Below are 57,199 nucleotides of genomic sequence, written 5' to 3'. Positions count from 1 at the left end.
CCTGCGACAGTCGGCGCTCGAACACCTCTTCAACGCGCAGTTCGCTAAGCGTTTCGCGCTGGGCGCCGAGCAGAATTTTCTCGCGCTGCTCGCGGCTGCGGCGCACCAGCAGCACCTCAACCGGCAACTCTTCGGTCAGCGCCTGAATTTTCCGCTGCATATCGTGCAGGTAGTCATCGGTGGTGATTTCAATATCCAGCCAGACGGGCGGGTTAAGCTCAGCGCCGCGCCACTGCTCAAGCTGGGCGGTGATGGCAGCCAGATCGCCCTTCAGCACCGCCAGCGGCTGGGTGACCGGCACTTCCAGCGTCTCGACGGCGCTGAGTTTGCCCTCATCAAAGCTCACCAGATGCACGGATTTGGCTTTTCCGGTTTCATCGAAGCTGAGCGAAATAGGGGAGCCACAGTAGCGGATATGCTCGCAGCCGCCGATGACCTGGGCGCGGTGAATGTGCCCGAGCGCGATGTAGTCCGCGGGCGGGAAGTTTTGCGCCGGAAAGGCGTCCAGCGTACCGATATAGATCTCGCGGACCGCGTCACTTTTGCTGGCCCCGACGGTGGTGAGGTGCCCGGTGGCAATGACCGGAATGGCCTGTTCACCGCGCAGGGCACAGGCTTCCGCGTGCTGCTGGTGATAGTAGTCGGTGATGGCCTGCAATAAATGCTGCTGCTTTTCCGCGCCCGACAGTCCCGCCTGGCTTTGCACGATGTCGCGCGGACGTAAAAAGGGAATCGGACACAGTACCGCGCCCGGCGACCCGTCGCGTTTTTTCAGGATCTGCGGCGCGTGCCCGGCGCTGGCGACCACGGTGGTATTGAGAAACGCCAGGATGTCGCGGGATTCATTGAGCGTGGCGACGGAGTCATGGTTACCGGCGACAATCACCAGATGACAGCCGTTCTGCTGCAGGTTCACCACGAAGCGGTTATACAGTTCACGCGCATAGCTCGGCGGCGAACCGGTATCAAAGATGTCACCCGCCACAATAATGGCATCCACCTCGTGCGCCTGGGCCGTTTCCAGAAGCCAGTTCAGGAACGCTTCATGTTCAGCCGCACGGCTTTTGCTGTAAAAATTTTGACCCAGATGCCAGTCCGAGGTGTGAAGTATGCGCATAGGAGATCCGTGGCGAAAAACGATGCGGGCGATTATAAACTGTCAGGGTGAGGAAAATAACCGCTGTAATAAAACAACAGTTTGCCATTTATAGTGGTACTGTTTTTCATAAATCTGTCATAAATCTGACGCATAATGGCGCCGCATTACAAACTTGTAACTTAAATAAGATAAGACAGGGCAAAGTATGGCGAGACGTATTCTGGTCGTAGAAGATGAAGCTCCAATTCGTGAAATGGTGTGCTTCGTGCTCGAACAAAATGGCTTCCAGCCGGTTGAAGCGGAAGATTATGACAGCGCGGTGAACCAGCTGAATGAACCCTGGCCCGATCTGATTCTGCTTGACTGGATGTTGCCCGGCGGCTCCGGACTGCAGTTTATCAAACATCTGAAGCGTGAAGCGCTGACCCGCGACATCCCGGTGGTGATGCTCACGGCGCGCGGAGAGGAAGAGGATCGCGTGCGCGGTCTGGAGACCGGCGCGGACGATTACATTACCAAGCCTTTCTCCCCGAAAGAGCTGGTTGCCCGCATTAAGGCCGTCATGCGCCGTATTTCCCCGATGGCGGTCGAAGAGGTGATCGAGATGCAGGGCCTCAGCCTTGACCCAACGTCACACCGCGTGATGACCGGCGAAAATCCCCTCGACATGGGGCCTACCGAATTTAAACTCCTGCACTTCTTTATGACCCATCCGGAACGCGTTTACAGCCGCGAGCAGTTGCTGAATAACGTCTGGGGAACTAACGTGTATGTCGAAGACCGGACGGTTGACGTACATATTCGCCGCCTGCGAAAAGCGCTGGAACTGAGCGGCCACGATCGCATGGTACAGACGGTCCGCGGCACGGGTTATCGTTTCTCGACCCGTTTCTGAATAATGACAGGAGTGTGACGCGTGCTGGAACGTCTGTCATGGAAAAGGCTCGTCTTTGAACTAATCTTATGCTGTATTCCGGCCCTTCTTCTGGGGGCCTTACTTGGGCATCTGCCGTGGTTTCTGCTGGCGGCGGTCACCGGGCTGTTAGCCTGGCATTTCTGGAACCTGCTGCGTCTCTCCTGGTGGCTGTGGGTGGACCGCAGTATGACCCCGCCGCCGGGAAGCGGCAGCTGGGAGCCGCTGCTGTACGGCCTGCACCAGATGCAGATGCGTAATAAAAAGCGTCGCCGCGAGCTGGGAAGCCTGATCAAACGCTTTCGCAGCGGTGCAGAGTCGCTGCCCGATGCCGTTATTCTGACGACCGAAGAAGGGACGATCTTCTGGTGTAACGGCCTGGCGCAGCAGCTGCTGGGCCTACGCTGGCCGGATGATAATGGTCAGAACATCCTCAACCTTCTGCGTTATCCCGAGTTTACGCTGTACCTGAAAAAGCGTGATTTCACCCGTCCCCACAATCTGAAGCTGAATAACGGTCGCCATCTGGAAATCCGCGTGATGCCCTACAGCGATCGCCAGTGGCTGATGGTGGCGCGCGACGTGACCCAGATGCACCAGCTGGAAGGGGCGCGTCGTAACTTCTTCGCCAACGTCAGCCACGAACTACGCACCCCGTTGACCGTGCTGCAGGGCTACCTGGAGATGATGCAGGAGCAAACCCTGGAAGGCGCGCCGCGTGAAAAAGCGCTGCATACGATGCGCGAGCAAACGCACCGTATGGAAGGGCTGGTGAAGCAGCTGCTGACGCTGTCAAAGATTGAAGCGGCGCCTTCTCTTGCGCTGAATGACACCATTGATGTGCCAATGATGCTGCGCGTCGTCGAGCGTGAAGCGCAGACGTTAAGCCATAAAAAACATCAGCTGACCTTTGACGTCGACAACACGCTGAAGGTGCTGGGCAGCGAGGATGAACTGCGTAGCGCTATCTCCAACCTGGTGTACAACGCGGTAAACCATACGCCGGAAGGAACGGATATCGTGGTGCGCTGGCAGCATACGCCGGCAGGCGCCGAGTTTAGCGTTGAGGATAACGGGCCGGGGATCGCCCCGGAGCATATTCCGCGCCTGACCGAGCGCTTCTACCGGGTGGATAAAGCGCGATCGCGGCAGACGGGGGGGAGCGGCCTGGGGCTGGCGATTGTGAAACACGCGGTGAATCACCATGAAAGCCGTCTTGATATCCAGAGTACCCTGGGTAAGGGAACCCGCTTTAGTTTCGTTATTCCGGAACGATTAATTGCCAAAAAGAGCGCCTGACGGCAGGCGTGTCATTTTACCTTTCCACGGGTCAGCCATCGCTGGCCCGTTTGCTTTGCAGTCAAGCGAAACGCGTGTGAATTTTATACGGTTGGCTGTTTTTTGTTCGCATGATTAGCCATGGGTTTTTCCTATAATTAGCGCATTGTTCTGGTGTGCGTTTTCATACTGGCATATTGTTCTGGTTTTGCGATCCCTCCTTGCCTTTAAACGTTATAAGCGTTTAAATTGCCCCCCAGATACTGTCAGACCGACTGTATTTGCGTGGTAAATCGAAAAACTATTCTTCTCCACGCCAGGACGGGAGCATTTCCCGCTGAAATTGAGCAAATTTTCGGCTGTATCGTCCCGTCAGGGAAATCGAAAAATCTCAACGTTTTCAACACCACATCCACAGGCAGTAAGGTTTTATGACCCATCACTTAAAATCGCGTGACATTATCGCGCTGGGCTTTATGACATTTGCGCTGTTCGTTGGCGCAGGCAACATCATTTTCCCTCCAATGGTTGGCTTACAGGCGGGTGAACACGTCTGGACCGCCGCGTTCGGTTTCCTGATTACTGCCGTGGGTCTGCCGGTACTGACCGTTATCGCACTGGCGAAAGTCGGTGGCGGCGTGGATAGCCTTAGCACCCCGATTGGCAAAGTGGCTGGCGTTCTGCTGGCTACCGTCTGCTATCTGGCCGTTGGTCCGCTGTTTGCCACCCCGCGTACCGCGACCGTTTCCTTCGAAGTGGGCATCGCCCCGCTGACCGGTGACGGCGCGATGCCGCTGTTCATCTACAGCCTGATTTATTTCGCCATCGTGATTCTGGTTTCCCTCTATCCGGGCAAGCTGCTGGACACGGTAGGTAACTTCCTGGCGCCGCTGAAAATTGTAGCGCTGATCGTGCTGGCCGTGGCGGCCATCATCTGGCCAGCCGGCCCGATTAGCGACGCGATGGATGCCTATAAAAACGCCGCGTTCTCTAACGGCTTTGTGAACGGCTACCTGACGATGGATACGCTGGGCGCGATGGTGTTTGGTATCGTTATCGTTAACGCCGCGCGTTCCCGCGGCGTGACCGAAGCGCGTTTGCTGACCCGTTATACCATCTGGGCTGGCCTGATGGCCGGTGTGGGCCTGACGCTGCTGTATCTGGCGCTGTTCCGCCTGGGCTCTGACAGCGCGATGCTGGTTGATCAGAACGCGAACGGTGCGGCTATCCTGCACGCTTACGTTCAGCATACCTTCGGTGGGGCGGGCAGCATGCTGCTGGCGGCGCTGATCTTCCTGGCGTGTCTGGTAACCGCGGTTGGCCTGACCTGCGCCTGCGCAGAGTTCTTTGCGCAGTATCTGCCGCTCTCTTACCGTACCCTGGTGTTTATTCTCGGTATCTTCTCCATGGCGGTGTCTAACCTCGGTCTGAGCCACCTGATTCAGGTCTCTATTCCGGTGTTGACGGCGATCTATCCGCCGTGCATCGTGCTGGTGGTGCTGAGCTTCACCCGTCCGTGGTGGCATAACTCCTCACGAATTATTGCGCCAGCCATGTTTATCAGCCTGATTTTTGGTATCCTTGACGGGATTAAAGCATCAGCGTTCGCTGAAATTCTGCCAGCCTGGACACAGCGTCTGCCGCTGTCCGAGCAGGGCCTGGCCTGGCTGATGCCTACCGTTGTTGCACTGGTTCTGGCGGTTATCTGGGACCGTGCTGCAGGGCGTCAGGTCACATCGAACGCTCATTAATCAACGGCAACAAAATGTTTAACCACGGGGCTTAAGGCCCCGTGGTTTTTTGTTTTTTCGTGTTGAATGGCAAGATTTAAATGGAAAGCACTAACAAACTTAAACGTGGATTGAGCACGCGCCACATCCGCTTTATGGCGCTGGGCTCTGCTATCGGCACCGGTCTTTTTTATGGCTCGGCAGATGCCATCAAAATGGCCGGTCCAAGCGTGCTGCTGGCCTACATCATCGGCGGTGTGGCGGCGTATATCATCATGCGGGCTCTCGGCGAAATGTCGGTTCACAACCCGTCTGCCAGCTCCTTCTCCCGCTACGCGCAGGAAAACCTCGGCCCGCTGGCCGGGTTTATCACCGGCTGGACCTACTGCTTCGAAATTTTGATTGTGGCGATTGCCGACGTAACCGCATTCGGCATCTACATGGGCGTCTGGTTCCCGGCGGTGCCGCACTGGATCTGGGTGCTGAGCGTGGTGTTGCTCATTTGCGCCGTCAATCTGATGAGCGTGAAGGTGTTCGGCGAGCTGGAGTTCTGGTTCTCCTTCTTCAAGGTCGCGACCATCATCATCATGATTGTGGCGGGTTTCGGGATCATCATCTGGGGGATTGGCAACGGCGGCCAGCCGACCGGCATCCATAACCTCTGGAGCAACGGCGGCTTCTTCAGCAATGGCTGGCTCGGGATGGTGATGTCGCTACAGATGGTAATGTTCGCCTACGGGGGCATCGAGATTATCGGCATCACCGCCGGGGAAGCGAAAGATCCGGAGAAATCCATTCCGCGCGCCATCAACTCGGTGCCGATGCGTATTCTGGTGTTCTACGTGGGTACGCTGTTCGTGATTATGTCCATCTACCCGTGGAACCAGGTGGGCACTAACGGTAGCCCGTTTGTCCTGACCTTCCAGCATATGGGCATTGCCTTTGCTGCCAGCATTCTGAACTTTGTGGTGCTGACCGCGTCGCTTTCGGCCATCAACAGTGACGTCTTTGGCGTGGGCCGCATGCTGCACGGCATGGCGGAGCAGGGCAGCGCGCCGAAGTTGTTCGCCAAAACTTCACGCCGCGGCACGCCGTGGGTGACGGTGGTGGTGATGACCGTAGCGCTGCTGTTCTCGGTTTACCTGAACTACATCATGCCGGAGAACGTCTTCCTGGTGATTGCGTCCCTGGCGACCTTCGCGACCGTGTGGGTGTGGATCATGATCCTGCTGTCGCAGATTGCCTTCCGCCGCCGTCTGTCGCCGGATGAGGCGAAAGCGCTGAAGTTTAAGGTGCCGGGCGGGGTGGCGACGACCGTGGTCGGGCTGATCTTCCTGGTGTTTATCATTGGCCTGATTGGCTACCATCCGGATACCCGCATTTCCCTGTACGTGGGCTGTGCGTGGATCGTTCTGCTGCTGATCGGCTGGGTGTTTAAGTGCCGCCGTGACCGTCAATTGGCAGAAGCACAGTAATATTTTTATCCCCCCTCCCTCGCGGGAGAGGGGATTTTTGCCTCCTCCCCCGTCCTCCTCCCCCAATAAATCTCGTCATGGTGAGCTATCCTTAACCACCCTGTGGCAAGGTGACGTCAATTTCATCAGAGGGGATTCGTGATGTTAAACGCCTGGCACCTTCCGGTTGCCCCATTTGTTAAGCAAAACAAAGACAACCTTGTGATTACGCTCTGGCTGGCGGGTGAAAATCAGCCGGAACGCGTGACGCTCCGCGCCGAAATTGATAACGAAGAGACCGGGCTGAAAATGCACAAGCTGCGCAGCCAGCCGCAGCCGGGGATTACGGCGTGGCGGGCGAATATCGATTTGCGCACCGGGCAGCCGCGCCGTCGCTATAGCTTTAAGCTTTTATGGAACAACCGCCAGCTGTGGTTTACCCCGCAGGGGTTTAGCCGTTTCCCACCGGCCCGGCTGGAGCAGTTCGCTGTCGATTACCCGGATAACGGCCCGCAGTGGGTTAACGATCAGGTCTTTTATCAGATTTTCCCGGACCGCTTTGCGCGCAGCGAAAAACGCACCGCCGGCCAGGACAAGGTCTATTACCATCATGCCGCGGGTCACGACATCATCCTGAAAAAATGGGATGAACCGGTGACGGCGCAGGCGGGCGGCTCGACGTTCTACGGCGGCGATCTCGACGGCATCAGCGAAAAGCTGCCGTACCTGAAAAAACTCGGCGTGACGGCGCTGTACCTTAACCCGGTGTTTAAAGCCCCGAGCGTACACAAATACGATACCGAAGATTATCGCCACGTTGACGCGCAGTTTGGCGGCGACGAGGCGCTGCTGCGCCTGCGTGAGAATACGCAAAAGGAGGGGATGCGCCTGATCCTGGACGGCGTGTTCAACCACAGCGGAGATTCGCACGCGTGGTTTGACCGTCATAACCAGTCGATGGGCGGGGCGTGCCATAATCCGGACTCCCCGCAGCGCGACTGGTACAGCTTTAACGAGGAGGGGCGCGCGCTGGACTGGCTGGGCTACGCGAGCCTGCCGAAGCTGGACTTCCAGTCCCCGTCTCTGGTGAACGAGATTTACGGCGGGGAAGACAGCATCGTGCGTTACTGGCTGAAGGCACCGTGGAATATGGACGGCTGGCGTCTGGACGTGGTGCATATGCTCGGTGAAGCGGGCGGGGCGCGAAATAACCTTCAGCACGTGGCCGGGATCGCGCGTTCGGCGAAAGCGGCTCAGCCGGAGGCGTTTGTCTTTGGCGAACACTTTGGCGACGCGCGCCAGTGGCTGCAAAACGATGCCGAAGATGCGGCGATGAACTATCGCGGCTTTACCTTCCCGCTGTGGGGATTCCTGGCTAACACCGATATCTCCTACGATCCGAACCATATCGACGCCGAAACCTGCGCCGCGTGGATGGATAACTATCGCGCTGGCCTGTCGCATCAGCAGCAGCTGCGGATGTTTAACCAGCTCGATAGCCACGACACCGCGCGCTTTAAATCCCTGCTCGGCAAGGATGTGGCGCGTCTGCCGCTGGCGGTCACCTGGCTCTTCACCTGGCCGGGCGTACCGTGCATTTACTACGGAGACGAAGTGGGGCTGGACGGCAACAACGATCCGTTCTGCCGCAAAACCTTCCCGTGGGAGGCAGAGAAACAGGATAAGGTGCTGTTCAGCCTGTATCAGCGGTTGGCGAAGCTGCGCAAACAGAGTCTCGCCCTGCGCTACGGCGGCTGTCAGGTGGCGTACGCCCACGATAACGTGGTGGTCTTTGTCCGCGTCTATAATCAGCAGCGCGTGCTGGTGGCGATTAACCGGGGCGAGGCCTGCGAAGTGGTGCTGGATGATTCGCCGCTGCTTAAGGTGGCGACTTGGACGAACAAAGAGGGCAAGGCGACGATACAGGATGGCGTGCTCGCGCTGCCTGCGGTATCCGCGACGGTCTGGCTCGGCAGCTAATGCGCTAAAGTTTCCCCTTTTAAGATGGCGCAAATGCAACGATTTGTGTCAATCTTAACGGATCGTTTACGGTGAAGGTGGAAACATGGACGAGCTTTACATCCTTGGCTGTTTATTCCTGGTTTTTGCGCTGCTGGTTGCGCCCGTGCTTGCAGTTATCGGGTTTAATCGAAGCACGGCGGCGCAGCAGGAGATCGCCCGGCTACGCCAGCGCATTGAGGTGCTTGAGCAGCGCGGCGCAGCTCAGGTAGCGCCGGAGACAGAACAGGTGCATGCGGTCACTCCGGCTGTCGTGACCGCGCCGGTGGCTGAGGACGCGCCCGCGCCTGTCGATCCCTGGCGTCCCGACATTCCTACAGCCGAGGCAAAACCCGCTCCGGCCCCTGCGCCTGCGGCTAAACAGCCATCTGCCTTTGGCGGCATTGTGACGTCGCTGACGCGCTGGTTTATGCAGGGTAATCCCCTGGCGAAGCTTGGCATTCTGCTGCTCTTCCTCGGCCTCTCTTTCCTGCTGCGCTATACTGTTGAACACTCCCTGTTCCCGCTTGAGCTGCGCCTGGTGGCGACGGCGCTGTTTGCCATCGTGCTGCTGGCGGTTGGGTGGCGGCTGCGGCACAAGCAGCCGATCTACGCGCTTATCTTACAGGGCGGCGCGACGGGCATTCTCTACCTGACGGTCTTTGGCGCCTTCCGGCTCTGGCAGATGCTGCCGACGACGCTGGCCTTTGCGCTACTGGTGGTGATTTGCGCCGCGAGCGTTGGGCTGGCCGTGCTGCAGAAAGCACTGAGCCTTGCCATGCTGGCGAGCCTCGGCGGGTATCTTGCGCCGCTGCTGCTATCTACCGGGGGCGGCAACTTTGTGGCGCTGTTTTCCTTCTATCTCCTGCTTTCTATCGGCATTCTCGCCATCAGCATCTGGCAGCACTGGCGAGAGCTCAACCTGCTCGGGCTGCTCTTTACCTTTGGCGTGGGCGGCCTGTGGGGGCTGAGTGAGTACCAGCCTGAAGACTATTGGATCTGCCAGCTGTTCCTGATTGCCAATACGCTGATATTTGGCGTGCTGAGCGTAGCGCTGTCGCTGCGGGCGCAGGAGAAAGGGAAGCAGATCGTTGACGGCGTGCTGCTGTTTGCCCCGCCGCTGATAGGCTTTGGGATGCAGTACGGTATGACCCGGCACTGGGAATATGGTCCGGCCCTGAGCGCTTTGGGATACGGCGCATTTTATCTGGCCCTCGCTTTCCTTGCCCTGCGCCGCTATCCGTCCATCGGGCGACCGCTGGTGATGGCGGCGCTGGCGATCGGCGGCGGGTTTGCCACGCTTGCGATTCCGCTCGCGCTCTCCGCGCAGTGGACGGCGATGGCCTGGGCGCTGGAGGGGCTGGGCATCCTCTGGCTGGGCGTGCAGCAGCACCAGCGACGCATGAGCTATAGCGGGACGGCGCTGCTGGTGCTGGCGCTCGGCAGCGCGCTGTGGGCGCAGATGAACGGCGTTACGCCGCTGAGCCTGCTGCTTATCTTCGCCATCCTTAGCCTTTGCTGGCTGGCTGCGGCCTGGCTGTGGCGGAACCTCTTTCTGCCGGTTAGCTGGGCGCTGCTGGCAGGCGGGCTGCTGTTCTGGCTCGTGGCGCTATTTGGCGTGTCGCGGCTGGTGTTGAAGCAGGAACTGCCTGTTCTGGCAGGCGTGCTGGCGCTGACGGCGGCGTCGGTCTGGGGCTGGCGTCAGGCTGCCGCTCGTCTGGCGTGGCGGGAGCTGGATGCCAGCAAATGGCTGCTGTGGCCGCTGATGCTGGTGATGGTGGGCTATCAGCTCTCGCACCAGCAGATGTTTGCCGCCGGCTGGTCAAATCTGGCCTGGGGTATTGCGCTTCCCGCCGCGCTGATGCTGCTGCGGCGCGACGGCGCCCGTTTAGCGCCGCGCATCTCTATGGGGCTGCATCTGGCGCTGTTCTGGATGATATTACTGGCGCTGGCGGCGGAGCTTTACTGGTTTGCCCGGTCGCTGCCGTGGGGCATGGCGGCCTGGGGCAGCGGGCTGGCGATGGCCGCAGGCGGCGGGGTGATTATGGCGCTCTCTGCGGCGGTGCGCCGTCGCGGGTGGCCGTTCCGGGAGTGGCCCGCGCTCTACGCGTGCATAGCACCGATCCCCGTGCTCGCGGCGCTGCTGGTATTGCTGGTGGTGACCAATTTCCAGGACGGCGTGGTTTATCGTCAGACCTGGCTGCCGCTGGTGAACCCGCTTGAAGAAGGCGCGGCGTTCGCGCTGCTGGGGCTGGTGGTCTTTTACCGGGCGGTGGATCGCTACTACCCGACGCAGCTCTCGCAGGCCCGTCCGTGGCCTGCCGTCGCGATTATGGCGTTTGGCTTCTGGTGGCTTAACGGTGCGTTGATGCGCGCCCTGGCCTGGTACGGCGACGTGGCCTGGAATATGGCGTCGCTGTGGGATTCGCGGCTGATCCAGACCACGTTTGCCCTGTTCTGGATGCTGAGCGCGCTGGTGATCATGGTCCACGCCACCCGTAGGGCTTCCCGTCAGGAGTGGCTTGGCGGTGCCGCGCTGCTGGGCGTGGTGATGGTTAAACTGATGCTGGTGGACAGCGCGGGTGGAGGCGGTCTGTCGCGTGCGGTGGCGTTTATCGGCGTGGCAATACTGGTGCTGATCGTGGGGTATTTCTCGCCACTACCGCCCAAAACAGGAGATGAAAAATGAAATGGATGAAAGCGGTAGCTTGTACCGCTCTGCTGGCGCTTGCAGGCCCGGCGTTCTGCGACGAGGTACAAACGGAATCGCCCCGGGACTATGCCTTTGGCCGCTCGCTGGATACGTCTGCTCCTTCCCAGTGGTATCGGGTGACGCTGCCGCTCGCCGTCTATACGCAGAGCACGTCGCCGGATCTGCATGACGTTCGCGTCTTTAACCAGTCGGGCGAGCCGGTTCCTTTCAGCCTGGTCACCGCTACGCGTCCGCAGGTGGCAGCGCAATCCACAGCGCTGCGCCTCTTTCCTCTGGACGCCTCACCGCTTGCGCCTGCGCGTGGGGATGAGGGCAGCGATAAGATCCTGCTCCGTTCCGGAAACGGCGTAGAGATTGTGCTGGAGGGGCAAAAAGCCGCCGCAGCCGGGCAGCATTATCTGCTGACCCTGCCGGAGCAGGCTACGGGTGAGATTGCCCTGTCCCAGCTGCAGCTGCTCTGGAATGCCCCTCAGGCGCCGTGGCAGGGAACGGCGTCGGTCTATTACAGCGAGGATCTTAAGCGCTGGTATACCCTGCGCGAGGATATGCCGCTGCTGGACGTGATGAGCGGGCAGGATCGTCTTAAGCTCGATCGGATCGATACCGATATCGTTTTGTCTCCCGATACGAATCGCTATCTCCTGGTTGTGCTGAATGCTCAGAGCCAGGGGGTGACCTTAACCGGCGTTAACGCGATTAGCGCCCCTGCGCGGGCGACGCCGGACGCGATCGATCTTGAGGGGGTAGGGGAGCAGCTATCGACAAGCGAAGCGCTGTGGCACTGGGCGCAGCCGCAGCCGCTGAGTGCTATCAGCATTTTACTGAATGGCGACGGCGTCCTTCCCGTGGAGATAGCGTGGCGGAGTACGGAAAAAGACATATGGCACTCCCTGAAAAAAGAGGTGCTTTACCGTCTGGAGGGCAAAACGTCTCCACCGGTTTCGCTTAGCGGAGGCCTGGTACAGGCGGTGAAAATCACGACGCTGAATGCGCGCCTGCCGGAATACCTGCCGGGCGTCACCGGGCATCGTGACCGCTATGATCTGGTGTTCAACGCGCAGGGAAAAGCGCCATACGTGCTTGCCTGGGGTAATGGCGCTGCAAAGCCTGCCAGCGTGGAGCCTGACATGCTGATCCCAGCCGATCTGCGCAAAACCTATGATATGGAGCACCTGCCGCAGGCCGACATTCTGGATGATGTCGCGTTAGGCGGCGAGGGGCGTCTGACCGCTACTTCTGCGTCCGAGCGGGAGAGCCGGATGAACGCGCTGCTGGTGTGGGGCGTGCTAATTGCGGGCGTAATTCTGCTGGCGGGAATGGCCTGGCGCATCTGGCGAGAGACGCAGCGTAAGGCATAAAAAAAGGCCCGCATAAGCGGGCCTTCTTCGTAAACCGTGCCGATTACAGGCTGGATACGTTCTCAGACAGGTATTTAGCAACGCCGTCTGGGGACGCAGCCATACCTTCTTTACCTTTTTCCCACTGAGCCGGGCACACTTCGCCGTGCTCTTCGTGGAACTGCAGCGCGTCAACCATGCGCAGCATTTCGTCGATGTTACGACCCAGCGGCAGATCGTTCACAACCTGGTGACGAACGATGCCGTTTGCGTCGATCAGGAAGGAGCCGCGCAGCGCAACGCCAGCGTCCGGATGTTCAATACCGTAAGCCTGCTGGATTTCGCGTTTGATGTCCGCAACCATTGCGTATTTCACCGCACCGATGCCGCCTTTGTCGACAGGGGTGTTACGCCATGCGTTGTGTACAAATTCAGAGTCGAAGGAGACGCCAACCACTTCCACGCCACGCTTCTGGAATTCTTCATAACGTTTGTCGAACGCGATCAGCTCAGACGGGCAAACGAAAGTGAAGTCCATTGGCCAGAAGAACAGAACGGTCGCTTTACCGTTGGTGTGCTGTTTGAAGTTGAAGTTTTCAACGATTTCACCGTTGCCCAGAACTGCTGCAGCTGTAAAATCCGGAGCCGGACGAGTTACCAGAACCATATGATTCTCCTGTAGATACTAAGGTTATTTGGAACGCAACGCGAGCCAGTATAGAGAGTGTTCGTGGATAAGACAAAGAGGTGGTGACAATCGTTCCGCCAGCTTTTACCTATCAATGATCGTGCTGTCAGAGCTGCTTGTTTTTCGCCTGCGCCATCATGCGCGGATAAAACTGCCAGAATTGGCTCTCCAGCGCATCGTAATGCTCATCCAGGTCGTACCAGGAGTCCCGCAGCGCATCCAGCCGCGGGCGACGGCTCGCCATGCCATTCAAGACATTCTGGATAAAGTCCATCTCGCGATAGCGCTCCAGCCAGCGTTCCGACCACAGGTAGTTATTCAGATTCACAAAGCGCGGCGGCGAATCGGGCAAAATGATCGACACCTGCTGGTGGGCGTAGCGCACAAACGCCGGCAACGGCATCTCCGGCGAGAGCTGTTCCCAGTGGCGAGACAGGAAGTGGTCCCACATCACGTCGAGCGTGATCGGCGCAACGCGGCGCGTTTCAGGGCGAAACCACGCTTTCGCTTCCGTCACCTCGGGCAGATTATCAGTGATGACATCAATGCGGCGGTGCATAAAAATCCCGTCGACAACCTCGGGAGAATACGCTTCAGCGGGGTTGCCGCGCACGAAATCGGCCAGCAAATTGCCGGAAAGGGAGCTGTCAGCGAGGTGTGCGAGATGCAGGTGAGCGAGAAAATTCATGCGTTTTATTTGTCCAGTGGCGGCTAGTTGTTGCAGCAAAAGGGTGTGAGCACTAGACTATGCCGCCTGTTTTTAAGTCACGAGTATACGTCATGCGCGTCGCCGATTTCTCCTTTGAACTACCTGAATCCCTGATTGCTCACTATCCCATGCCTGAGCGCAGCAGCTGTCGCTTACTGTCACTGGATGGGCCAACGGGCGAGCTGACGCACGGTACTTTCACCGATTTGCTCGACAAGCTCAACCCTGGCGATCTGCTGGTCTTTAACAATACCCGCGTGATCCCGGCGCGCCTGTTTGGCCGTAAGGCCAGCGGCGGCAAGATTGAAGTGCTGGTCGAACGTATGCTCGATGATAAACGTATTCTGGCACATATTCGCGCTTCCAAAGCGCCGAAGCCGGGCGCGGAGCTGCTGCTGGGTGATGACGAAAGCATCAAGGCGACCATGACCGCGCGCCACGACGCGCTGTTCGAGGTGGCGTTCGACGACGAACGTACGGTGCTCGATATCCTGAACGCCATCGGCCATATGCCGCTGCCGCCGTACATTGAGCGCCCGGACGAAGAGGCCGATCGCGAGCTGTACCAGACCGTCTACAGCCAGAAGCCTGGCGCGGTCGCGGCGCCAACCGCAGGTCTGCACTTTGATGAACCGCTGCTGGAAAAGCTGCGCGCGAAGGGCGTTGAGATGGCGTTTGTGACGCTGCACGTCGGCGCGGGCACCTTCCAGCCGGTGCGCGTGGACAGCATTGAAGACCACATCATGCACTCCGAGTATGCCGAAGTGCCGCAGGATGTGGTGGACGCGGTGCTGGCGGCGAAAGCGCGCGGTAGCCGCGTCGTGGCCGTCGGTACGACGTCCGTGCGTTCACTGGAAAGCGCCGCGCAGGCAGCTAAAAACGGTCTTATCGAGCCGTTCTTTGGCGATACGCAGATCTTCATTTACCCGGGCTATCAGTACAAAGTGATTGACGCGCTGGTGACCAACTTCCATCTGCCTGAATCGACGCTGATTATGCTGGTCTCTGCGTTTGCGGGTTATCAGCATACGATGAATGCGTACAAGTCTGCGGTAGAACAAAAATATCGCTTTTTTAGCTACGGGGACGCGATGTTTATCACGTACAATCCGCTGGCTTTGAATGAGCGTGTCGGGGAATAAGTCCGCGGCACCGTATGACAACGTTGGACTGTTTTTCTGACGTCGGAGAAAAAATGAAATTTGAACTCGATACCACCGATGGCCGCGCGCGTCGCGGTCGCCTGGTGTTTGATCGCGGCGTGGTGGAAACCCCCGCGTTTATGCCTGTGGGCACGTACGGCACCGTAAAAGGGATGACGCCGGAAGAAGTTGAAGCCACGGGCGCACAGATTATCCTCGGCAATACCTTCCACCTGTGGCTGCGTCCAGGTCAGGAGATCATGAAGCTCCACGGCGATCTGCACGATTTTATGCAGTGGAAAGGCCCGATCCTGACCGACTCCGGCGGCTTCCAGGTCTTCAGCCTGGGCGATATCCGCAAGATCACCGAGCAGGGCGTACATTTCCGTAACCCGATCAACGGCGATCCGATTTTCCTCGATCCCGAAAAGTCGATGGAGATTCAGTACGATCTCGGCTCCGACATCGTGATGATCTTCGACGAATGTACGCCGTACCCGGCAGACTGGGACTACGCGAAACGCTCTATGGAGATGTCTCTGCGCTGGGCGAAGCGCAGCCGCGACCGTTTTGACTCCCTGCAGAACAAAAATGCGCTGTTCGGCATCATTCAGGGCAGCGTTTACGAAGATTTACGCGATATCTCTGTTAAAGGTCTGGTAGAGATAGGTTTTGATGGCTACGCTGTCGGCGGTTTGGCTGTGGGTGAGCCGAAGGAAGACATGCACCGCATTCTGGAGCACGTCTGCCCGCAAATCCCGGCGGATAAACCACGATACCTGATGGGTGTGGGTAAACCCGAAGATCTGGTGGAAGGCGTACGTCGCGGCATTGATATGTTCGACTGCGTGATGCCAACCCGCAACGCGCGTAACGGTCATCTGTTCGTTACCGATGGCGTGGTGAAAATCCGTAACGCGAAGCATAAGAGTGACACCAGCCCGCTCGATTCCGAGTGCGATTGCTATACCTGTCGCAATTATTCTCGCGCGTATCTGCATCATCTCGATCGTTGTAATGAGATTTTGGGCGCGCGTCTCAATACGATTCATAATCTTCGCTACTATCAGCGCTTAATGTCTGGTTTACGCAAGGCTATCGAAGAGGGTAAATTAGAGAGCTTCGTGACCGATTTTTACCAACGTCAGGGGCGGGATGTTCCACCGTTGAACGTTGATTAATATTAATAATGAGGGAATTTGAATGAGCTTTTTTATTTCTGATGCGGTAGCGGCAACAGGTGCTCCGGCGCAGGGCAGCCCGATGTCTCTGATTCTGATGCTGGTTGTGTTCGGTCTGATCTTCTACTTCATGATCCTGCGCCCACAGCAGAAGCGTACCAAAGAGCACAAAAAGCTGATGGACTCCATCGCGAAAGGCGATGAAGTGCTGACCAACGGTGGTCTGGTCGGCCGCGTAACCAAAGTGGCTGAAAGCGGCTACATTGCTATCGCCCTGAACGACACCACTGAAGTGGTTATCAAACGTGACTTCGTAGCTGCCGTTCTGCCGAAAGGCACCATGAAGGCGCTGTAATCCCAACTTTTCCCAAAGGGAACTGCCGTGTTAAACCGTTATCCTTTGTGGAAGTACATCATGCTGGTCGTCGTGATTATCGTCGGCCTGCTGTACGCGCTTCCCAACCTGTATGGTGAGGATCCGGCCGTTCAAATCACTGGCGCGCGCGGTGTCGCCGCCAGTGAGCAAACGCTGATCCAGGTCCAGAAAACGTTACAAGAAGAAAAAATTACCGCTAAGTCTGTGGCTCTGGAAGAGGGTGCAATTCTTGCTCGCTTCGACACCACCGACACGCAGCTCCGCGCTCGCGAAGCGCTGATGGGCGTGCTGGGTGACAAATATGTCGTGGCGCTTAACCTTGCTCCTGCAACCCCTCGCTGGCTGGCTGCGCTGAACGCAGAGCCAATGAAGCTGGGTCTTGACCTGCGTGGCGGCGTTCACTTCCTGATGGAAGTGGATATGGATACCGCGCTCGGCAAGCTGCAGGAACAGAATATCGACAGCCTGCGCAGCGATCTGCGCGACAAAGGCATCCCATACACTACCGTGCGTAAAGAAGATAACTACGGCATGAGCATCACGTTCCGCGACAGCGCGGCGCGCGATCAGGCTGTAGATTACCTGACCCAACGTCACCGTGACCTGGTGATCACCTCTCAGGGCAGCAACCAGCTGCGTGCGGTGATGACCGATGCGCGTCTGAAAGAAGCGCGTGAATATGCCGTTCAGCAGAACATCAACATTCTGCGTAACCGTGTAAACCAGCTGGGTGTGGCTGAGCCGCTGGTACAGCGTCAGGGTGCTGACCGTATCGTGGTTGAACTGCCGGGTATCCAGGATACCGCGCGTGCGAAAGAGATCCTCGGTGCGACCGCGACGCTGGAATTCCGTCTGGTGAACTCCAATGTCGATCAGTCTGCCGCGGCGTCTGGCCGTATTCCGGGTGACTCCGAAGTGAAACAGACCCGTGAAGGTCAGCCGGTTGTGCTGTACAAGCGCGTGATCCTGACCGGTGACCACATCACCGACTCCACTTCAAGCCAGGATGAGTACAACCAGCCGCAGGTTAACATCTCGCTGGATAGCGCGGGTGGTAACATCATGTCTAACTTCACCAAGGACAACATCGGCAAACCGATGGCGACCCTGTTCGTGGAGTACAAAGACAGCGGTAAGAAAGATGCAAATGGTCGTGCGGTGCTGGTGAAAGAGGAAGAGGTGATTAACATCGCCAACATCCAGTCTCGTCTGGGTAACAGCTTCCGTATTACCGGTATTAGTAACCCGAACGAAGCGCGTCAGCTCTCGCTGCTGCTGCGTGCCGGTGCGCTGATTGCGCCAATTCAGATTGTTGAAGAACGTACCATTGGTCCAACTCTGGGTATGCAAAACATCCAGCAGGGTCTGGAAGCGTGTCTGGCCGGTCTGGCGGTCTCTATCCTCTTCATGATCTTCTTCTATAAGAAGTTCGGTCTGATTGCGACCTCCGCGCTGATTGCAAACCTGGTGCTGATCATCGGCATTATGTCCCTGCTGCCGGGGGCGACGCTGACCATGCCGGGGATTGCGGGTATCGTTCTGACCCTTGCGGTGGCGGTCGACGCCAACGTACTGATTAACGAACGTATCAAAGAAGAGTTGAGCAACGGTCGCTCTGTCCAGCAGGCGATTGACGAAGGTTATAAAGGCGCGTTCAGCTCTATCTTCGATGCGAACGTAACAACACTGATTAAGGTTCTTATCCTGTATGCAGTGGGTACTGGCGCGATCAAAGGCTTTGCGATTACCACCGGTATCGGTGTCGCAACGTCAATGTTTACCGCTATTGTCGGCACCCGTGCCATCGTGAACCTGCTGTACGGCGGCAAGCGCGTCAAAAAGCTGTCTATCTGAGGAGTGCGTTGTGGCACAGGAATATACTGTTGAACAATTGAACCATGGCCGTAAAGTCTGGGACTTTATGCGCTGGGACTACTGGGCTTTCGGCATTTCAGGTTTACTGCTGATTCTGTCCATCATCGTTATGGGCGTGAAGGGCTTTAACTGGGGGCTGGATTTCACCGGTGGTACGGTCATCGAGATCTCCCTGGAAAAACCGGTCGATATGGACCAGATGCGCCTGTCTCTGCAGAAAGCGGGCTTTGAAGAGCCGCTGCTGCAGAACTTCGGCAGCAGCCGCGACATCATGGTGCGTATGCCGCCGGTGCACGATGCCAACGGCAGCCAGGAGCTGGGCAGCAAGGTCGTACAGGTCATTAACGAGACCACCAGCCAGAGCGCGGCGGTCAAGCGTATTGAGTTCGTCGGCCCGAGCGTGGGTGCGGACCTGGCGCAAACCGGCGCCATGGCGCTGCTGGTGGCGCTGATCTCCATCCTGGTGTACGTCGGTTTCCGCTTCGAGTGGCGACTGGCGGCCGGTGTGGTTATCGCCCTGGCGCACGACGTGGTGATCACCATGGGCATACTGTCTCTGTTCCACATTGAGATTGACCTGACCATCGTGGCATCCCTGATGTCCGTGATCGGTTACTCACTGAACGACAGTATCGTGGTATCTGACCGTATCCGTGAAAACTTCCGTAAGATCCGTCGCGGCACGCCGTACGAAATCTTTAACGTGTCGTTGACCCAGACGCTGCATCGTACCTTGATCACCTCCGGTACTACCCTGATGGTGATCCTGATGCTGTTCCTCTTCGGTGGCCCGGTGCTGGAAGGCTTCTCGCTGACCATGCTGATCGGTGTCTCCATCGGTACGGCGTCGTCTATTTACGTGGCGTCCGCTCTGGCACTGAAACTTGGCATGAAGCGCGAGCACCTGCTCCAGCAGAAGGTCGAGAAAGAAGGGGCGGATCAGCCGTCCATTCTGCCGTAAGGCGACGTTTAGCGCGTTATCGGAATCCCGGTCTGTTGACCGGGATTTTTTTTATCTGCTCCTGACAAACACTCCTGACAGTATGCTGTCAGGAGCCCTGCCGTAGACTCCTTCTGAACCCAAACAACAGGCAGGAGGATGTATGAAAAGCGTAATTAACTGGTTTGAAATTCCGGTTTCGGATATGGATCGCGCCATCAAATTTTATGAGCCGGTGATGCAGCTCGCGCTGCGTCGCGAGAAAATGGACATTGCCGAGCTGGCGGTTTTCCCGCATGAGGATCCCGCAACCGGAGGAGCGCTGGCAAAATTTGACGGCGTTACGCCCTCTTTGCAGGGCGCTATTATTTACCTGCATACTGACAATCTGGCGGCCACGCTCGATCGCATTGCCTCTGCGGGCGGCGAGTGCGTGTTTGGCCCGCAGGAACTGCCGCAAGGTATCGGCACTATCGCACTGTTTACCGACAGCGAGGGTAACCGCGTCGGCCTTCATCAACCTGCCTGAGAGCGAATGACGTTATGACCCGACGCGCTGACCGTTTGTTTCAGATTGTGCAGATCCTGCGGGGCAGGCGTCTGACAACGGCAGCGCATCTGGCGGACCGGCTTGGCGTGTCCGAGCGCACGGTCTACCGCGATATCCGCGACCTGTCGCTTTCCGGCGTGCCGGTGGAAGGCGAGGCGGGAAGCGGATATCGGCTGATGTCGGGTTTTGACCTGCCGCCACTGATGCTGACAAATAAGGAATCCGAAGCGCTGATGGTCGCGATTCGCCTGCTCAAAACCTGGGGAGGTGAATCGCTGTCGCGCGAGCTGGAGTCGGCCCAGGAGAAGGTGCTGGCTATTCTGCCCGAGGAGAGCCGCAGAAAGGCGGAGCAGACGCGGATCTACGCCCCGGATTTTTGCATGCAAAGCCACTCCCGCAGCGATTTTGACATGATTCACCAGGCGATTTCCGCTCAGCGCGTATTGGCGATGCATTATCGTGATGAAGCCGGGCTGCTCTCAAAACGTGAGGTACAGCCGCTGGGGTTGTTCTTCTGGGGGGAGCGCTGGCTGCTGGCGGCATGGTGTGAACGTCGCGAGGACTACCGCTGTTTCCGGCTCGACCGGTGTCTCAAAGTTGTAATGACGGAGAGGCGGTTCAGTGAGAGTGCGGACAGGTCTTTGGCGGATTTTTTGCGCAAGGTGAAGCAGTAAAAAGCCGGGTGGCGAGGTAAAAGCAAAACGGCAACGATGTTGCCGTTTTTTGTGTTCGCGCCCTCTCCCGTGGGAGAGGGAAGGGGTGAGGGCACCAGCCCGCACAATCCCGCATTGATTAGAAGTTGTAACCCACGACCAGGTAACCACCCCAGCCGGTAGAGCGGACGCTAAAGTCGCCGTTACCGAAGTTCAGGCTCGCGTCGTCGTTCCACTGGCCACCGTTGTGCCAGTAACGCGCAACAACAGAGTAGTGCCAGTGATCGTAGTTCAGCGCCAGGATGTGGCTGGAGGCGATGGAATCGTTGGTACGCGCTTTCTTGCCGTTCAGGTCACGGAAATCGTCGTCGCCCAGGTCTGAGCCCCAGTCAAAGTTAGTGAAACCGATGTAGCTCAGATTACCGCCCCACAGCTGGGTAATTGGCACGAAGTATTTCACTTTGAAACGGTAGCCGTCCCACTCGTTTTCATTCGCTGCGCCGTAGTTCTGCCACTGGTATTTTGCATACACGTTCAGGGACAGGCTCATCGGCAGGCCGGTGTCAATGTCAGTACCCAGACCCATATACCAGGTGCTCTGACGACCGGACTTATTGCGGCCCATGTCGTAGATGTAGTTGTTCGCGAAGTACCACTCTTTGAACGGACCAAACGCCAGGCTGGTACCGGTCAGTTTGTCGATGGAGAAGCGCGGTTCAATCTCCATGAACAGTGGGGAACCGTGGTTCCAGATACCTTTCGCATCGGTGTTACCACCGAAGAACACAGGCGCATCCATATAGCCGTAGAAATCAAACCAGTCTTTCTTGGCGAACGCTTCATATTCCAGGTAGGTATCGTTGCGGATCTGCGGTCCGAAACGGGTGTGGTAGCTGCCTACCACGTTAACGCTCTGGTGCCACCAGTCGGAGAGGTATTGTGGTTTCTCGTTTTCCGCTGCGTTAACAGTGAAAGAGGAGGACAGTGCCAGAACTGCACCGGCTGCGAGTAATGTTTTTTTCATAATCATGCCACTGATTGAAATTCCCTTCCGGGAGTGAAAAATGCGCGAATTGCGTTTCTAAATATTTCGTGTTTCTGCGGTGCCTATTATAGGAATCCCTGCTCACAAAAATATGTGTTGTTTCACATATCTCTCACACGCGTAATCGATTGCGTTCACGTTTGCGTACTTTAAACGGCCGGGATTGTAGCGGCAATCATTTCTGTTGCCAATCCATACGAAATGTAAATGTTAGCGGAGTGACATTTCACTCCGCTAAAAAGGAAGGGATTACTGCGCGGCGGGTTGGATGTCGTGAATGCGGATAAAGCCTAACTGCTCAGGCGTAAGTCCGCTTAGCTGAAGTGGAATATCCACATCGCTGGGCGCTAACACGCTGGCCGGAGCGGTGAACAGCTGGTTCTTCACGTTCACCTCCTGGTAGCTCTCCGTGGTGCCCTGGATCTGGCCCCACTCAACGGTGCCGCTGAAGGCAGGCAGCGGATCGTTGGACTCACCGTGAATACGTAATGTTGCGCGCGTACCATCCGCATTCGCCGCCACATTCACCAGAGACATCTTCAGCGTGCCAATCTGGCTGTTAAGCAGGGCAGGCGTATTCGCTCCTGGCAGCAGATATACCCCGCTGGTGGATTTAGCGTTCAGCGCGTTTTGCTGGGTGATCTTCACCGTTTCTTTGTTCAGTTTGTCCATCGCCGTGTTGAGCGTATTCACGCTTTGTTTCATCTGGCGGACTTCGGTTTGCTGTGCACAGGCACTAAGGGTGAAGAGGCTCCCCACCAGTAAAATTTTCAGGTAACGTCTTGTCATAGCGTTTATTCCTTGAAATGACGGATCCCCATAATGGTAGCCAGCAACGTACCGCCGGACATAGATCCTTTGTCTCAAAAAAGCTCCTCCTTTGTTGTCGGGCCAGATCAGGGTAAAATGAAAATCAGTTAACCAGATAACAGGGATACCGTATGCATTGCCCATTCTGCTCCGCTGTGGATACCAAAGTCATCGACTCTCGCCTTGTGGGCGAAGGGTCTTCTGTGCGCCGTCGTCGGCAGTGTCTGGTGTGCAACGAGCGTTTCACGACCTTTGAGGTTGCAGAGCTGGTAATGCCGCGCGTGGTAAAAAGTAACGACGTGCGCGAGCCGTTTAACGAAGAGAAACTGCGCAGCGGAATGCTGAAGGCCCTCGAAAAACGGCCCGTCAGCGCGGATGATGTCGAAATGGCGTTAAACCACATTAAATCTTACCTGCGTGGCCTGGGCGAGCGTGAAGTGCCGAGCAAAATGATCGGCAACCTGGTGATGGAGCAGCTGAAAAAGCTCGATAAGGTCGCCTATATCCGCTTCGCCTCTGTCTACCGCAGTTTCGAAGATATCAAAGAGTTTGGCGAAGAGATCGCCCGCTTACAGGATTAAGCCCATGCAGGATGAGAAGTACATGGCGCGAGCCATGAAGCTGGCGCAGCGCGGTCGTTTTACCACCCATCCTAACCCCAACGTCGGGTGCGTTATCGTGAAAGATGGCGAGATCGTGGGGGAAGGGTTTCACTATCGCGCAGGCGAGCCGCATGCTGAAGTGCATGCCCTGCGTATGGCGGGGGAGAAAGCGCGAGGCGCGACGGCCTACGTGACGCTTGAGCCCTGCAGCCACCACGGGCGCACGCCGCCGTGCTGTGAAGCGCTGATTGCGGCAGGGGTTTCGCGCGTGGTCGCCGCTATGCAGGATCCTAACCCGCAGGTGGCGGGCCGCGGCCTGTATCGTCTGCAACAGGAAGGGATCGACGTCAGCCACGGCCTGATGATGCAAGATGCGGAAGCCATCAACAAAGGCTTTCTGAAGCGCATGCGCACCGGCTTCCCGTTTATTCAGCTTAAGCTGGGCGCCTCGCTGGACGGCCGTACGGCAATGGCGAACGGTGAAAGCCAGTGGATCACCTCGCCGCAGGCAAGGCGCGATGTGCAACGTCTGCGCGCGCAAAGCCATGCTATCCTCACCAGCAGTGAAACCGTTCTGGCTGACGATCCGGCCATGACCGTGCGCTGGGATGAGCTGAATGCCGATACCCAGGCGCTTTATCCGCAGGAGAACCTGCGCCAGCCGCTGCGTATTATTATTGATAGCCAGAACCGCGTGACCCCGGCGCACCGCATCGTGCAGCAGCCGGGTGAAACCTGGATTGCGCGCACCAAAGAAGATACGCGCGAATGGCCGGAAGGCGTGCGCAGCATTATGGTGCCGGAGCATAACGGACATCTGGATCTCGTGGTGCTGATGATGTTGCTCGGCAAGCAGCAGGTGAACAGTATCTGGGTCGAAGCCGGTCCGACGCTCGCCGGCGCGCTGCTCCAGGCGGGGCTGGTGGATGAACTGCTCGTCTACGTTGCGCCTAAACTGTTAGGTCACGACGCGCGCGGCCTGTTTGTGCTGCCTGGCCTTGAAAAACTGGCCGATGCACCGCAACTCACATTCAGCGAGATTCGTCCGGTGGGTCCGGATGTCTGCCTCCATTTAACGACAGCGTAATTGCTCCCGAAATAGGGAAGCAGTGCGCAAAGTATTATGATAAAATCCGCCCCCCTGCGGGGCCAAATGAACCCGTAAAGGAAGAGTATGAACATTATTGAAGCTGCTGTAGCTACCCCGGACGCTCGCGTCGCCATCACCATTGCGCGTTTCAACAACTTCATCAACGATAGCCTGCTGGAAGGTGCGATTGACGCCCTGAAACGTATCGGCCAGGTTAAAGATGACAACATTACCGTTGTTTGGGTTCCAGGCGCTTATGAACTGCCACTGGCGGCGGGCGCGCTGGCGAAAACCGGTAAATACGACGCGGTGATTGCGCTGGGTACCGTTATTCGTGGCGGCACTGCGCACTTCGAATACGTTGCGGGCGGTGCAAGCAACGGTCTGGCACACGTTGCGCAGGATGCTGAAATTCCTGTCGCGTTCGGCGTGCTGACCACCGAAAGTATTGAACAAGCCATCGAACGTGCTGGCACCAAAGCCGGTAACAAAGGTGCAGAAGCTGCACTGACCGCGCTTGAAATGATCAATGTATTGAAAGCCATTAAGGCCTGATTTTTTTGTAAGGGGAATTCCGTGAAACCTGCTGCTCGTCGCCGCGCCCGTGAATGTGCCGTCCAGGCACTTTACTCCTGGCAGTTGTCCCAGAACGACATCGCTGATGTTGAATACCAGTTCCTGTCAGAACAGGACGTGAAAGACGTTGACGTTCTGTACTTCCGTGAACTGCTGTCGGGAGTGGCGACTAATAGCGCGTATCTCGATGGCCTGATGAAGCCATACCTGTCCCGTCTGCTCGAAGAGCTGGGCCAGGTGGAAAAAGCAGTGTTGCGTATCGCGCTGTTTGAGCTGTCTAAACGTGATGATGTGCCGTACAAAGTGGCCATCAACGAAGCGATCGAACTGGCGAAAACCTTCGGCGCTGAAGACAGCCACAAGTTCGTTAACGGCGTACTTGATAAAGCCGCACCTGCGATCCGTCCCCACAAAAAGTGATCCGCAAACCGGAGTTCTGCATTGCCTGACGGGCAGTGCGGCTCCGGTTTTTTCTTTTATTTGCTGAGGCATAACGTATGGCATGCGGCGAATTCTCCCTGATTGCCCGTTATTTCGACCGTGTCAGAACCTCTCGTCTTGATGTTGAAACCGGCATTGGCGATGACTGTGCACTTCTCAATATTCCTGAAAAGCAGACGCTGGCAATCAGCACCGACACCTTAGTGTGCGGACGTCATTTCTTACGTGATATCGATCCTGCCGATCTGGCGTATAAAGCGCTGGCGGGCAACGTCAGCGATCTGGCGGCAATGGGCGCCGACCCGGCCTGGCTGACGCTGGCCCTGACGCTGCCGGAGGTGGATGAAGCCTGGCTTGAAGCGTTCAGCGATGCGCTGTTTGAACAGCTGAACTACTACGATATGCAGCTGATTGGCGGCGATACGACTGCCGGGCCGCTGTCGATGACGCTGGCGATCCACGGCTATGTGCCGCTCGGTCGCGCGCTGAAGCGCTCGGGCGCTAAACCGGGCGACTGGATCTACGTGACCGGGACGCCGGGAGACAGCGCGGCAGGGCTGGCGATCCTTCAGGATCGCTTAAACGTGAAGGACGCTGACGATGCGGCGTATCTGGTGAAGCGCCACCTGCGCCCGACACCACGTATTCTGCACGGTCAGGCGCTGCGCGAGCGGGCCAGTTCGGCTATCGATCTCTCTGACGGTCTCATCTCGGACCTCGGCCATATCCTGAAGGCCAGCGGGGTGGGCGCGCGCGTTGACCTGGATCTGTTCCCGCTTTCGGAGCAACTGCTTCGCCATGTGGAGCCTGAGCAGGCGCTGCGCTGGGCGCTCTCCGGTGGGGAAGACTACGAGCTGTGCTTCACGGTGCCAGAGCTGAACCGTGGAACGCTGGATGTGGCATTGGCCCATCTTGGCGCAAAGTTTACCTGCATCGGTCAGATCATGCCGGAGAGTGAAGGGCTGAAGTTTGTGAAAGACGGTGCGCCCGTTACGCTGGACTGGAAAGGGTACGATCACTTCGGGTAAGTTTGTGCGCTCAGTATTGCCGGGTAAGCGTACGCCACCCGGCAAGTGTTTACTTAAACCCCACCACCGGATGCTGCTGATACGGCGTCTCCAGCTCGGCAACCTGCTCCGGCGTCAGCGATAAATCCACCGCGCTTAACAACTCGTCCAGCTGTTCTTCCCGCGATGTACCAATAATCGGTGCGGCGACACCCCGCTTGCCCAGCAGCCACGCCAGCGCCACCTGCGCGCGCGTTGCGCCGATATCGTCGGCGATCCCGGCTAAACGTTCGGCAATCAGCGCATCGCTGGCTTCGGTACCGGAATAAAGATTTTTACCCACTTCATCCGATACCAGCCGCGCCGTGGTTTCTCCCCACGGACGGGTTAAGCGTCCGCGCGCCAGCGGGCTCCACGGGATCACCGCCACGCCTTCCTGGTAGCAGAGCGGCAGCATCTCGCGTTCTTCTTCCCGGTAAATCAGGTTGTAGTGATCCTGCATGGTGACAAAGCGTGCCCAGCCGTGCTGCGCCTGGAGATCGAGCGCCTGAGCAAACTGAGATGCGTGCATTGACGACGCGCCGATATAGCGCGCTTTACCTGCTTTCACGACATCGTTCAGCGCTTCAAGGGTTTCTTCAATTGGCGTGTTGTAATCCCAGCGGTGAATTTGCAGCAGGTCGACGTAATCCATGTTCAGGCGTCTGAGACTGTCATCAATGGAGCGCAGGATCTGCGCGCGAGAGAGGCCTTCAGCCAGATCGCCTGACGGGTAATACACCTTGGTGGCGACCACAATCTCATCCCGACGAGCAAAATCACGCAGAGCGCGGCCCACAATCTCTTCGCTGCTGCCGTCAGAGTAGCTGTTGGCGGTATCGAAGAAGTTGATGCCGCCGTCTATGGCGCGCTTGATGATAGGGCGGCTGCTCTCTTCCGGCAGCGTCCAGGCGTGATTTCCCCGGTCAGGCTCGCCAAAGGTCATGCAGCCCAGGCAAAGCCGGGACACCCTGAGGTCCGTTTTTCCTAATGTCGTGTATTGCATGGTTCCGCTCCTGCTGTTTAAACAATACGTTTAAGCATAGCAGGAGCGGAAAAGGGGAGGGATCAGGCCAGCCAGCTGCGGATTCTGGCTTCGATACCGGCGGCGTCCAGGCCGATGTCGGAACGCGCCTCGTCCTGAGTGCCTTGCGGGATGAAGTGGTCCGGCAGGCCGAGGTTCAGCACCGGAACCAATTTACGGTTCGCCATCAGTACCTCGTTAACGCCGCTGCCCGCACCGCCCATGATGGCGTTCTCTTCCAGCGTGACCAGCACGTCGTGGCTTTCCGCCATGCTCAGAATCAGAGACTCATCGAGCGGCTTCACAAAGCGCATATCCACCAGCGTCGCGTTCAGGGCTTCAGCGACTTTTGCCGCTTCCGGCATCAGCGTACCAAAGTTCAGGATCGCCACTTTTTCGCCGCGACGTTTCACCAGACCTTTACCGATGTCCAGTTTTTCCAGCGGCTGAAGTTCAACGCCAAGGGCATTGCCGCGCGGATAACGTACCGCGCAGGGGCCGTCCTGATAGTGGTAGCCGGTATACAGCATCTGACGACACTCGTTTTCGTCGCTTGGCGTCATGATGACCATGTCCGGGATGCAGCGCAGGAAGGAGAGATCAAACGCCCCCTGGTGCGTCTGGCCGTCAGCCCCCACGATGCCCGCGCGATCGATAGCAAACAGCACCGGCAGCTTCTGGATGGCAACGTCATGGATCACCTGGTCGTAGGCGCGCTGCAGGAAGGTGGAATAAATCGCCACCACCGGCTTGTAGCCGCCAATCGCCAGGCCTGCCGCAAAGGTGACCGCGTGCTGCTCGGCAATGGCGACGTCGAAATACTGGTCCGGGTATTTTTTGGAGAACTCGACCATGCCGGAGCCTTCACGCATGGCAGGCGTAACCGCCATCAGCTTGTGATCTTTTGCCGCCGTCTCGCACAGCCAGTCGCCAAAGATTTTTGAGTAGCTCGGCATTCCGCCGCTGCTTTTCGGCAGGCAGCCGCTGGTATGGTCGAACTTTGGCACCGCGTGGAAGGTGATCGGATCTTTCTCTGCCGGTTCGTAGCCACGCCCTTTTTTGGTCATGATGTGCAGGAACTGCGGGCCTTTCAGGTCGCGCATGTTTTTAAGCGTGGTCACCAGACCCAGCACATCGTGCCCGTCCACCGGGCCGATATAGTTAAAGCCCAGCTCTTCGAACAGCGTGCCCGGCACGACCATGCCTTTGATGTGTTCTTCGGTACGCTTGAGCAGCTCTTTGATCGGCGGCACGCCGGAGAAAACTTTTTTCCCGCCTTCCCGCAGCGACGAGTAAAGCTTGCCGGAAAGCAGCTGCGCCAGATGGTTGTTCAGCGCGCCGACGTTCTCGGAGATCGACATTTCGTTATCGTTGAGGATAACCAGCATGTCCGGCTTGATATCGCCCGCGTGGTTCATGGCTTCAAAAGCCATCCCGGCGGTGATCGCACCGTCGCCAATCACGCAGACGGTGCGGCGCTGCTTGTTCTCTTTCTCGGCGGCAACGGCAATACCGATGCCCGCAGAAATGGAGGTAGAGGAGTGGCCGACGCTCAGCACGTCATACTCGCTCTCACCGCGCCACGGGAACGGGTGCAGGCCGCCCTTCTGACGAATGGTGCCAATTTTATCGCGACGTCCGGTCAGAATTTTGTGCGGATAAGCCTGGTGGCCCACGTCCCAGATAAGCTGATCGAACGGCGTGTTATAGACGTAATGCAACGCCACGGTCAGCTCAACCGTGCCAAGCCCGGAGGCGAAGTGGCCGCTGGAGCGGCTAACGCTGTCGAGCAGGTAGCGACGCAGCTCGTCACACAGCTTCGGCAGACTCTCTTTCGGCAACAGACGTAACTCCTGGGTGGAGTCAACTAACGCCAGTGTCGGGTATTTGGCAATATCAAAACTCATCAAAGGCTCATCGAGATATATAGTTTATTTATCACGCTGGATTATATAGTCCGCTAGCGCTTCCAGTGCCGAGGTATCCAGCGATTGCGCGGCCAGCTCATTCAGCGACTGGCGGGCATCGTCAATCAGATCCCGGGCTTTACGTTGGGCTTGCTCAAGACCCAGCAGGGCGGGATAGGTACTTTTGCCAAGCTGCTGGTCCGCACCCTGACGTTTACCCAATGTTGCAGTATCGCCCACCACATCCAGAATGTCATCCTGAACCTGGAATGCCAGACCGATACTTTCTGCGTATCTGTCCAGAATCGGCAGGGCTTTGCGCCCTTGCTCACCCGCGCTCAGCGCGCCCAGGCGAACGGCGGAACGAATAAGCGCGCCCGTCTTATGGCGATGAATACGCTCCAGCTGTTCCAGATTAACCTGACGTCCTTCCGCTTCAAGATCCAGCGCCTGACCGCCGCACATGCCGGCCACGCCGCTGGCCATTGCCAGTTCGGAGATCATCGCCAGGCGGTCGCGGTCGGCCACTTCCGCCATCGGCGCATCACTGAGAATCGAGAACGCCAGCGTCTGCAAGGCATCGCCCGCCAGAATGGCATTCGCCTCGCCAAACTTAATGTGGCAGGTTGGCTGACCCCGGCGCAGATCGTCGTCGTCCATCGCCGGGAGATCGTCGTGGATCAGCGAGTAGGCATGGATGCACTCCACGGCGGCTGCCGGGGCGTCCAGCGTATTATCGCTGATGCCAAACATGTTGCCCGTGGCATACACCAGGAACGGACGCAGCCGTTTTCCCCCTAAGAGTGCGCCATAGTGCATGGCTTCAACCAGTGGAGTGTTCTGAAAAGGCTGCGGCTCAATAAAACGGCGCAGGGCGTCGTTGGCGCGAACGACGCGCGCCTGAAGCGCGTTGGTAAAATCCATTTACTCGGCGTCCGGTGTGAATGGCGTGGTTTTAGCGTCTTCGCTGTCGGAAAGCAGGATCTGCACACGCTGCTCGGCCTGCTGGAGTTTTACCTGCCCCTGGCGCGCAAGCTGCACACCGCGCTCAAATTCGTTGAGGGCGTCTTCCAGCGGTAAATCGCCGCTCTCGAGGCGGGTAACAATCTGCTCAAGCTCACTCAGCGCAGTTTCAAAACTGGCCGGTGCGTCGTTCTTCTTCGGCATAGTGAATTAACTCTTATATTCTTCGCCCCAACATGGTAACGGACTCGGGGCAATTATCAAATAACGCGAGTGGCGCGATGGTGGTATACTTGCGCGCCTGGATGCAGCCACGGGTGTGGGCTGCTGTATCATTTTCCACTACAAGCCTTTATAAGCTTGCCTAAGAAACATTGCCGCCATGAAGTTTATCATTAAATTGTTCCCTGAAATCACCATCAAAAGCCAATCTGTGCGTTTGCGCTTTATTAAAATTCTCACCGGGAACATTCGTAACGTATTAAAACACTACGACGAAACGCTCGCCGTGGTGCGTCACTGGGACCACGTTGAAGTCCGCGCGAAAGACGAAAGCAAACGCCTTGATATTCGCGACGCGCTGACCCGTATTCCAGGTATTCACCATATTCTGGAAGTGGAAGACGTTCCGTTCAGCGATATGCACGATATCTTCGAAAAGGCGCTGGTACAGTACCGCGACCAGATCGAAGGCAAAACCTTCTGCGTGCGCGTGAAGCGTCGCGGTAAGCACGAGTTCAGCTCGATTGAAGTCGAGCGCTACGTTGGCGGCGGTCTGAACCAGCACGTTGAGACGGCGCGCGTGCGCCTGACTAACCCGGACGTCACCGTTAACCTTGAGATCGAGAACGATCGTCTGCTGCTGGTTAAGGGCCGTTATGAAGGTATTGGCGGTTTCCCGATCGGCACGCAGGAAGATGTGCTGTCGCTGATCTCGGGCGGCTTCGACTCCGGCGTCTCCAGCTACATGCTGATGCGTCGCGGCTGCCGCGTGCACTACTGCTTCTTCAACCTGGGCGGCGCGGCGCATGAAATTGGCGTTCGTCAGGTGGCGCATTACCTGTGGAACCGCTTCGGCAGTTCTCACCGCGTGCGTTTTGTGGCGATCAACTTTGAGCCGGTAGTGGGCGAAATCCTTGAAAAAGTGGATGACGGACAGATGGGCGTGATCCTCAAACGTATGATGGTGCGCGCGGCGTCCAAAGTCGCCGAGCGCTATGGCGTGCAGGCGCTGGTCACCGGCGAAGCGCTGGGCCAGGTCTCCAGCCAGACACTGACCAACCTGCGTCTGATCGACAACGTATCAGATACGCTGATCCTGCGCCCGCTGATCTCCCACGATAAAGAGCACATCATCGACCTGGCGCGCGAAATCGGCACCGAAGACTTTGCCCGCACCATGCCGGAATACTGCGGCGTGATCTCAAAAAGCCCGACCGTCAAGGCAGTGAAGGCGAAGATCGAAGCGGAAGAAGAGAACTTCGATTTCAGCATCCTGGAAAGAGTGGTGGCAGAAGCGTCCAACATCGACATCCGCGAGATTGCCCAGCAGACCGAGCAGGAAGTGGTTGAAGTGGAAACCGTGAGCGGTTTCGGTGCGAACGATGCGATTCTGGATATCCGCTCCATTGACGAGCAAGATGACAAGCCGCTTAAGGTGGAAGGCGTAGAGGTGGTTTCTCTGCCGTTCTACAAGCTGAGCACTAAGTTTGGCGACCTCGATCAGAGCAAAACGTATCTGCTGTGGTGTGAGCGCGGGGTGATGAGCCGCCTGCAGGCGCTGTACCTGCGCGAGCAGGGATTCGCGAACGTGAAGGTGTATCGTCCGTAGCGTGCGGCCTGGCGCCCTCACATTAAAAACGGCAACCAAAGGTTGCCGTTTTGCTTTTACCTCGCGCCACCCGGTTTTTTTTATGCACTACTCTTCATAGTAATTATAAATCCCCGCCGGCATCACCAGCGACGACGCCACTTCGTAGGCCTTCTCCCGCCCGACCAGCAGATCAATAATCTTTAAGCCAAAATCAATCGCGGTGCCGGGTCCCTGGCTGGTCAGCAGGTTGACGCGCGGATCCCAGACGACGCGTTTATCCACCCAATGCTCCTCCGGGATCGTATCCTTAAGCCCCGGGAAGCCGGTCATATTGCCGATGGGGAAGATGTCGTGCGGAATCAGAACCGTTCCAGCGGCGGCACAGATTGCCGCGACGATGCGGCCGGACAGATGAAACTGACGCACGGTTTCAACCAGCAGCGGGCTGTCGCGGAAACATTCCGCGCCTTTTAAGCCGCCGGGCAGGACGATGATGTCGTAATCGCCGTCAGCAACCTGGACAAGCGGTGCGTCTGCCAGGATTTTCACCCCTCGTGAACAGGTGATTGCCAGATTGCCGTCGCTGGCTACGCTGGCGGTTGTTACCTTAATGCCGCCACGTACCAGTAAATCAATAGTAGTGACCGCTTCCATCTCTTCGCTACCAGGAGCGAGGCAAATCAGTGCCGACGCGCTCATATTCACTCTCCTTACGTTTAACCAGGTCATACAGACGGGCGTTTTCCGGTACGGCGATGCCGTGCGAGCGGGCGCGCTTTAGCAGATAACCGGTAATGTAATCTATCTCCGTATGGCGTAATGCCCGAACGTCCTGCAGCATCGAGGAGATATTCTCAGCCGTACTCTCAATAACCTGCTCGACATAACAGCGTAAATCCTCTGCTGAGGTGTGCAGGCCTTCTCGCTCAATGACCGACGCGACTTCTGCACACAGGGACGCCACCTCCTGCGGATGGTTTTTCAGCTCCCCGTTCGGGCAGTTCCACAGCGCCGTCAGCGGATTGATCACGCAGTTTACGGCCAGCTTGCGCCACAGCTGAGGGCGGATGTTGTTGTGCCAGGCGACGTCCGGCAAGACCTTTTGCAGAACATCGGCCAGATAGCTGTAGTCACCATCCTGTGTTCTGGCCGGGCCGATGTGCGTCACGCCGCTGGCGACATGCACGATAATAGTCCCGTCGCGACGCGCAGCGTGGGTGGTGGTCGCCATTAGCAGAGGCTGCGGGACGCTTTTCAGCTCATCAAGGGTTCCCATACCGTTATGCAGCAGCAGAATGGGGGACGTGGGGGGGAGCTGCGCGGCCAGAGTCTTAACCGCATCTGAGACCTGCCACGCCTTGAGCGTCACCAGCAACAGGTCGCTTTGCGCCAGGAAATCAGGATCGTTCGCGGTGAGGGATTCGTTAAAAATGCTTCCGTCTTCACCAATCAGGTTGACACTGCAATAGGGCTGGGGCACGCGCAGCCAGCCCTGAACCTCATGTCCGTGCTTGCACAGCGCGGTCAGCCACAGCTGGCCGAGCGCTCCGCATCCGAGCACCGTAATTTTCATTGTTCCTCCTCACCTGCAACTGCGCCAGGTGTTACAGCTTAATTATACAGCTAAGCTTCTGTTGAGTTATGCCTCGTAGCGGGTATTATGCAACGCAACAAAAGTGAAGGGAGAAGAAAAGATGCCATCTTTCGATATTGTTTCCGAAGTTGATATCCAGGAAGTTCGCAACGGCGTTGAGAACGCAACCCGCGAAGTTGAGTCACGTTTCGATTTTCGCGGCGTTGAGGCGTCGTTTGAGCTGAACGACGCAAATAAGACCATTAAGGTGCTGAGCGAGTCTGATTTCCAGGTGAATCAGCTGCTCGACATTCTGCGCGCCAAGCTGTTAAAACGTGGCATCGAAGGAACGTCTCTGGACGTGCCGGACGAGTTTGTCCACAGCGGTAAGAACTGGTTTGTAGAAGCCAAACTGAAGCAGGGCATCGAGAGCGCGGTGCAGAAGAAGATTGTTAAGCTGATTAAAGACAGCAAGCTGAAGGTGCAGGCGCAGATCCAGGGCGAAGAGATTCGCGTCACCGGAAAATCCCGCGACGACCTGCAGTCCGTGATGGCGCTGGTGCGCGGCGGGGATTTGGGTCAACCTTTCCAGTTTAAAAACTTCCGCGATTAAGACAAAAAAGCCCGGTTCAACCGGGCTTTTTTTCAGTCCTTCAGCGCCTGCTCCACCTCAAAGCGGTTGGTCACTTTGCTGTCAATTTTGACATAAGCGCTGCGCTCTTCGGGAACAATCAGCACCTCTGTGACCCCTTCTTTTCCTTCCAGACGCTGCTTCAGCGCGTCGCTAATCTCCACGTCATCCGGGATTTCTACCCGCAGGCTGCTCACGTAGCGTGGCTCTTTCATGGTGCTGGCGACCAGCAGCCAGACTGTTGCCAGCAGCGCGCCCGCGAGAAACACGGTTTGTGAATCAAACAGGCCGTCGACCCAGCCGCCAAGCGAGCCGCCGATCGCCACGCCGAGGAACTGGCTGGTGGAGTAAATGCCCATTGCCGTGCCTTTGTAACCGGCGGGGGACTCTTTGCTGATCAGCGACGGCAGCAGCGCTTCCATCAGATTAAACGCCAGGAAGAAGAGCTGCACGCCTGCGATCAGCTCCCAGAAGTGCGGGCCGGCACCCCACAGCACGATCTCGGCAATCAGCAGTAACGCCACGCAGCCCACGAAGACGCGCTTCATTTTGCGCTTCACTTCGGCGTAGATGATGAACGGCACGACAGAGACAAACGAAATCAGCATCGTGACCAGATAAATTTTCCAGTGCTCGGCCGCCGGGAAACCTGCTGCGGCAAGCTGGCCGGGCAGGGCGACGAAGGTGGACATCAGCAGAATATGCAGGCACATAATGCCGAAGTTAAGCTTTAGCAGACGCGGCTCGGCGATGACTTTGCTAAAGCAGCCTTTAACCATCCCGGATTCACGGTTAAGGACGTGATTTTTACTGTCTGGCACAACCCACAGGGTGAGTGCGATCCCGATAGTCGCCAGCACCGCAATCATCCAGAACAGGGCGTGCAGACCCAGTTTGTGCGTAATGATGGGACCGAGCACCATCGCAATCGCAAACGTTATGCCAAAGCTCACGCCGATGAACGCCATCGCTTTGGTGCGGTTTTGCTCACGGGTTAAATCTGACAGCAGCGCCATCACCGCGGCGGCAATCGCACCGGAGCCCTGCAGGGCGCGGCCCAAAATAATGCCCCAGATGGAGTGGGAGAGGGCGGCAATAACGCTCCCGAGCACAAAGACCAGCAGCCCGCCGACAATCAGCGGCTTGCGGCCCACCCGATCAGAGAGCAGGCCAAAGGGGATCTGGAACACCGCCTGCGCCAGACCGTAAATGCCAATAGCAAGGCCAATCAGCGCTTCGCTGGCACCCTGTAACGCCATGCCGTACGTGGTCAGAACGGGCAGGACCATAAACATGCCAAGCATCCGCAGCGAGAAAACAGTCCCTAAACCCCAGGTCGCACGCAGCTCGCCCGGCGTCATTTTATAATCGTTCATTACCACCTCAATTTAAAAGCAGGCCATAGTGTAGTGCGGGGAAGGGGCGGGGTAAATAAAGGCTTATTTAACAAATATTACATGCGTAATTAATAGATTTCGTGAATAAAAAAGGGTGCCGAAGCACCCTTTTCATCATCACATAAACTTACCAGACGTAAGTCAGCAGGTTTTGCGAGTCCGGCACCATGAAGTCTACGGACATCATCACGGACAGGGAGGTGATGGCGACAATCGAGAACACAAACAGCTTGCGTGCCCAGACTTTGTCATCTTCCACCTTGTAGCCGCGCAGGGCCATGCCGAGCCACCAGACGCTCACCGCGGCCGCTACCACCAGATATTTATATCCGGCGTAACCGCCCAGAGAAAGCATCAGCGTTGCCACGGCAAAAGCGATGATGTAGAGCGTGATGTGGTTCTTGGCAACTGAAATGCCCTTCACGACCGGCAGAACCGGAATGTTCGCCGCCTGATAATCCTTGAAGCGGAAAATCGCGATGGCATAGGAGTGCGGCATCTGCCACAGGCTAAAGATAGCCAGCAGGATGAGCGCACCGCTGTCGAACTCGTTCGTGACGGCGCAGTAGCCAATCACCGGCGGCGCAGCGCCGGAGAGAGAACCAATCAGCGTGCCGTAGACGGAGTGACGCTTCATATACAGGCTGTAGACGCCTACATACACCACGAACCCCATCACCCCCAGCCAGCAGGCCAGCGGGTTAGCACCAAACCACAGCAGCATAAAGCCAGCAATACCCAGCAAGGTGGCGTACACCAGCGAGACGGAAGGGGCAATCAGGCCTTTAACCAGCACCCGATTCTTGGTCCTTTCCATCTTCTTGTCGATATCCATGTCGATGTAGTTGTTAAATACACAACCGGACGCAACCACCAGTGACACACCGACCAGCGTGTAAATAAAGAGGGTGTAATCAATGCTGCCTTTAGAGGCCAGCAGGAACCCTCCGATTACGGAGATCAGGTTGCCAAAGATGATGCCTGGTTTCGTGACTTGCAGGTATTGCTTAAACATACTCGCCGCTCTTAGTGAACCATCATGTTGTAGTTGAGGTTCCACATAATCCAGATGGAACCGACTACCAGGATAGCGATGATAATCACGGTAAAGATAAAGGCAGTCATATTCCAGCCTTCATCGGACTTGGTGTTCATGTGCAGGAAGCAAACCAGATGCACCAGAATCTGAATCACCGCGGTCACCAGGATTGCTCCCAGGATAACCGGCTTGGACGCAGAACCGCTCATCACCATCCAGAACGGGATCACCGTCAGGATGATCGACAGGATGAAACCTGTCATGTAGGTTTTTACGCTGCCGTGGGAAGCGCCATGATCGTTAGAATGACTCATTACATCGCCCCCATCAGATAGACAACAGAGAACACGCAGATCCATACCACGTCCAGGAAGTGCCAGAACAGGCTCAGGCACATGATACGGGTACGGTTAGTGCTGGTCAGGCCGCGGCGGGAGATCTGGAACATCAGTACTGCCATCCAGATCAGACCCGAGGTCACGTGCAGACCGTGGGTACCCACCAGCGCGAAGAACGCGGACAGGAAGCCACTGCGATCCGGACCGAAGCCTTCCATAATCAGGTGGTGGAATTCATAGATTTCCATCCCGATAAAGCCAGCACCAAACAGCCAGGTCAACGCCAGCCAGGAGACAACCTGGCTCTTGTTGTTTTTGTACATGGCGATAGCCGCCATGCCGTAGGTGATGGAGCTGAATAACAGCAGTGCGGTTTCAACCAGAACGAACGGCAGTTCAAAAATGTCCTTGCCGGTCGGGCCGCCCGCTGTGCCGTTCACCAGAACGGCATAGGTCGCGAACAGACAGCAGAACAGAATGCAGTCGCTCATCAGGTAGATCCAGAAACCGAAGACTTTGGTCGGTCCTGTATCATGGTGCGCATGTTCATGCGCGTGGGCAGTTGAGTGCGCCAGAGTATCAGTTGCCATTTTTCAGCCCCGCTTTAGAAATCTCGTCGAAATGCTGATTTTCCAGCTTTTCAACTTCACGGACTGGTACGTAGTAGTCCACGTCCTCGTCAAAGCTCTTCACAATCCAGCTGATTACGATGCCAGCGAAGCCAACAATCGCCATCCACCAGATGTGCCAGATCATTGCGAAACCAAATACCGTTGCGAAAGCGGCAATCACGATGCCCGCAGCGCTGTTTTTCGGCATATGGATCTCTTCGTAATGCTCAGGTTGCTTGTACGCTTCACCTTTTTCTTTCATTTCCCAGAATGCGTCACGCTCGTGAATGTGCGGCACTACGGCAAAGTTATAGAACGGTGGTGGAGAAGAGGTTGCCCACTCCAGCGTACGGCCACCCCATGGGTCACCGGTCAGGTCGCGGTTCAGGTTACGGTCGCGGATGGACACGTAGTACTGAATCAGCTGGCACAGAATACCGCAGGCAATCAGCGCTGCACCGCCCGCTGCAACCATCAGCATTGGGTGGAACTGCGGATCGATCTGCTGGCTCAGACGACGGGTCATACCCATGAAGCCCAGCACGTACAGCGGCATAAACGCCACGAAGAAGCCAATGATCCAGAACCAGAACGCGCGTTTACCCCAGGTTTCGTTCAGCGTGAAGCCAAACGCCTTAGGCCACCAGTAAGTCACACCTGCGAAGCAGCCGAAGACCACACCGCCGATGATAACGTTATGGAAGTGCGCAATCAGGAACAGGCTGTTGTGCAGAACGAAGTCAGCACCTGGCACCGCCAGCAGTACGCCGGTCATCCCACCTACGGAGAAGGTCACGATGAAGCCGATGGTCCACAGCATTGCTGAGTGGAACACGATACGGCCCTGGTACATGGTGAACAGCCAGTTGAAGATCTTCACCCCGGTAGGGATGGCGATAATCATGGTGGTGATACCGAAGAAGGCGTTTACGTTCGCGCCCGCACCCATGGTAAAGAAGTGGTGCAGCCAAACGATGAACGACAGAACGGTAATACACACGGTTGCCCACACCAGAGAGGTGTAACCAAACAGACGCTTACGCGAGAAGGTTGCCGCGATTTCGGAGAACACACCGAAAACAGGCAGAACCAGAATGTACACTTCCGGGTGACCCCAGGCCCAAATCAGGTTGATGTACATCATCATGTTGCCACCCATATCATTCGTGAAGAAATGGGTGCCCAGGTAGCGGTCCAGGGTCAGCAGCGCGATGGTGACGGTCAGAATTGGGAACGACGCGATAATCAGTACGTTGGCGCACAGAGATGCCCAGGTAAATACTGGCATCTTGAACATCGTCATACCTGGTGCACGCATCTTCAGGATGGTCACGAAGAAGTTGATACCGGTCAGGGTGGTACCGACACCGGAGAGCTGAAGCGCCCAAATCCAGTAGTCAACGCCTACACCCGGACTGTACTCAATTCCCGAAAGCGGTGGGTAAGCCAGCCAGCCGGTCTGTGCAAATTCGCCCACGCCCAGTGACAGGTTAACCAGGATAACGCCGACAACCGTGAACCAGAAGCTCAGGTTGTTCAGGAACGGGAACGCTACGTCGCGCGCGCCAATTTGCAGCGGAACGACAACGTTCATCAGACCGATTACCAGCGGCATCGCCACGAAGAAGATCATGATAACGCCGTGGGCGGTAAAGATCTGATCGTAGTGGTGCGGTGGCAGGAAGCCGGCTTCGCCCGCAGACGCGAGTGCCTGCTGGCTACGCATCATGATTGCATCCGCAAAGCCACGAATTAACATGACTATACCGACGATGCAGTACATGATACCGAGTTTTTTGTGGTCAACCGAAGTCAGCCACTCATTCCACAGGTAGCTCCACTTACCGAAGTAAGTGATCAGGCCAACTAAGGCCGCGCCACCAATGATAATTGCAGCCACCGTAACCATGATAATCGGTTCATGGTAGGGCACTGCATCCAGTGTCAATTTTCCGAACATTTTCTTCCTCGGCCCCTTAGTGAGCGGTTTCCGCGTGGCTCATGTCCATGCCTTCCATACCTTCGTGCGCGCTGTGCTCGCCTTCTGGCTGGGTCATGTCCATGCTCTTGCCGTGATCCATAAATTTGCCAATAACGTCTTTGAACAAATCTGGTTTCACGTTAGAGAAGTACTCCACCTTGTTGTATTCGCTAGGTGCAGCCACTTTTTCGAACGCCGCCATGTCAGACATGGTGTTTGGAGACTGCTTCGCTTTTTCAACCCACTGGTCGAAAGCGGCACGGTCCGGCGTCGCAATAGCTTTGAACTTCATACCTGAGAAGCCCGGGCCGCTATAGCTGGCGGAGATACCATCGTAGGTGCCTGCTTCATTCGCGATCAGATGCAGGTTCGTCTGCATACCGGCCATCGCGTAAATCTGGCTACCCAGACGCGGGATGAAGAAGGAGTTCATTACGGAGTTGGAGGTCACTTTGAACTGAACCGGAGTGTTCGCCGGGAAGGCGATTTCATTCACGGTAGCAATGCCCTGCTCTGGATAGATGAAGAACCATTTCCAGTCCATGGAGACCACTTCAATGGTAATAGGTTTTTCATCGTGAACCAGCGGCTTGCTTGGCTCAAGTGAGTGAGTGGTTTTCCAGGTCAGCACGGCAAGGAACAGGATGATCAGGATAGGTACCGTCCAGACCACAGCTTCAACTTTGTTGGAGTGTGACCAGTTCGGGCTATACTTCGCATCTTTATTGCTCGCACGATACTTCCAGGCGAAACCAACAGCCATCAAAATGGCAGGAATAACCACAATCAACATCAGGCCAAAAGCCGTCAATATCAGTGAACGTTGTTCCAGTCCAATCTGTCCTTTGGGGTCTAGTAGTGCAGAATCACAGCCACTGAGTAATACAGTACCTGCGAATAATGACAACCATCCCAAACTTTTATTGTATTTCCTGAGTCTCATTTAACGACCTCAATTCCACGGGAGTCTGGTGGCGTTTAAAGTGTGCGGGCATTTTACGGGAAGGTTACATTACTGTAAACATCATTAGGCCTGTGTCAGGAAGGTGTTACCGGGTTCTGCCGCACGTGTCACAAGTGTTGCAGATTATGTCGGTTTTTATGACCGAAGCCGCATGATATGGGCTTTATAACGAAAGGACCCCCAAGCATACCCTAAAAGGGGCAATTGGTATAACCATTGTTAAAAATATACAAAAAATTAACAATTAATTATCAATAAAAAGACATCTAAAAAACGAAAAATCAAACTTTCCAATGCTGAATCGTTTAATGAAAAATAGCGTTTTGGAATTGGCTCCAATAATTTCCAAATCCTATCCCGCACAAAACAACAAATATTTTTTTAGCGGCTGTTGGCTATTTCACCGTTATAATTTCGGTTAGTGATTACAACGGGAAATAACCTTTCACTTTTTCTTCAGGTCATCTGCGTTTTACGCAATGCCATAAAATCGAGCAGACCCCCCGTCAGGATCCCGGCGATGGCCAGCAGGGCTCCAGCATCCAGCAGAAGGGCTTCGAGGGGGAGCGCCAGAGACGTACTGGCGTTAACGATAAGTACCACAAGCCATAGCGCCAGCGCGCCGCAGCCCGCCATTAGCAGACGTAACGCAAATCGGTAGGCGCGGTGATATTCAGTACGCGGCATAAAGTGTTCGGTCCGCTGGGTATATTCCAGCGTCTGGCGACACACCAGCAATAATAAAATCCCCGGCACGGCAGCCGCGACCGAGAAGAGATAAAACGTTGGCCAGCCGTGGGCTTCTACAAACCAGCCGGCAATCGGGCCTACGTACACGCGCCCAACGGCCGAGAGCGCCGAGAGCAGCGCAAACTGCGTAGCGGAAAACGATTTATTGCAAAGGGTCATCAGCAGGGCGACAAACGCCGCCGTCCCCATGCCGCCACAGAGATTTTCAAAGAACACCGCCGCGGCCATGCTGAACATATGCTTGTCAGTCACCGACAGCAGCCAGTAGCCCGCGTTAGATGCGCCCTGCAGGATGCCGAAGATCAGCAGCGCGCGGAACAGCGTCAGGCGCTGCATCAATACGCCGCCATAAAGCGCACCGACGATGGTCGCAAACAGCCCCAGCGTTTTATTCACCACGCCCACTTCACCGGCATCAAAACCGACGCCGCGGATCAGGAAGGTGGTGGTCAGGCTCATGGCAAAGGCATCGCCCAGCTTATAAAGGACGATGAGCAGCAGGATCAGCCAGGCATTGTTGCGGCCAAAAAAGTCACGCAGCGGTTCGGCCACGGCCTGTTCCAGCGAGCGGGGAACCGGAATGACGTCGCTCGGTTCGGGTGCAAATAGCGTAGCGATAATGCAGGGGATGAGCAGGGCAGCCATCAGCCAGTACATACCCTGCCAGCCGAGATAACGGTCGGCCAGCCACAACGCCAGCCCGCCGGAGACCAGCATCCCGAGGCGATAGCCCAGCACGCTGATCGCCGCACCGGCACCGCGCTCTTCCGCAGGTAACACGTCCGTCTTCCAGGCGTCGAACACGATATCCTGAGAGGCGGAACAGAAGGCTATCATCACCGCAAGCGCGGCCATCCAGCGGAGCTGTGTGGTCGGCTCAAGAAAGCCCATCGCCGCAATCGCCAGCAGCAGCAGGACCTGTGTCATCACTAACCAGCCGCGACGACGCCCCAGAAACGGCGGCGTATAGCGATCCATCACCGGCGACCACAGGAACTTAAAGACATACGCCTGACCGACAAGCGAGAAGAAACCAATGGTTTTGAGATCGATGTTCTCAACCGTCATCCACGCCTGAAGCGTGCCGGAGGTGAGCGCGAGGGGTAAACCGGAGGCAAAGCCGAGGATCAGCAGAATTGCTGATTTCGGTTGCTGGAAAATGCGTAAGTAGTGACTGGACATGTTCTTATGAACTGACCCGGTGAAGCACCGGGCCAGTGAGCAGGATTAACGTGCGTTCTACTTGATAAAGTCGTGAATGCTGGTGTCCTGCGCCATATCGGCGATGGTGTCCGTCAGCACGCTGTTAACGGCGTTAGCAATATTCTTGTTAGAGGCCTGGAACGCGCCTTCAACAGAGTAGCTGGCGCGGTAGTTTTTGGTCATCTTGTTGCCGTTCTTCGCGGTGGCAATGATGGCGATATCCGCTTTGGTCGCAATGTTGTAGCGCACGTTGCCCTGAGAGACGTCTGCGTACAGGTTGTTGACGATAATCTGCAGATCAACCGCGCCGCTTGGGCCAATCATGTAGCCGCGAGCGGTCATTTGCTTCTCAAGCACTTCCTGCAGCAGGAAGCGCAGGTCGCGGGACGCGGTCAGCGTCACCTGCTGGTTGTCGCGGGTCACTTTTGCCAGCGCCTGGTCCTGACGCTGATCGGCACCGTTAATGCTCACGGTGACGCCCATCAGGCTTGGGTCCTGCTGAGGCAGGGTGATTTTTGGTGAGACATCAATAGTGGTAGGCGGAGTCGCACAGCCTGCCAGCATAAAAAGGGCTACCAACGGAAAGAAGAGTTTTTTAAACATTTTCAGGTTCTCAACGAATCGTAAGCATTAAAGAGAGAAAAATTGCCGCCATCATATCATCGACTACGGCCAGGGGAAGTGGTCAACGCATGTAAATTCATCGTCTTGTCTGAAAACTGACCAGCTCATCCTTTTTCTCCTCCCGCCAGAGACGACAGGTATGAGTCTCACAGTGAACTTCATGCATTTGAATGAGAAAATCAGACGAAAGCTAAATATTTGTTGTCAAGGTGTAATGGAAACGGTAAAAGCGGCTAACATTTAAAGGGATGGGTGACATCTTAGCGTTGTCGGAGGAGTAATTTCATGATGATACGTGAACAGATAGAAGAAAAATTAAGGGCAGCGTTCAACCCTGTGTTCCTCGAAGTCGTCGACGAAAGCTATCGTCATAACGTGCCGGCAGGTTCTGAAAGCCACTTTAAAGTGGTTCTGGTTAGCGATCGCTTCACGGGAGAACGTTTCCTGAACCGACATCGCCTGATCTACAGCACCTTGACGGAAGAACTCTCCACGACCGTGCATGCGCTGGCACTGCATACCTACACCATTAAGGAATGGGAAGGCTTGCAGGATACGGTTTTTGCGTCGCCGCCGTGTCGCGGTGCAGGCACCATCGCCTGATAAATCGGATTTGCAACGGCTGGAGCTTTTCCAGTATGTTGCTTACAGATTTCCTCAAAACGGCCTCCGGGCCGTTTTGTTTTGTCTGAGTTTTGAGCGGATGGTGCGATTTTAAGGCTAAAAATAGCCTTAAAGTGTGAAAAAAGCCGCAGCAACATGCTCCAACCGTTCTCGACTCACCTAAGTGATGCCGCTATAATGCCGCGTCTTATTGAATGTCTTCGGGATGATTCTGGCGACAGGGAATGTGAATCTGCACTAAGAGAGCATCCCGGTATAACAGACAGATTCAGAGTTGACCGAGCACTGTGATTTTTTTGAGGTAACAAGATGCAAGTTTCAGTTGAAACCACTCAAGGCCTTGGCCGCCGTGTAACGATTACTATCGCTGCTGACAGCATCGAAACTGCTGTGAAAAGCGAGCTGGTCAACGTAGCAAAAAAAGTACGTATTGACGGCTTCCGTAAGGGCAAAGTACCAATGAATGTTGTTGCTCAGCGTTATGGCGCTTCCGTGCGTCAGGATGTGCTGGGTGAACTGATGAGCCGCAACTTTATCGACGCGATCATCAAAGAAAAAATCAATCCAGCCGGCGCGCCAAACTACGTGCCAGGTGAATACAAACTGGGCGAAGACTTCACCTACTCCGTAGAGTTCGAAGTGTACCCGGAAGTTGAGCTGAAAGGCCTGGAATCTATCGAAGTTGAAAAACCGATCGTTTCCGTGACTGACGAAGACGTTGACGGCATGCTGGACACCCTGCGTAAGCAGCAGGCGAACTGGAAAGAGAAAGAAGGCGCTGTTGACGCGGAAGACCGCGTAACCATCGACTTCACCGGTTCTGTAGACGGCGAAGAGTTCGAAGGCGGCAAAGCGTCTGATTTCGTACTGGCAATGGGCCAGGGTCGTATGATCCCAGGCTTCGAAGACGGCATCAAAGGCCACAAAGCGGGCGAAGAGTTCACCATCGACGTGACCTTCCCTGAAGAGTACCACGCTGAAAACCTGAAAGGTAAAGCAGCGAAGTTCGTCATCAACCTGAAGAAAGTTGAAGAGCGCGAACTGCCAGAACTGACTGAAGAGTTCATCAAGCGTTTCGGCGTGGAAGATGGTTCTGTTGCAGGCCTGCGTACCGAAGTGCGTAAGAACATGGAGCGCGAGCTGAACTGTGCTGTGCGTAACCGCGTGAAATCTCAGGCGATTGAAGGTCTGGTAAAAGCGAACGAAATCGACGTTCCTGCTGCCCTGATCGACAGCGAAATCGACGTGCTGCGCCGTCAGGCTGCACAGCGCTTCGGTGGCAACCAGCAGCAAGCGATGGAACTGCCGCGCGAGCTGTTCGAAGAGCAAGCGAAACGCCGCGTTGTTGTTGGCCTGCTGCTGGGCGAAGTGATTCGTACCCACGAGCTGAAAGCTGACGAAGAGCGTGTGAAGGGCCTGATCGAAGAGATGGCGTCTGCATACGAAGATCCATCAGAAGTGATCGAGTTCTACGGTAAGAACAAAGAGCTGATGGACAACATGCGCAACGTCGCACTGGAAGAGCAGGCTGTTGAAGCGGTACTGGCGAAAGCGAAAGTGACCGAAAAAGCGACCTCTTTCAACGAACTGATGAACCAGCAGGCGTAATTTCGCTCTAACGGTTTAAAGTTTGAACAAAAAACCCGTTGCCTTCCGGCGACGGGTTTTTTTTATCGCGGCATGGGTTCTGGAAGGGTGCTAAAACGCCCTTTCAGTGTTAGCGTTACAACAAAAGGTTGTTATGCTTGAAATAGGGCGTGGCGAACCCCATAAGTATGTAATCACGATGATTGAGACTGGCTGATAATCCGTCCATAAGGTTACAATCAGTACAGCAGGTGTTTTCAATTTTGAACCAGGAGACGGAAATGTCATACAGTGGCGAACGAGATAACTTTGCACCCCATATGGCGCTGGTGCCAATGGTTATTGAACAGACCTCACGCGGTGAGCGTTCTTTCGATATCTATTCCCGTCTGCTCAAGGAACGCGTTATCTTTCTGACCGGCCAGGTAGAAGACCATATGGCTAACCTGATCGTGGCGCAGATGCTGTTCCTGGAAGCGGAAAACCCGGAAAAAGACATTTACCTGTACATCAACTCGCCTGGCGGTGTGATTACGGCGGGCATGTCCATTTATGACACCATGCAGTTCATCAAGCCAGATGTCAGCACTATCTGTATGGGGCAGGCTGCATCCATGGGGGCCTTCCTGTTAACCGCAGGGGCGAAAGGTAAGCGTTTCTGCCTGCCTAACTCCCGCGTGATGATTCACCAGCCGCTGGGGGGTTACCAGGGGCAGGCGACGGATATCGAAATCCACGCCCGCGAAATTCTGAAAGTAAAAGCGCGCATGAATGAACTTATGGCGCAGCATACAGGTCAATCTCTTGAGCAGATCGAGCGCGATACCGAGCGCGATCGCTTCCTCTCTGCTCCAGAGGCAGTTGAGTACGGCTTAGTCGACTCCGTATTGACCCATCGTAATTGATGCCCGCGACGCGAGTGTGCCGCTATACTAAGGTAGGGCGGCACGCTGCTTAAAGCACACGCGTCTTAGAATGGCATTTGCGTCGTCATGTGCGGCACAAAGAACTTAAAAAGAGGTTTGGACTCATGACAGATAAACGCAAAGATGGTTCGGGCAAACTGCTGTACTGCTCTTTTTGCGGCAAAAGCCAGCATGAAGTGCGTAAACTGATTGCCGGGCCGTCCGTGTATATCTGCGACGAATGCGTCGATTTATGTAACGACATCATTCGCGAAGAGATTAAAGAAGTTGCGCCGCACCGTGAGCGTAGCGCATTGCCAACGCCGCATGAGATTCGTCATCACCTTGACGACTATGTCATCGGTCAGGAGCAGGCCAAGAAAGTGCTGGCGGTGGCGGTATACAACCACTACAAACGTCTGCGTAACGGCGACACCAGCAATGGTGTAGAACTGGGCAAAAGTAACATTCTGCTGATCGGGCCAACCGGCTCCGGTAAAACGCTGCTGGCGGAAACCCTGGCGCGCCTGCTGGATGTTCCATTTACCATGGCGGATGCCACCACCCTGACCGAAGCCGGTTATGTGGGTGAAGACGTTGAGAACATCATTCAGAAGCTGCTGCAAAAGTGCGATTACGACGTTCAGAAAGCACAGCGCGGGATTGTTTATATTGATGAGATCGACAAGATCTCCCGTAAATCAGACAACCCGTCCATCACCCGTGACGTGTCGGGTGAAGGCGTGCAGCAGGCCCTGCTGAAGCTGATCGAAGGTACGGTTGCGGCCGTTCCGCCGCAGGGTGGACGCAAACATCCGCAGCAGGAGTTCCTGCAGGTCGATACCTCCAAGATCCTGTTTATTTGCGGCGGCGCGTTTGCTGGTCTGGATAAAGTCATTTCCCACCGTGTTGAAACCGGCTCCGGCATCGGTTTTGGCGCAACGGTGAAGGCGAAGTCCGAGAAAGCCAACGAAGGTGAACTGCTTTCGCAGGTTGAGCCTGAAGATCTGATCAAATTTGGTCTGATCCCTGAATTCATTGGCCGTCTGCCGGTTGTGGCAACGCTGAATGAGCTGAGCGAAGACGCGCTGATTCAGATCCTGAAAGAGCCGAAAAATGCGCTGACCAAGCAGTATCAGGCGCTGTTCAATCTGGAAGGCGTTGAGCTGGAATTCCGTGACGAAGCGCTGGATGCGATTGCCAAGAAAGCGATGGCCCGTAAAACCGGTGCGCGTGGTTTGCGCTCTATCGTTGAAGCGGCATTGCTCGACACCATGTACGATCTGCCGTCGATGGAAGACGTCGAAAAAGTGGTTATCGACGAGTCCGTGATCGGCGGCCAATCCAAGCCGCTACTGATTTACGGTAAACCGGAAGCCCAGCAGGCATCTGGCGAATAATTCACCAAATCATACAAGCAGTTAATCAAAAAGGGGGGATTTTATCTCCCCTTTACTTTTTCCGTATTCATAGCGTTGAATGTGTGGGAAACATCCCCATATACTGGATACATGTTAATGGTTACGTGAAGCACTGTGACATGACCAGCTTACCTGGCGGACACTAAACTAAGAGAGAGCTCTATGAATCCTGAGCGTTCTGAACGCATTGAAATCCCCGTATTGCCGTTGCGCGATGTGGTGGTTTATCCGCACATGGTCATACCCTTATTTGTAGGGCGGGAAAAATCTATCCGTTGCCTCGAAGCCGCCATGGATCATGATAAAAAAATCATGCTGGTGGCCCAGAAAGAAGCATCAACGGATGAGCCGGGTGTAAACGATCTTTTCACCGTCGGGACCGTGGCCTCTATTTTACAAATGCTGAAGCTGCCGGACGGCACCGTGAAGGTGCTGGTCGAAGGCTTACAGCGTGCGCGTATTACCACGCTGTCAGACGATGGCGAACACTTCTCTGCCAAGGCAGAGTACCTTGATTCGCCTGAACTTGATGAGCGCGAGCAGGAAGTGCTGGTACGTACCGCGATTAGCCAGTTCGAAGGCTATATAAAGCTGAATAAGAAAATCCCACCAGAAGTGCTGACGTCGCTGAACAGCATCGACGATCCTGCGCGTCTGGCGGACACCATCGCTGCACACATGCCGCTGAAGCTGGCTGACAAACAGTCCGTGCTGGAGATGTCCGACGTTAACGAACGTCTGGAATACCTGATGGCGATGATGGAGTCTGAAATCGATCTGCTGCAGGTTGAGAAGCGCATTCGTAACCGCGTGAAAAAGCAGATGGAAAAATCTCAGCGTGAGTACTATCTGAATGAGCAAATGAAGGCCATTCAGAAAGAGCTGGGCGAGATGGACGACGCACCGGACGAAAACGAAGCGCTGAAGCGTAAAATCGACGCGGCGAAGATGCCGAAAGAGGCGAAAGAGAAAGCCGAAGCAGAACTGCAGAAGCTGAAAATGATGTCTCCGATGTCGGCTGAAGCAACCGTCGTGCGCGGCTACATTGAGTGGATGGTGCAGGTTCCGTGGAACGCCCGCAGCAAGGTCAAGAAAGACCTGCGTCAGGCCCAGGAGATCCTCGATACTGACCACTACGGCCTGGAACGCGTGAAAGACCGCATCCTTGAGTACCTCGCGGTACAAAGCCGTGTAAACAAAATTAAAGGCCCAATTCTGTGCCTGGTAGGACCGCCGGGGGTGGGTAAAACCTCTCTGGGCCAGTCCATCGCTAAAGCGACCGGACGTAAGTACATCCGTATGGCGCTGGGCGGCGTGCGTGATGAAGCGGAAATCCGCGGTCACCGCCGTACCTACATCGGTTCTATGCCGGGTAAACTGATCCAGAAAATGGCGAAAGTGGGTGTTAAAAACCCGCTATTCCTGCTTGATGAGATCGACAAAATGTCGTCGGATATGCGCGGCGACCCGGCGTCTGCTCTGCTGGAAGTGCTTGATCCAGAACAGAACGTGGCGTTCAGCGATCACTATCTGGAAGTGGACTACGACCTCAGCGATGTAATGTTCGTGGCAACGTCCAACTCCATGAACATTCCGGCCCCGCTGCTGGACCGTATGGAAGTGATCCGTCTCTCCGGTTATACCGAAGACGAAAAGCTGAACATTGCTAAACAGCACCTGCTGCCGAAGCAGATTGAGCGTAACGCGCTGAAAGCCAACGAGCTGACCGTCGAGGACAGCGCGATTATCGGCATCATTCGCTACTACACCCGTGAAGCGGGCGTGCGTAGCCTTGAGCGCGAAATATCTAAGCTGTGCCGTAAGGCGGTAAAACAGCTGCTGCTGGATAAGAGCCTGAAGCACATCGTGATTAACGGTGACAATCTGCATGCCTACCTGGGCGTTCAGCGCTTCGACTATGGCCGCGCGGATAACGAAAACCGCGTGGGTCAGGTGACCGGTCTGGCATGGACGGAAGTGGGCGGCGATCTGCTGACCATCGAAACCGCCTGTGTGCCGGGCAAAGGCAAGCTGACCTACACCGGCTCGCTGGGTGAAGTGATGCAGGAGTCCATTCAGGCTGCGCTGACCGTGGTGCGCGCGCGCGCGGAAAAACTGGGTATCAATCCGGATTTCTACGAAAAACGCGACATTCACGTTCACGTTCCTGAAGGGGCAACGCCGAAAGATGGCCCAAGCGCGGGTATTGCCATGTGTACCGCTCTGGTTTCCTGTCTGACGGGCAACCCGGTACGTGCCGATGTGGCAATGACCGGTGAAATCACCCTGCGCGGTCAGGTCCTGCCAATCGGCGGGTTAAAAGAAAAACTGCTGGCGGCACACCGCGGTGGGATCAAAACCGTATTGATCCCTTACGAAAATAAACGCGATCTGGAAGAGATTCCGGACAACGTGATTGCCGATCTGCAGATCCATCCTGTTAAGCGAATTGAGGAAGTTCTCAGTCTCGCATTGCAGAATGAACCCTCCGGAATGCAGGTTGTAACCGCAAAATAGTGACCTCGCGCAAAGAGCGTCAATAAAAACAAGGCTGGTAAGTCATTTCGCACTTGCCAGCCTTTTTTTGTATAGCTAATTTAGATTGCTGATTAGGTCAGCCATCAACAACGGGTGTTGTAAGGTCATGGCAGGCCTGATATAACTGCTGCGCGGTCGCGTTGTGAAGGACTCAGGCGCGATATAAATTATAAAGAGAGGAAGAGAACAGTGAATAAATCTCAACTGATTGACAAAATTGCTGCTGGTGCTGATATTTCTAAAGCTGCAGCTGGACGTGCGTTAGATGCATTAATTGCTTCTGTTACTGAATCTCTGCAGGCTGGGGACGACGTTGCACTGGTAGGCTTCGGTACTTTTGCTGTTAAAGAGCGTGCTGCCCGTACTGGCCGCAACCCTCAGACCGGTAAAGAGATCACCATTGCTGCTGCTAAAGTGCCGGGTTTCCGTGCAGGTAAAGCGCTGAAAGACGCAGTAAACTGATTGCTTTCCCGTTTCAGGGAAGCCGGATAGTACAAGGGCGCATCGTTTGATGTGCCTTTTTTGTTTGTCCAGACCTGATTTGTGCGAGTTTATGCGAGTTGTGGGCTGACAATCGCCCCGTTTTCTTGTCACAATACGCCTTCACGCGCGACGGGCAGGATTTTCCGTCAGCGTCAGGTAACCAGTCACCTACAGCGGAGTGTTGTTACACCATGATGGACAGCTTACGCACGGCTGCTAACAGTCTCGTGCTCAAGATTATTTTCGGTATCATTATCGTGTCGTTCATATTGACCGGCGTGAGCAGTTACCTTATTGGCGGTGGCGCGAACTATGCCGCAAAAGTGAATGGCCAGGAAATCAGCCGTGGTCAGTTCGAGAATGCTTTTGCCGGTGAGCGTAACCGTATGCAGCAACAGCTGGGCGACCAATTCTCTGAACTGGCGGCGAATGAAGGGTACATGAAAACCCTGCGCCAACAGACACTGAACCGTCTTATCGACGAAGCGCTGCTGGATCAGTATGCCAAAAAGCTGGGCCTTGGCATCAGCGACGAACAGGTCAAAAAAGCGATCTTCGCCACTCAGGCATTCCAGTCTAACGGTAAATTCGACAACGCGCGTTACAACAGTATCGTTAACCAGATGGGCATGACGGCGGATCAGTACGCGCAGGCGCTGCGTAACCAGCTGACAACCCAGCAGCTCATTAACGCTGTCGTGGGTACCGATTTCATGCTTAAAGGTGAAACCGACGAACTGGCCGCGCTGGTGGCCCAGCAGCGCGTGGTCCGTGAAGCGACCATTGATGTGAACGCCCTGGCGGCGAAACAGCAGGTGAGCGACGCAGACGTTAATGCTTACTACGAGCAGAATAAAAACGCCTTTGTTTCTCCGGAGCAGTTCCGCGTCAGCTACATCAAGCTGGATGCAGCTGCGCTGCAGGAAAGCGCGTCTGATGCCGAGATCCAGTCTTACTACGACCAGCATCAGGATCAATTCACTCAGCCGCAGCGTAACCGCTACAGCGTGATTCAGACCAAAACTGAAGCAGATGCTAAGGCGGTGCTGGATGAGCTGAACAAAGGCGCTGATTTCGCCACCCTTGCGAAAGCGAAATCCACCGACATTATCTCTGCGAAAAACGGCGGTGATATGGGCTGGCTGGAAGACGCAACCACGCCCGACGAGCTGAAAAATGCCGGCCTGAAAGAGAAAGGCCAGCTGTCTGGTGTGATTAAATCATCCGTTGGTTTCCTGGTCGTGCGTCTGGACGACATCACCCCGGCGAAAACCAAGCCGCTGGCTGAAGTTCGTGATGATATTGCCGCGAAAGTGAAACAGGAAAAAGCCCTGGATGCCTACTACGCGCTGCAGCAGAAGGTGAGCGATGCTGCCAGCAACGACAACGAATCTCTGGCAGGTGCAGAGCAGGCGGCGGGTGTGAAAGCGGTTGAGACCGGCTGGTTTGGTCGCGACAACCTGCCGGAAGAGCTGAACTACAAACCGGTTTCTGATGCCATCTTTAACGGTGGTCTGGTGGGCGAGAACGGCACGCCGGGCAGCAACTCTGACATCATTACCGTTGACGGCGATCGCGCCTTTGTTCTGCGCGTCAGCGAGCACAAGCCAGAAGCGGTCAAACCGCTGGCGGAAGTGAAGGATCAGGTCGTCGCTCAGGTTAAGCACAACAAAGCAGAACAGCAGGCTAAACTGGACGCTGAGAAGATTCTGGCCGATCTGAAAGCGGGTAAACAGGACGCGCTGAAAGCGGCAGGTCTGAGCTTCGGTGAGGCGAAAACGCTGAGCCGCACCGGTCAGGACCCAATCAGCCAGGCCGCGTTTAGCCTGACGCTGCCGGCAAAAGACAAGCCAAGCTTCGGTACCACCACCGATATGCAGGGTAACGTTGTTCTGCTGGCGCTGGACGACGTGAAAGCCGGCACTCTGCCAGAAGCGCAGAAGAAGGCGATGGTTCAGGGCATTACTCAGAACAATGCTCAGATTGCTTTCGAAGCCATGATGAGCAACCTGCGTAAAGACGCCAAAATCAAGCTGGGCGATGTCATAACTCAGCAGCAGTAATTACGTGTCTGCTCGCAGATTTTCGTAACGCTGTGCAAAAACTAAAGGCCGCTTTCGCGGCCTTTTCCATTTCTGCAATCTGCTGTTTGTGCCTGTTTTCACAGGCGGCTATCGTTGCGTGGCTGTCAACAAACAAGGAGATAACAGCATGAAATGTGGAATCAAAGCCCTGTTAATTACGCTGGCTATTGCCACCACCGGGATGAGCGCGGGCGCGCAGGCGGCGGCGACCGCCGCCAAACCACAGGATACGCAGAGCAAGTCTGACGCGGCCGCGCCGGTGCAAGGGCAGACCAAAGCGGCTGACGCCGGTAAAAATGCGGATGATGACGGTACGCGGGTCAGCATTAATTCGGCCTCGGCAGAGGATCTCGCCCGCGCAATGAATGGCGTGGGCCTGAAAAAAGCGCAGGCTATCGTCAGCTATCGTGAAGAGTACGGCCCATTCAAAACGGTCGACGATCTCAAACAGGTTCCGGGCATGGGCAGCGCGCTGGTTGAGCGCAACCTCTCACACCTGACACTGTAATAACGCAATTTCTTGCACTGCGGCAAAAGTTTGCCAGGATAAAGAGGTCATACCAGTTATGACCTCTGATCCTATAACAATGAAAGGCTATTGCGCTATGCAAACAAAAATCAAAGTACGCGGTTTCCATCTTGATGTTTATCAGCACGTCAATAACGCTCGCTATCTCGAGTTTCTTGAAGAAGCGCGCTGGGACGGGCTGGAAAACAGCGAAAGCTTTCAGTGGCTGACCGCGCACAACATCGCGTTCGTGGTCGTCAATATCAACATCAACTATCGCCGTCCGGCCGTGCTGGGCGATGTGCTCACCGTAACCAGTCAGGTACAACAGCTAAACGGCAAGAGCGGCGTGTTAAGCCAGGTGGTGACGCTCGATCCAGAAGGGCAGGTGGTGGCTGATGCACTGATCACCTTTGTCTGTATCGATCTGAAAACTCAGAAAGCGCTGCCGCTGGAAGGGGAATTGCGGGAAAAGCTGGAGTTGATGATCGTATAAGACATATTAAGGCGCACTCGTGCTGTCGACTCCTGTTTTGCGACAGCACGGTCAAAAAACGCTATTTAAGTCCGGTCTTTTGCTTCATTGCCGCCATCACGCCGACTTTATCTGCCAGGTAATGGTTAAGCCCGTTAGCGCGCAGATTACAGGCGGCGCACTGGCCGCAACCGTCGCCTTTGATGCCGTTATAGCAGGTGAGGGTTTCGCTGCGAACCAAATCCAGCTTGCCCCAGTAGTCGGCCAGCGCCCATGTTTCGGCTTTATCCAGCCACATGAGCGGGGTTTCAAAGCGCGTCTCTTTCGCCATCCCCAGACTGACGGCGTGGTTGAGCGCTTTGACAAACTCATCGCGGCAGTCCGGGTATCCTGAGAAGTCGGTCTCGCATACGCCCGTAATTACCGCTTCGGCTTTTACCTGATAGGCATAAATCGCCGTCAGGGTCAGGAACAGAATATTACGCCCCGGCACAAACGTGTTCGGAATGCCGCTGGCATCGGGTTCGTAGTCCGGTACAGGAATACTGTCCCGGGTGAGGCTGCTGACGGCCAGTTCATTTAACAGCGTAACGTCCAGCACCTTGTGCGCGCGTGCCCCTAGTTTGAGGGCCAGTTCACGGGCAACGTCGATTTCAGCGCGGTGACGCTGGCCATAATCGAAAGTCACACAGTGAACTTCATCATACTGATGAAGGGCCTGAACCAGGCAGGTTGTAGAGTCTTGTCCTCCGCTGAACACGACGACGGCACGTTTCATAAATCATCTCGACTGTTACGGTAAAAACGTTATGTTACCGTCTGGCTACGGCGGCGACCAGCTTCTTCACGATTTGGGGGCGGGTAGCCAGGCTTCGGTAAAATCAAACCAGCCGCGGGTGTTGAGGCGTATGCCGTTGACTCCCGGCGGGGCGCTGATTTGATATTGATAGTTAAAAAGTGGCGTCAGCACCGCATTCTCCATCAGGCGGTTGAAAATGGCTTGCAGGCCGGCGTGTCGGTCCCGAGCTTCGGCCTGAGACTGCACCGCATCCAGCGTGGCTTGCAGATGGGCGTAGGCCGGTGCGCTTAACACGTGCGGCCACAGGGCATCGCAGCGCAGCCACTGCTCAAGCGTATACGCTGGCGCTTCGCCAATCAGCCTGTCCCCCATCATGATGTCTGCATCGGCAAGCTGCTGGCATCCGTCCCACGTCTTGGCGTCGTGGAAGATGACGGTCAGGTCACAACCCTGTTGCGCCAGGTACGCCTTTAACTGGCTGGCCATGGTGTGAAGCTCAACGGGAAGATGGTAAACCAGCGTCAGCGCCTCAGGCAGGGCAACGTCCGTTAAGTCAGGCCATTCGGGGATTGTCCAGCCGGGAAGCAGTTCCCCGGTGGGCGTAATGAGTCCTTCGTTGAGCGGAAGCGTGTGCAGAAGCCTGGAGAGATGGATGATATTGATAAGCCGCTTCGCCTGGATCTCACTCAGACGCGCGCTCTGTTTCAGCGTGAGGTAACAGAAGCCCAGGCTGGTGCTGCTGCTGACCAGCCTCAGGGTTTCAAGCTCATCGGCCTCGCCAATCGCGATTTGCACCGGGTGACGACAGCTGGTGCCCAGCCTGTAATCAAACAGCTGGGGGGTGATCCAGTATTCGATGGCTTTGAGCAGCGGATGGCTCAGGTGGTATTGCTCATGGCTTTCCAGACGAACCAGGTCGGGCTCAAAGGCGGCCAGCCGGAAGGGGCCGCAGCCAAGTTCAGGATAGTCGGGATGCGCCAGACGGCTGCAGTAGGTTGCCAGCCTGTGCGCCAGCCAATAGTCCGGTTGATGCAGCGTAAATGTCAGACACTGTGGATGCGTTGTTTCGATACGTAAAACGCTCCTGAACAGGGTGCGCAGGGCGGGAAGCGTCAACAGTGCCGTCAGGCTTCGCTGGAGCTGCGCCGTTTCTATTTTATCGCCGTTATGCCAGTGCAGGGTGGAGCGAATGTAGAAATGCCAGCGCAGCCCGTCAGCAGAGACCTCCCAGTGATGCGCGAGATCGCCCGTGGGTTCACTGCTGTTACCGTTAAAACGCGTCAAGCCTGAAAATACCTGTCCCGCCAGATGCTGCTCCGCCCGGCCAGGCAAAAAGCCCGGCTGAAGCGGCTCCAGCGAGCGATAGTAGGGGATGCGCAGCGTCGGCGTGTCGTTTTGCCACTGCCCGCCTAAAAACGGATGCAGCAACGATCTCAGCGCTTCAGGAGCAAGCTGGGCCAGCTCCAGCGCGTTATGCTGCTGCCCGCTTTTCAGCGCCTCTTCCATCATCGCATTGCGCAGTGACTCCGGGCTGGCATGGAACGTCAGCTCACCGCGCTTGCCGCGACCAGACCGCGCGTGCCAGCTGAGCCAGCCCGCCTCCTGAGCCTGACGCAGCAGGGTGCGGACATGTCGCTCGCTACAAAAACAGCGGCTGGCAAGCTCACTTATGGTGACCTGCTGTGGAGCGCCAGCGGAAGGTTGCCACAGGCGTTGATACTGGTTAAGACGGTTAAGCTGGCGCATAAGAAACCCGGAACAATAATTTTCATCTATTCACTATTACTTCCGTATATCTCACACGATACTGATGCACAAGTTAATCGCATCACATTTCAGGAGTAATCATGGCCCGCCTCGCTGCATTTGATATGGACGGTACGTTGTTAATGCCGGATCACCGTCTGGGGGAGAAAACGCTGAGTACCCTGAAGCGTCTGCGCGAGCGTGATGTCACCCTGACGTTTGCCACTGGCCGCCACGTGCTGGAGATGCGTCATCTGCTGGGCACGTTTTCCCTGGATGCGTTTTTAATCACGGGTAACGGAACGCGCATTCACACCGTTGAAGGAGAGGTGCTGCACCGCCAGGATCTCAACCCGGAAGTGGCGGATATTGTTCTGCACAGCACGTGGGACACGCAGGCCAGTATCCACGTATTCAACGATCAAGGCTGGTTTACCGGAAGCGAAATCCCCGAATTGTTGCACGCGCATGTTTATAGCGGCTTCAAATACCAGCTTATGGATCTGCGCCGGATCCCCGCCCACGCGGTGACCAAGATTTGCTTCTGTGGCGATCACGACGATCTTTGCCGCTTACGCATTCAGTTAAATGAGGCGCTGGGCGACCGGGCGCACCTGACCTTCTCGGCGGTGGATTGTCTTGAAGTCCTGCCGGTGGGCTGTAACAAAGGTTCAGCCCTGGCGGTGCTCAGCGACCACCTGGGCTTAACGCTGCAGGAGTGTATGGCGTTTGGCGACGCCATGAATGACCGCGAAATGCTGGGCAGCGTGGGGCGCGGCCTGATTATGGGGAATGCGATGCCGCAGCTGATCGCAGAGCTTCCTCATCTGCCGGTTATCGGACACTGCGGCAACGAAGCGGTGTCCCATTTTTTGACGCATTGGCTGGACAACAACAACCTCCCATATTCCCCCGAATAGTGAGACCCTTCCAGCAAGCCAGACTTCGGTCTGGCTTTTTTTTAT

At 56.0% G+C, this 57,199-nt stretch carries 53 protein-coding genes (2 of these 53 running past the window's edge); 31 read left to right on the top strand and 22 right to left on the bottom strand.

The features are described 5' to 3' along the window. Positions 1-1,117, bottom strand: the 5' portion of a protein-coding gene (gene sbcD, locus IM271_RS09195; RefSeq protein WP_193052481.1) for an exonuclease subunit SbcD. Its footprint begins 89 nt before the window's first position; the window shows 1,117 of its 1,206 coding nt (coding positions 1-1,117); the start codon lies at positions 1,115-1,117; its stop codon lies beyond the left edge, outside the window. Between the two features lie 187 nt (positions 1,118-1,304). Here sbcD and phoB point away from each other — a divergent pair, with 187 nt between their 5' ends. The 7 genes from phoB to IM271_RS09160 all read left to right on the top strand — a co-directional run bounded on the left by phoB (position 1,305) and on the right by IM271_RS09160 (position 12,543). After that, the gene (gene phoB, locus IM271_RS09190) at positions 1,305-1,994 is read left to right on the top strand and encodes a phosphate response regulator transcription factor PhoB (protein WP_008503265.1); all 690 of its coding nucleotides are present in this window, start codon (positions 1,305-1,307) and stop codon (positions 1,992-1,994) included. Positions 1,995-2,015: 21 nt separating this feature from the next. Then, positions 2,016-3,311 carry a phosphate regulon sensor histidine kinase PhoR gene (gene phoR, locus IM271_RS09185; RefSeq protein WP_047363942.1) on the top strand — a complete coding sequence of 432 codons (1,296 nt, stop codon included), beginning with the start codon at positions 2,016-2,018 and terminating at the stop codon, positions 3,309-3,311. A 410-nt stretch (positions 3,312-3,721) separates the two neighbouring features. Then, entirely contained in the window at positions 3,722-5,041 is a 1,320-nt protein-coding gene (gene brnQ / locus IM271_RS09180) for a branched-chain amino acid transporter carrier protein BrnQ (RefSeq protein WP_028012134.1), read from the top strand. An 80-nt stretch (positions 5,042-5,121) separates the two neighbouring features. Then, positions 5,122-6,495, top strand: coding sequence for a proline-specific permease ProY (proY, locus tag IM271_RS09175; RefSeq protein ID WP_049001868.1), 1,374 nt, complete (start codon positions 5,122-5,124; stop codon positions 6,493-6,495). Between the two features lie 141 nt (positions 6,496-6,636). Further along, a complete protein-coding gene (gene malZ, locus IM271_RS09170; protein WP_193052480.1) occupies positions 6,637-8,454 on the top strand; it encodes a maltodextrin glucosidase in 1,818 nt (605 codons plus the stop codon). Positions 8,455-8,539: 85 nt separating this feature from the next. Continuing rightward, a complete protein-coding gene (locus tag IM271_RS09165; protein ID WP_193052479.1) occupies positions 8,540-11,161 on the top strand; it encodes a DUF2339 domain-containing protein in 2,622 nt (873 codons plus the stop codon). Next, positions 11,158-12,543, top strand: a complete 1,386-nt coding sequence (locus IM271_RS09160; RefSeq protein WP_193052478.1) for a DUF3999 domain-containing protein — start codon at positions 11,158-11,160, stop codon at positions 12,541-12,543. The genes IM271_RS09165 and IM271_RS09160 overlap by 4 nt, the downstream gene beginning before the upstream one ends. Positions 12,544-12,586: 43 nt before the next feature. Here IM271_RS09160 and IM271_RS09155 read toward each other — a convergent pair whose 3' ends face one another. Both IM271_RS09155 and acpH read right to left on the bottom strand, forming a co-directional pair. Beyond that, the gene (locus IM271_RS09155; RefSeq protein ID WP_008503347.1) at positions 12,587-13,189 is read right to left on the bottom strand and encodes a peroxiredoxin; all 603 of its coding nucleotides are present in this window, start codon (positions 13,187-13,189) and stop codon (positions 12,587-12,589) included. 127 nt (positions 13,190-13,316) lie between these two features. Further along, positions 13,317-13,898 carry an ACP phosphodiesterase gene (acpH, locus tag IM271_RS09150; RefSeq protein WP_041911095.1) on the bottom strand — a complete coding sequence of 194 codons (582 nt, stop codon included), beginning with the start codon at positions 13,896-13,898 and terminating at the stop codon, positions 13,317-13,319. A gap of 92 nt (positions 13,899-13,990) precedes the next feature. Here acpH and queA point away from each other — a divergent pair, with 92 nt between their 5' ends. The 7 genes from queA (at position 13,991) to IM271_RS09115 (ending at position 20,657) form a co-directional block, all read left to right on the top strand. Next, positions 13,991-15,061, top strand: a complete 1,071-nt coding sequence (gene queA / locus IM271_RS09145; protein ID WP_028012140.1) for a tRNA preQ1(34) S-adenosylmethionine ribosyltransferase-isomerase QueA — start codon at positions 13,991-13,993, stop codon at positions 15,059-15,061. 53 nt (positions 15,062-15,114) lie between these two features. After that, positions 15,115-16,242: a tRNA guanosine(34) transglycosylase Tgt gene (gene tgt / locus IM271_RS09140; RefSeq protein WP_045259930.1), complete on the top strand. Its 1,128-nt coding sequence runs from the start codon at positions 15,115-15,117 to the stop codon at positions 16,240-16,242. A 22-nt stretch (positions 16,243-16,264) separates the two neighbouring features. Continuing rightward, entirely contained in the window at positions 16,265-16,597 is a 333-nt protein-coding gene (gene yajC / locus IM271_RS09135) for a preprotein translocase subunit YajC (RefSeq protein WP_000007630.1), read from the top strand. Positions 16,598-16,624: 27 nt separating this feature from the next. After that, positions 16,625-18,472 carry a protein translocase subunit SecD gene (secD, locus tag IM271_RS09130; protein WP_072031998.1) on the top strand — a complete coding sequence of 616 codons (1,848 nt, stop codon included), beginning with the start codon at positions 16,625-16,627 and terminating at the stop codon, positions 18,470-18,472. Between the two features lie 10 nt (positions 18,473-18,482). Continuing rightward, entirely contained in the window at positions 18,483-19,454 is a 972-nt protein-coding gene (gene secF / locus IM271_RS09125; protein WP_028012143.1) for a protein translocase subunit SecF, read from the top strand. A 142-nt stretch (positions 19,455-19,596) separates the two neighbouring features. After that, positions 19,597-19,962, top strand: a complete 366-nt coding sequence (locus IM271_RS09120) for a VOC family protein (protein ID WP_193052477.1) — start codon at positions 19,597-19,599, stop codon at positions 19,960-19,962. A 14-nt stretch (positions 19,963-19,976) separates the two neighbouring features. Then, a complete protein-coding gene (locus IM271_RS09115; protein WP_063942725.1) occupies positions 19,977-20,657 on the top strand; it encodes a YafY family protein in 681 nt (226 codons plus the stop codon). 118 nt (positions 20,658-20,775) lie between these two features. Here IM271_RS09115 and IM271_RS09110 read toward each other — a convergent pair whose 3' ends face one another. Together IM271_RS09110 and IM271_RS09105 are read right to left on the bottom strand one after the other, a co-directional pair. Next, on the bottom strand, positions 20,776-21,660 hold the full coding sequence (locus IM271_RS09110; protein WP_028012146.1) for a nucleoside-specific channel-forming protein Tsx: 885 nt from the start codon (positions 21,658-21,660) through the stop codon (positions 20,776-20,778). A 270-nt stretch (positions 21,661-21,930) separates the two neighbouring features. Further along, the gene (locus IM271_RS09105) at positions 21,931-22,470 is read right to left on the bottom strand and encodes a DUF3251 domain-containing protein (protein WP_028012147.1); all 540 of its coding nucleotides are present in this window, start codon (positions 22,468-22,470) and stop codon (positions 21,931-21,933) included. 152 nt (positions 22,471-22,622) lie between these two features. On the opposite strand from IM271_RS09105, the gene nrdR reads away from it, so the two are divergent. From nrdR to thiL, 5 genes are all read left to right on the top strand, one after another. Continuing rightward, the gene (gene nrdR / locus IM271_RS09100) at positions 22,623-23,072 is read left to right on the top strand and encodes a transcriptional regulator NrdR (RefSeq protein WP_008503337.1); all 450 of its coding nucleotides are present in this window, start codon (positions 22,623-22,625) and stop codon (positions 23,070-23,072) included. A 4-nt stretch (positions 23,073-23,076) separates the two neighbouring features. Continuing rightward, on the top strand, positions 23,077-24,180 hold the full coding sequence (gene ribD, locus IM271_RS09095; RefSeq protein ID WP_049001889.1) for a bifunctional diaminohydroxyphosphoribosylaminopyrimidine deaminase/5-amino-6-(5-phosphoribosylamino)uracil reductase RibD: 1,104 nt from the start codon (positions 23,077-23,079) through the stop codon (positions 24,178-24,180). Between the two features lie 87 nt (positions 24,181-24,267). Next, a complete protein-coding gene (gene ribE / locus IM271_RS09090; protein WP_006176874.1) occupies positions 24,268-24,738 on the top strand; it encodes a 6,7-dimethyl-8-ribityllumazine synthase in 471 nt (156 codons plus the stop codon). 21 nt (positions 24,739-24,759) lie between these two features. Continuing rightward, positions 24,760-25,179, top strand: a complete 420-nt coding sequence (nusB, locus tag IM271_RS09085) for a transcription antitermination factor NusB (RefSeq protein WP_006809908.1) — start codon at positions 24,760-24,762, stop codon at positions 25,177-25,179. Positions 25,180-25,256: 77 nt separating this feature from the next. Further along, complete coding sequence (gene thiL / locus IM271_RS09080) at positions 25,257-26,228, top strand: thiamine-phosphate kinase (protein ID WP_193052476.1); 972 nt, start codon at positions 25,257-25,259, stop codon at positions 26,226-26,228. A gap of 49 nt (positions 26,229-26,277) precedes the next feature. Here thiL and IM271_RS09075 read toward each other — a convergent pair whose 3' ends face one another. The 4 genes from IM271_RS09075 to xseB form a co-directional block, all read right to left on the bottom strand. Then, positions 26,278-27,252 carry an aldo/keto reductase gene (locus tag IM271_RS09075; protein ID WP_028012150.1) on the bottom strand — a complete coding sequence of 325 codons (975 nt, stop codon included), beginning with the start codon at positions 27,250-27,252 and terminating at the stop codon, positions 26,278-26,280. 62 nt (positions 27,253-27,314) lie between these two features. Next, on the bottom strand, positions 27,315-29,177 hold the full coding sequence (gene dxs / locus IM271_RS09070; RefSeq protein ID WP_193052475.1) for a 1-deoxy-D-xylulose-5-phosphate synthase: 1,863 nt from the start codon (positions 29,175-29,177) through the stop codon (positions 27,315-27,317). Between the two features lie 24 nt (positions 29,178-29,201). After that, the gene (gene ispA / locus IM271_RS09065) at positions 29,202-30,101 is read right to left on the bottom strand and encodes a (2E,6E)-farnesyl diphosphate synthase (RefSeq protein ID WP_028012152.1); all 900 of its coding nucleotides are present in this window, start codon (positions 30,099-30,101) and stop codon (positions 29,202-29,204) included. Continuing rightward, complete coding sequence (xseB, locus tag IM271_RS09060) at positions 30,102-30,344, bottom strand: exodeoxyribonuclease VII small subunit (RefSeq protein WP_003859094.1); 243 nt, start codon at positions 30,342-30,344, stop codon at positions 30,102-30,104. It abuts the gene before it with no gap. 178 nt (positions 30,345-30,522) lie between these two features. Here xseB and thiI point away from each other — a divergent pair, with 178 nt between their 5' ends. Next, positions 30,523-31,971: a tRNA uracil 4-sulfurtransferase ThiI gene (gene thiI, locus IM271_RS09055; protein ID WP_045259896.1), complete on the top strand. Its 1,449-nt coding sequence runs from the start codon at positions 30,523-30,525 to the stop codon at positions 31,969-31,971. Positions 31,972-32,058: 87 nt separating this feature from the next. Here the strand turns inward: thiI and yajL are convergent, their stop codons facing one another. Continuing rightward, positions 32,059-32,652 carry a protein deglycase YajL gene (gene yajL / locus IM271_RS09050; RefSeq protein WP_045259897.1) on the bottom strand — a complete coding sequence of 198 codons (594 nt, stop codon included), beginning with the start codon at positions 32,650-32,652 and terminating at the stop codon, positions 32,059-32,061. Continuing rightward, positions 32,615-33,526 (bottom strand): 2-dehydropantoate 2-reductase, encoded by a 912-nt coding sequence (gene panE / locus IM271_RS09045; RefSeq protein ID WP_041911083.1) that lies wholly within the window; start codon positions 33,524-33,526, stop codon positions 32,615-32,617. Before panE ends, yajL begins: the two co-directional genes overlap by 38 nt. A 121-nt stretch (positions 33,527-33,647) precedes the next feature. Between panE and IM271_RS09040 the strand changes: the two genes are divergently transcribed. Then, positions 33,648-34,139 carry a YajQ family cyclic di-GMP-binding protein gene (locus IM271_RS09040; protein WP_023293165.1) on the top strand — a complete coding sequence of 164 codons (492 nt, stop codon included), beginning with the start codon at positions 33,648-33,650 and terminating at the stop codon, positions 34,137-34,139. A 32-nt stretch (positions 34,140-34,171) separates the two neighbouring features. Here the strand turns inward: IM271_RS09040 and IM271_RS09035 are convergent, their stop codons facing one another. From IM271_RS09035 to IM271_RS09000, 8 genes are all read right to left on the bottom strand, one after another. Continuing rightward, positions 34,172-35,533: an MFS transporter gene (locus IM271_RS09035; protein WP_193052474.1), complete on the bottom strand. Its 1,362-nt coding sequence runs from the start codon at positions 35,531-35,533 to the stop codon at positions 34,172-34,174. Between the two features lie 148 nt (positions 35,534-35,681). After that, entirely contained in the window at positions 35,682-36,569 is an 888-nt protein-coding gene (gene cyoE, locus IM271_RS09030) for a heme o synthase (RefSeq protein ID WP_003859062.1), read from the bottom strand. 11 nt (positions 36,570-36,580) lie between these two features. Beyond that, positions 36,581-36,907: a cytochrome o ubiquinol oxidase subunit IV gene (locus IM271_RS09025; RefSeq protein ID WP_006176899.1), complete on the bottom strand. Its 327-nt coding sequence runs from the start codon at positions 36,905-36,907 to the stop codon at positions 36,581-36,583. Next, entirely contained in the window at positions 36,907-37,521 is a 615-nt protein-coding gene (locus IM271_RS09020) for a cytochrome o ubiquinol oxidase subunit III (protein ID WP_003859057.1), read from the bottom strand. The genes IM271_RS09025 and IM271_RS09020 overlap by 1 nt, the downstream gene beginning before the upstream one ends. After that, complete coding sequence (gene cyoB / locus IM271_RS09015; RefSeq protein WP_028012157.1) at positions 37,511-39,502, bottom strand: cytochrome o ubiquinol oxidase subunit I; 1,992 nt, start codon at positions 39,500-39,502, stop codon at positions 37,511-37,513. Before cyoB ends, IM271_RS09020 begins: the two co-directional genes overlap by 11 nt. Before the next feature lie 16 nt (positions 39,503-39,518). Continuing rightward, entirely contained in the window at positions 39,519-40,466 is a 948-nt protein-coding gene (gene cyoA, locus IM271_RS09010; protein WP_048999051.1) for a cytochrome o ubiquinol oxidase subunit II, read from the bottom strand. Between the two features lie 477 nt (positions 40,467-40,943). Beyond that, positions 40,944-42,419, bottom strand: coding sequence for a muropeptide MFS transporter AmpG (ampG, locus tag IM271_RS09005; protein ID WP_045259899.1), 1,476 nt, complete (start codon positions 42,417-42,419; stop codon positions 40,944-40,946). A 57-nt stretch (positions 42,420-42,476) separates the two neighbouring features. Beyond that, positions 42,477-43,043, bottom strand: coding sequence for a lipoprotein (locus IM271_RS09000; protein ID WP_193052473.1), 567 nt, complete (start codon positions 43,041-43,043; stop codon positions 42,477-42,479). Positions 43,044-43,349: 306 nt separating this feature from the next. Here IM271_RS09000 and bolA point away from each other — a divergent pair, with 306 nt between their 5' ends. The 9 genes from bolA to IM271_RS08955 all read left to right on the top strand — a co-directional run bounded on the left by bolA (position 43,350) and on the right by IM271_RS08955 (position 53,710). Then, positions 43,350-43,667 carry a transcriptional regulator BolA gene (bolA, locus tag IM271_RS08995; RefSeq protein ID WP_003859051.1) on the top strand — a complete coding sequence of 106 codons (318 nt, stop codon included), beginning with the start codon at positions 43,350-43,352 and terminating at the stop codon, positions 43,665-43,667. A 330-nt stretch (positions 43,668-43,997) separates the two neighbouring features. Continuing rightward, entirely contained in the window at positions 43,998-45,296 is a 1,299-nt protein-coding gene (gene tig, locus IM271_RS08990; RefSeq protein ID WP_193052472.1) for a trigger factor, read from the top strand. Positions 45,297-45,556: 260 nt separating this feature from the next. Then, a complete protein-coding gene (clpP, locus tag IM271_RS08985; RefSeq protein ID WP_014069126.1) occupies positions 45,557-46,180 on the top strand; it encodes an ATP-dependent Clp endopeptidase proteolytic subunit ClpP in 624 nt (207 codons plus the stop codon). 125 nt (positions 46,181-46,305) lie between these two features. Continuing rightward, positions 46,306-47,580, top strand: coding sequence for an ATP-dependent protease ATP-binding subunit ClpX (clpX, locus tag IM271_RS08980; RefSeq protein ID WP_028012161.1), 1,275 nt, complete (start codon positions 46,306-46,308; stop codon positions 47,578-47,580). Positions 47,581-47,763: 183 nt separating this feature from the next. Further along, the gene (gene lon / locus IM271_RS08975) at positions 47,764-50,118 is read left to right on the top strand and encodes an endopeptidase La (RefSeq protein ID WP_023334706.1); all 2,355 of its coding nucleotides are present in this window, start codon (positions 47,764-47,766) and stop codon (positions 50,116-50,118) included. A 210-nt stretch (positions 50,119-50,328) separates the two neighbouring features. Then, positions 50,329-50,601: a nucleoid-associated protein HU-beta gene (gene hupB, locus IM271_RS08970; RefSeq protein ID WP_002444653.1), complete on the top strand. Its 273-nt coding sequence runs from the start codon at positions 50,329-50,331 to the stop codon at positions 50,599-50,601. A 212-nt stretch (positions 50,602-50,813) separates the two neighbouring features. After that, positions 50,814-52,685: a peptidylprolyl isomerase gene (gene ppiD / locus IM271_RS08965; protein WP_193052471.1), complete on the top strand. Its 1,872-nt coding sequence runs from the start codon at positions 50,814-50,816 to the stop codon at positions 52,683-52,685. 148 nt (positions 52,686-52,833) lie between these two features. Beyond that, positions 52,834-53,214: a helix-hairpin-helix domain-containing protein gene (locus IM271_RS08960; protein ID WP_193052470.1), complete on the top strand. Its 381-nt coding sequence runs from the start codon at positions 52,834-52,836 to the stop codon at positions 53,212-53,214. A gap of 97 nt (positions 53,215-53,311) precedes the next feature. Next, positions 53,312-53,710 (top strand): YbgC/FadM family acyl-CoA thioesterase, encoded by a 399-nt coding sequence (locus tag IM271_RS08955; RefSeq protein ID WP_014830880.1) that lies wholly within the window; start codon positions 53,312-53,314, stop codon positions 53,708-53,710. Positions 53,711-53,771: 61 nt separating this feature from the next. Here IM271_RS08955 and queC read toward each other — a convergent pair whose 3' ends face one another. Next, positions 53,772-54,467 carry a 7-cyano-7-deazaguanine synthase QueC gene (gene queC, locus IM271_RS08950; protein ID WP_100170683.1) on the bottom strand — a complete coding sequence of 232 codons (696 nt, stop codon included), beginning with the start codon at positions 54,465-54,467 and terminating at the stop codon, positions 53,772-53,774. A gap of 66 nt (positions 54,468-54,533) precedes the next feature. Then, positions 54,534-56,234 (bottom strand): SgrR family transcriptional regulator, encoded by a 1,701-nt coding sequence (locus IM271_RS08945; RefSeq protein WP_193052469.1) that lies wholly within the window; start codon positions 56,232-56,234, stop codon positions 54,534-54,536. Between the two features lie 101 nt (positions 56,235-56,335). Between IM271_RS08945 and cof the strand changes: the two genes are divergently transcribed. Further along, positions 56,336-57,154, top strand: a complete 819-nt coding sequence (gene cof / locus IM271_RS08940; protein WP_193052468.1) for an HMP-PP phosphatase — start codon at positions 56,336-56,338, stop codon at positions 57,152-57,154. Between the two features lie 41 nt (positions 57,155-57,195). Here cof and IM271_RS08935 read toward each other — a convergent pair whose 3' ends face one another. Further along, positions 57,196-57,199: the final stretch of a PLP-dependent cysteine synthase family protein gene (locus tag IM271_RS08935; protein WP_048999055.1), read on the bottom strand. It continues 1,043 nt past the right edge of the window; the window shows 4 of its 1,047 coding nt (coding positions 1,044-1,047); its start codon lies beyond the right edge, outside the window — the gene reads right to left on this strand; it ends in the stop codon at positions 57,196-57,198.

Origin of the sequence: Enterobacter cloacae complex sp. I3 (assembly GCF_014896175.1) — a bacterium.
Lineage (GTDB): Bacteria > Pseudomonadota > Gammaproteobacteria > Enterobacterales > Enterobacteriaceae > Enterobacter > Enterobacter bugandensis.
Note: the sequence above shows the minus strand (reverse complement) of the source record. Positions and strands in the feature narration are given on the sequence as shown.

What these genes read in the sequence shown, in the direction of transcription:
- phoB (WP_008503265.1), top strand. Translation starts at nt 1,305, where the DNA reads ATGGCGAGACGTATTCTGGTCGTAGAAGATGAAGCTCCAATTCGTGAA.
- brnQ (WP_028012134.1), top strand. Translation starts at nt 3,722, where the DNA reads ATGACCCATCACTTAAAATCGCGTGACATTATCGCGCTGGGCTTTATG.
- proY (WP_049001868.1), top strand. Translation starts at nt 5,122, where the DNA reads ATGGAAAGCACTAACAAACTTAAACGTGGATTGAGCACGCGCCACATC.
- malZ (WP_193052480.1), top strand. Translation starts at nt 6,637, where the DNA reads ATGTTAAACGCCTGGCACCTTCCGGTTGCCCCATTTGTTAAGCAAAAC.
- IM271_RS09165 (WP_193052479.1), top strand. Translation starts at nt 8,540, where the DNA reads ATGGACGAGCTTTACATCCTTGGCTGTTTATTCCTGGTTTTTGCGCTG.
- IM271_RS09160 (WP_193052478.1), top strand. Translation starts at nt 11,158, where the DNA reads ATGAAATGGATGAAAGCGGTAGCTTGTACCGCTCTGCTGGCGCTTGCA.
- IM271_RS09155 (WP_008503347.1), bottom strand. Translation starts at nt 13,189, where the DNA reads ATGGTTCTGGTAACTCGTCCGGCTCCGGATTTTACAGCTGCAGCAGTT.
- acpH (WP_041911095.1), bottom strand. Translation starts at nt 13,898, where the DNA reads ATGAATTTTCTCGCTCACCTGCATCTCGCACACCTCGCTGACAGCTCC.
- queA (WP_028012140.1), top strand. Translation starts at nt 13,991, where the DNA reads ATGCGCGTCGCCGATTTCTCCTTTGAACTACCTGAATCCCTGATTGCT.
- tgt (WP_045259930.1), top strand. Translation starts at nt 15,115, where the DNA reads ATGAAATTTGAACTCGATACCACCGATGGCCGCGCGCGTCGCGGTCGC.
- yajC (WP_000007630.1), top strand. Translation starts at nt 16,265, where the DNA reads ATGAGCTTTTTTATTTCTGATGCGGTAGCGGCAACAGGTGCTCCGGCG.
- IM271_RS09120 (WP_193052477.1), top strand. Translation starts at nt 19,597, where the DNA reads ATGAAAAGCGTAATTAACTGGTTTGAAATTCCGGTTTCGGATATGGAT.
- IM271_RS09115 (WP_063942725.1), top strand. Translation starts at nt 19,977, where the DNA reads ATGACCCGACGCGCTGACCGTTTGTTTCAGATTGTGCAGATCCTGCGG.
- IM271_RS09110 (WP_028012146.1), bottom strand. Translation starts at nt 21,660, where the DNA reads ATGAAAAAAACATTACTCGCAGCCGGTGCAGTTCTGGCACTGTCCTCC.
- IM271_RS09105 (WP_028012147.1), bottom strand. Translation starts at nt 22,470, where the DNA reads ATGACAAGACGTTACCTGAAAATTTTACTGGTGGGGAGCCTCTTCACC.
- nrdR (WP_008503337.1), top strand. Translation starts at nt 22,623, where the DNA reads ATGCATTGCCCATTCTGCTCCGCTGTGGATACCAAAGTCATCGACTCT.
- ribD (WP_049001889.1), top strand. Translation starts at nt 23,077, where the DNA reads ATGCAGGATGAGAAGTACATGGCGCGAGCCATGAAGCTGGCGCAGCGC.
- ribE (WP_006176874.1), top strand. Translation starts at nt 24,268, where the DNA reads ATGAACATTATTGAAGCTGCTGTAGCTACCCCGGACGCTCGCGTCGCC.
- thiL (WP_193052476.1), top strand. Translation starts at nt 25,257, where the DNA reads ATGGCATGCGGCGAATTCTCCCTGATTGCCCGTTATTTCGACCGTGTC.
- IM271_RS09075 (WP_028012150.1), bottom strand. Translation starts at nt 27,252, where the DNA reads ATGCAATACACGACATTAGGAAAAACGGACCTCAGGGTGTCCCGGCTT.
- dxs (WP_193052475.1), bottom strand. Translation starts at nt 29,177, where the DNA reads ATGAGTTTTGATATTGCCAAATACCCGACACTGGCGTTAGTTGACTCC.
- ispA (WP_028012152.1), bottom strand. Translation starts at nt 30,101, where the DNA reads ATGGATTTTACCAACGCGCTTCAGGCGCGCGTCGTTCGCGCCAACGAC.
- xseB (WP_003859094.1), bottom strand. Translation starts at nt 30,344, where the DNA reads ATGCCGAAGAAGAACGACGCACCGGCCAGTTTTGAAACTGCGCTGAGT.
- thiI (WP_045259896.1), top strand. Translation starts at nt 30,523, where the DNA reads ATGAAGTTTATCATTAAATTGTTCCCTGAAATCACCATCAAAAGCCAA.
- yajL (WP_045259897.1), bottom strand. Translation starts at nt 32,652, where the DNA reads ATGAGCGCGTCGGCACTGATTTGCCTCGCTCCTGGTAGCGAAGAGATG.
- panE (WP_041911083.1), bottom strand. Translation starts at nt 33,526, where the DNA reads ATGAAAATTACGGTGCTCGGATGCGGAGCGCTCGGCCAGCTGTGGCTG.
- IM271_RS09040 (WP_023293165.1), top strand. Translation starts at nt 33,648, where the DNA reads ATGCCATCTTTCGATATTGTTTCCGAAGTTGATATCCAGGAAGTTCGC.
- IM271_RS09035 (WP_193052474.1), bottom strand. Translation starts at nt 35,533, where the DNA reads ATGAACGATTATAAAATGACGCCGGGCGAGCTGCGTGCGACCTGGGGT.
- cyoE (WP_003859062.1), bottom strand. Translation starts at nt 36,569, where the DNA reads ATGTTTAAGCAATACCTGCAAGTCACGAAACCAGGCATCATCTTTGGC.
- IM271_RS09025 (WP_006176899.1), bottom strand. Translation starts at nt 36,907, where the DNA reads ATGAGTCATTCTAACGATCATGGCGCTTCCCACGGCAGCGTAAAAACC.
- IM271_RS09020 (WP_003859057.1), bottom strand. Translation starts at nt 37,521, where the DNA reads ATGGCAACTGATACTCTGGCGCACTCAACTGCCCACGCGCATGAACAT.
- cyoB (WP_028012157.1), bottom strand. Translation starts at nt 39,502, where the DNA reads ATGTTCGGAAAATTGACACTGGATGCAGTGCCCTACCATGAACCGATT.
- cyoA (WP_048999051.1), bottom strand. Translation starts at nt 40,466, where the DNA reads ATGAGACTCAGGAAATACAATAAAAGTTTGGGATGGTTGTCATTATTC.
- ampG (WP_045259899.1), bottom strand. Translation starts at nt 42,419, where the DNA reads ATGTCCAGTCACTACTTACGCATTTTCCAGCAACCGAAATCAGCAATT.
- IM271_RS09000 (WP_193052473.1), bottom strand. Translation starts at nt 43,043, where the DNA reads ATGTTTAAAAAACTCTTCTTTCCGTTGGTAGCCCTTTTTATGCTGGCA.
- bolA (WP_003859051.1), top strand. Translation starts at nt 43,350, where the DNA reads ATGATGATACGTGAACAGATAGAAGAAAAATTAAGGGCAGCGTTCAAC.
- tig (WP_193052472.1), top strand. Translation starts at nt 43,998, where the DNA reads ATGCAAGTTTCAGTTGAAACCACTCAAGGCCTTGGCCGCCGTGTAACG.
- clpP (WP_014069126.1), top strand. Translation starts at nt 45,557, where the DNA reads ATGTCATACAGTGGCGAACGAGATAACTTTGCACCCCATATGGCGCTG.
- clpX (WP_028012161.1), top strand. Translation starts at nt 46,306, where the DNA reads ATGACAGATAAACGCAAAGATGGTTCGGGCAAACTGCTGTACTGCTCT.
- lon (WP_023334706.1), top strand. Translation starts at nt 47,764, where the DNA reads ATGAATCCTGAGCGTTCTGAACGCATTGAAATCCCCGTATTGCCGTTG.
- ppiD (WP_193052471.1), top strand. Translation starts at nt 50,814, where the DNA reads ATGATGGACAGCTTACGCACGGCTGCTAACAGTCTCGTGCTCAAGATT.
- IM271_RS08960 (WP_193052470.1), top strand. Translation starts at nt 52,834, where the DNA reads ATGAAATGTGGAATCAAAGCCCTGTTAATTACGCTGGCTATTGCCACC.
- IM271_RS08955 (WP_014830880.1), top strand. Translation starts at nt 53,312, where the DNA reads ATGCAAACAAAAATCAAAGTACGCGGTTTCCATCTTGATGTTTATCAG.
- queC (WP_100170683.1), bottom strand. Translation starts at nt 54,467, where the DNA reads ATGAAACGTGCCGTCGTCGTGTTCAGCGGAGGACAAGACTCTACAACC.
- IM271_RS08945 (WP_193052469.1), bottom strand. Translation starts at nt 56,234, where the DNA reads ATGCGCCAGCTTAACCGTCTTAACCAGTATCAACGCCTGTGGCAACCT.
- cof (WP_193052468.1), top strand. Translation starts at nt 56,336, where the DNA reads ATGGCCCGCCTCGCTGCATTTGATATGGACGGTACGTTGTTAATGCCG.